The sequence below is a fragment of the Streptomyces angustmyceticus genome (assembly GCF_040701845.1).
In the GTDB taxonomy this organism is placed as follows: Bacteria; Actinomycetota; Actinomycetes; order Streptomycetales; family Streptomycetaceae; genus Streptomyces; species Streptomyces angustmyceticus_A.
In genome coordinates, this window is record NZ_JBFBHQ010000001.1 from 884,190 (window position 1) to 932,791 (window position 48,602).

A 48,602-nucleotide genomic window follows, 5' to 3' on the forward strand; every position below is an offset into this window, starting at 1 on the left:
AGCCACCACACCACGTCGCCGTTCTCCGTGCGGCTCGGACGGGCCTCGATGCTGCGGTCGCCGGCGGCTCCGCGGGCGGGCTCGGCGTCGTCGGGCCGCAGCGGGTCGGTGAAGCGCCGGTGGGCCTCGGTGAGCCAGCGGGGCAGGACCTCGTCGAGCGGGGCACCCGGCCCGGCGCCCGGGAACAGCAGGGCGGCGGCGTCGTTGACGGCGCGCACGACACCGGACGGGCCGGTGACCAGGACGGGATGGGGAGCGGAGCGCCAGGCGGCATCGATGCCGGGGAACGGCGCGGTCGCAGGGGGCATGTCGGAACTTTTCACCATGCGGGGTTCGCCACGTCCACCCCATCACCTCACAGAACCGGCAGGGGTCCTTCCCCTTTCGGCAACCATCCCCCACGGACACCGTGCGGGGCAATCGTCATCCGGCGGACGGCAGGAGATCGTGCGCCCGGTGGCATCACAGCGGAAGCGTCACGCGGATGGTCTTGCCGGTCGTGGTCGGGACGATGTCGACGGTGCGGGACAGCCGCTGTATCAGGGGCCAGCCGTATCCACCCGTGGTGTCGGGGCCCCGGGGCACGGGGGCGGTGGGGCACCGCTCGCTGCCGTCCTCGACCGCCAGCTCCAGGTACCCGTCGACGATCCGCGCGGTGAATCCGGTGAGCCCGCCCGCGTGCCGCTGGGCATTGGTGACCAGCTCGGTGGTCACCAGGAGGGCGTCGACAAGGGCCAGGTCGTCGACCGGGCTCGCTGTCCCGTGCAGCAGGTCGTGCACGAAGTTGCGTGCTTCGGCCGCCCTGGCAGGTACTCCCCGCATCACACTCTTCCATCTCCATACGCCCGCGCCGTCCCGGTGGCGCCGTGTCGCTTGTCCGCCCGCCCGGCGGGCGCGGCCGCCGGGGCACTGTCTCGCACGGGCACCGCTCTCGGACGGGGCGCTGCCCTCGCACGGGGCACCGTCTCGCGCGGCAGGACGGCAATACTCTCAGGCCGTGTCGCGGGCACCACGGCGGGGAGCGGGTAGGGGGGACCCGGCGCGCGGGCGTCGGGGCAGCGGACCGGAGCGCGGGGCGCGGCACACGGCGGTCCGGGAGCGGCGCTCGGCGGCCGGGCGGATCCGTGAGCGGCGTCCGGCGGCCAACAGCCCGGGGAGCACTGCCCGGCGGCGTCACACCGGCGGCATCAGCCGGACGTGCGGTCGAAGGAGAGCGGAATGGTCACCGTAATGGCTTTACCGCCCGGGGTGGGAATAATGACGACGCAGGCGGTGAGTTGCTGAATCATCGGCCAGCCATATCCACCGACCGCATATTTTTCGCGACCGGCGGCGGTGGCGGGTTGCCGGCGGTTGTGATCGGCGACGGTGACTTCCAGGCGATCGGCCACGATCCGGGCGGAGAAACCGGAAAGGCCGTCTCCATGACGCTGGGCATTGGTGACCAGTTCCGAGGTGACCAGCAGGGCGTCGATGACGGAGAGTTCACCGATCCGCGGACGGTGGGCGCTCAGCAGCTCATGAACACGGGCGCGCGCCTCTGCCGCTTTGTTCACCGGGGTCTGCTGCGCACCCGTCACGCTCTCACCTCACGCCTGATCCATCTCCACGTCCTGGAGCTCCGCCGCTCGCTCATCCACGGGCCGCACCGAAGGCTACTTCGCCGAGAGGGTCCTTTGACGGCTTCCCCGGATCCGGGGGGGGCACGCGCCCCCCGCACGGCGCCGCACGGGTGAGACACCCCGGGCCGGCCGGCCACCCCGGCGGCGGCCGGCCCCTCCCGCGCCGGACCCGCCCCGGACGACCGGGATCCGCTTCACACCAGGGGAAATCCCCCGAAATAGACCCCGACCTGATGAAGGTAATCGGCGCTGCCCGCGTGCTCGTCCCCCTCGAAGGAGGGCGCGTCCTTGATCTCCTGCCGGGTGCGGCCGACGTAGACCTTCTCCTCTTCCCGGTCGATACCGGTCACCGTGCCGGCCGGCAGCACGACGCGCCGCCCGAGGATCCACGGACCGGTGTCGACGACGAGGTGCGCGGAATCCACCTCGTCGGAATGCTTGTCGACCTTGCCGATACTTCCGTCGAGGGCTTCGACGCTGTACCCCTCGAGGGCCGTGCCCGCCCGGTACCCGGAATCGGGAAGGTAACCCCAGACAGTGGAACTCATGCAAAATCCCTTCAACGCGACGCGAGAGCGGGCTCTGTGCCGCCACCGCTCTCCCTGGCTCACACCCCTGAACAAAGGGGTACGGCGGCCGGCCCTTTTCACCATGCCGGTCATCCCGACAGTGCTCTGTTGCCCCGGGACCGTTTTCCGAAACAGCGGCGAAGAGGGCCCGCGACCACGGTCCGCCGTTCTCTTTCCGCGGATACGGGAACGTGCCGTTCCGCGGATACGGGAACGCGCCGGCCCGGCGGGCAGAGCACCACCCGCGGAGCCGGAAAGGCCGTCGCCGCGCCCGCTCGCTCCCGCTCGGGGATTCTCCGAAGAGGAGTCGGGCGGGGCGGCCCCCTCGCGGACGAGCTGCGACTGCGGACGCATCCCCCGCATGCGCCGCCGACCCACGGATGCCGCCTCAACGGGCCGCGGCAGCACGTCGGTTGGCGCTCACCCGGCTGAGGGGCGCCCTCGCACGGGCACAGAAACGGACACCGGCACCGCCCCCGGAGCGCGAGCCGGACACCTCACACCCGCCCACTCAACTCGCCCGCCACACAGCATCGTTGCCGTCTCCACCGACGAAACATCGATGCCACGGACACCGGAGTCCGACAGTGGAGATCCGGCCTGCGATGGCCACTTTCTTGCCGACATGGGGGTCCCGGGCACGTCGCCGAAGCCGCGGCACCGGGGACGGCCGGCCACCGCGATGTCCGGTACCCGACCCCCGGAGGCTTAGGGGCGCCCGGCATCCACCCCTGCCCTCCGGGGAGCAGTGGCCGGATCATGCGGGCACCCCCGTACGGGAAACACCGGGGAAACATGAAGGAAAAGAAAAGCGGTGGCCAAAACCGGTGGCCAAAAACCGGTGGCCGGAAATCATCGACCGAGTTTCACGGCCAGCGGTCGTACTATTCATCCGTCCGTGTCCTTCAATCAGACCGGTCTTGCAACCGGGCGGATCACGCACCGTAGGATCCTTTCTCGTTAGACCGTTTGGCGTATGGCGTCGACATGCCGTGTGCCGCACGAAAGGATGCCTTCTTGGATTGGTCGACACGGACCATTAAGGGCTCTTCATCGCTGGCCTTCGCGGACAGGTCGATTTTCCGCGGCGAGGGGGATTCCCGGTGACCCAGGACTACGAAATCGGGCTGGCCGGCGTCTCGGAAACCGCCTTGTGGACCGCGCAGATGCGGGCCGGTGAATCCCGCAAGCCACACGCATTGTTCAGCGACCCCTGGGCCGGGCAATTCGTGGCGGCCGCGGGTGGCTTCCATGGCCCGCCCGGGGCCGGTGCCTTTCAGGTTCTGCTGCCCGAATGGCTGGCGGTGCGCACCCGCTTCTTCGACGACCACCTCACGGCTCGTGCCGGCTCGGGGTGCCGGCAGGTGGTGCTGCTGGGAGCGGGCCTCGACACCCGGGCCCTGCGGCTCGACTGGCCCGCGGGAACCCGGCTGTACGAAGTGGACCTGCCGGCGGTGCACGCCTTCAAGGAGGCGGTGCTCGCGGGCAGCGCCCCCTCGGTGGCCGAGCGCATCGCCGTCCGGGCCGACCTGCAAGGCCCCTGGTCACAGGCTCTGATCGCGGCCGGTTTCGATCCGGCCGAGCCAACGGCGTGGCTGTGCGAAGGGCTGCTCTACTACCTCGAACCCGAGGTGGTGGCGGAGCTCGTGGCCACCGTGTCCGGGCTGTCCGCCCCGGGCAGCAGCCTGGGCGCCGAATGCCTCAACGCCGAAACCGCCCAGTCCTCGTTCATGCGCCCGTGGCTGGAGGACATGGCCGCGGCGGGGACGCCATGGCCGTGGCGGCTGCGGGATCCGGAGAACTGGTGGGCCCGCCACGGCTGGGCCGCCGACGTCACGGATCTGTGGAGCCTGCCTTATGTGGTGGAGCGGATGGGGGCTTTTCGCAATCTTCTCCAGGGGGGCGAGGAACTCAGCATGCTCTTGGTCTCCGGAATGCGGAAGTAACGCACTACTCGCCCTGCCGGAAGGCCGGAAAGGAGTTTCCTCGGAATGGATGATCTCCAGGTGGAAGGTTCGGTCAAGGAATCCTTTTGCGTCGATTTCCCGGAACACGGGAAGGATGAATTCATCTCTGCCGAACCAACGGTGCGGCAATCGGCGCCGCGCGAGTACCACTCGTTTGTCGGCGGAGTCGAGGTGCCTTCCGACGACGGCGTCTACTGCATGAGTGCGCGGGCCATGCTGAATGATGTCTTCGCGACACTGCGGGCGAAAAGAGCCCTGGAACGCGGCACCGGGGACCCGGGAAATCCGAATGTGCTCGCCCGCTGTTCCGTCGCCGATGGCGAGACCGCCGGGGCGGCGGTGAAAGCGGCGGCCGAGGCATTCCCGCAGTGGGCGGCCGCGCCCGCCGCGACGAGGATCTTCGCCCTCGGGCGGGCCGTGCGCCGCCGTCTGGAGGCGCACCGGTCGGAGATCATCGAGGTGCTGATCCAGGAGCAGCATCCGCGCGTCCTCGCGGAGTGGCAGTTCGCGGGGCTCCTCGGCGGATACTCCGAGGAGAACCTCCGGTTCTACGCCGGCCAACTGCACCAGGAGTACTCCCGCGGGCCCCGCAGGATGCTCGTCCGCCGCCAGCCCGACGGCGTGGTCTGCGCCAACCCCCCGCAGAACGCACCGCTGTCGAGCGTGCTGCTGGCGGCCACCGCGATGCTCGCCGGCAACACCCTGGTGGTCCGGGTCCCGCGCAGCGCGCCGCTGGGTGCGATGTACGTCCTGCGGGAAATCCTGGTGCCCGCGCTCGAAGAGGCCGGGGCGCCGCCCGGGACGCTGAACTTCTTCTGCGCAGCGCCCCAAGAGGTGCTGGAGTCCTGGCTGAACGACCCGGCGGTCGCCGACATCTTCTACATCGGCCCCTCCGACGTCGGGCTGCGCCTGGAGGCGAAGTGCATCGCCCGGGGCAAGAAACCGATCCTCGAACTCGCCGGCAACGACGGCGTCGCCATCTGGCGGGACGCGGACGTCGACCGCGCCGTACAGGCACTGACCGAGTGCTTCTTCGGCTCCGGCCAGATCTGCATGGTCCCCAACTACGCCGTGGTGCACCCCGATATCGCGGACGAGCTGCTGGGCCGGCTCGGCGAGGCCGTGGACGCGCTGCGGCCCGGCTACCCCGACGACCCCGAGACGCTGCTCTCCCCCGTGGTGCGCAGCGAGAAGTTCTTCGCCTTCCTCGCCCAGGCGACCGGCGCGGGCGCACGGCTCCTGCGGGGCGGGCACCGCATGGAGATCGACGGCACCGTCAGTGCCAACGGCCCCTTCCTGCAGCCGACCGTGCTGCGGGTGGACGGCCTGGCCGGCGCGCGCCTCGTCGATGCCGTGCGCGAGGAGACCTTCTTCCCGCTCCTGCCGGTGGTCGTGGCCGAACCCGGCGACGACGCCCTCGTACTGGACCGGATGGTGGCCTTCCTCAATGAGAACGCCTACGGGCTGCGGAACTCGGTGTGGGCGCGGGAGGACCGCGTCGTCGACCGGTTCGTCCGCGACGTCCGCAACGGCGGCCTGCTCAAGGTCAACGACTCCCACGTCGGCTTCCTCCCCACGCTGCCCACCCACGGCGGGACCGGCCTGACCGGCGGGGTGTACGGGGAGGCCAACTATCCGCCGCTGCGCACGTCCCGGCTGCAGGGCGTGAGCGTCGCCCACGACGTGCACCCGCGCGATGCCGTCTTCGGCTCCACCGCGGGCACCGACCACACCGACAGGAGCGCGTCATGAGGATGCTGGACGAAGCACGGTCCCACTGCGACCGCCTGCTGCCGGGGCTGTGCCCCGCGTTGTCGGACATCCCGCTGCAGGAACTGGAGCGTCCGGGCAGCCCCGGCATCGGACTGTTCCGGAAGTACGGCGGGGCCGGGCTGCTGATCCCGACCGCACACGGCGGGGCGGGCGCCGGCGCCCGGGACGCGGTGCGGACGATGACCGCCCTCTCGTCGTACTCCCCCTCGCTGGGCGCCGCGGTGGCGATGCACGGCTTCTCCGTCGCCACCCTGCGTGCGGTCCCCCAGAGCGTGAACCCCCTGGTGCCCGTGCTGCTCGGGGCAGTGGCCGGCGAACGGCTGCTGGTGGCCTCGGCGTTCGCGGAGGGCACGTCGGGGCAGGGCGTGCTGGCGCCGACGATGACGGCACGCCCGGCCGGGGACGGCCGCTACCGGCTGACCGGATCGAAGAAGCCGTGCAGCCTGTCCCGGTCCATGGACCTGATCACCGCGAGCGTGCGGTTGACGGCGGAGGACGGCGGGGCGCCCGAGACCGCCATCGTGCTGGTCCCCGCGGGGGCCGAGGGCATCAGCGTGCACCCCTTCTGGGACACCCTCGCCCTGGCCGGTGCGGAGAGCGACGAGGTGCGCTTCGACGAGGTCCCGTGCGGTCCGGAGGAGCTGCTGCGGCTGGGGGACGACCCCGCCGACTCCGAACGGCTCACCAGCACCGGACTGATCTGGTTCCAGCTGATCATCTCCAGCGTCTACGCGGGCCTGGCGGCCGCACTGGTCGAGGAGGTCTTCCGGCGGTCCCGCGGCAGCGCCTCGGACCGCGCCGCCCTCGGGTCCCGGCTGCGCTCGGCCCTGCTCCAGCTCGACGCCGTCGCGCTCCGGCTGGACGACGGTGAGGTCGGCACGGGCGCGCTCGCCGACGCGCTGACGGTGCGCTACGCCGTCCAGGACGCGGTCGCCGATCTGTCCGGCAGCTCCGCCGAACTCCTCGGCGGTATGGCCTTCATCCACTCCTCCGACATCGCCTACCGGCTGGCCGCGGGACGGGCCCTGGCCTTCCACCCGCCCTCGCGCACGAGCACGGCGGCCCCCATGGACGCCTACTTCGCCGGTGAACCGTTCGTCATGCCCTGAGCCCCGAGCCCTGGACCGCCGGCTCCGGCCGGCACCGTTCCGCCTCCTCCTGGAGCCCCTATGACCTCGCCCCCCGCCCGGAACCGCGGGCACACCACGCCCCCGGCCCCCGTCCCCGAACAACGCCCCGCACCGCCCGTCGACGCCGCGCACGACAGGTCCCCCGAGGAGACGAAGGCCGCGGTGACCGCCCGCTACCGCGCCCATCTCAGCCCCGCCCGCGCGACGCTCGGCGAACTCTTCGGAGGGCTGGTGGAGAGCAGCTCCTCGGGCGCCTGGGTGTACACCACGGACGGGCGCGCCCTGCTCAACTGCGGTGGCTACGGCGTGCTGTTGATGGGCGCCCGGCATCCGCGGGTGGTGCGGGCGGTCACGGAGCAGATCGCGACCCACCCCGTGGCCACCCGGATGCTGCTGGAGCCCCGCGCGGGCGCGGCCGCCGAGGCGCTCGCCGCCGTCACCCCGCCCGGCCTGGACCACGTCCACTTCGCCGGGTCCGGGGCGGAGGCCGTCGAGGCCGCGCTGAAGCTGGCGCGCTGTCACGGCAGGACCACGGTGGTGGCCGCACACGGCGGGTACCACGGGAAGACCATGGGCGCGCTGTCGGCCACCGGCAACCCGATGTACCGCGGGCCGTTCCTCCCGTTGCTGCCCGGGGTCCGGCATCTCCCCTACGGGGACGCCGCCGCGCTCGAACAGGAGCTGGCGCAGGGCCCGGCCGACACCGCGTGTGTGATCGTGGAGCCGGTGCAGGCGGAGGCCGGGGTGCTCCTCCCTCCGCCGGGCTACCTCTCGGAGGTCGCGGCCTCCTGCCGGGCGCACGGCGCGCTGCTGGTGCTCGACGAGGTGCAGACCGGGCTCGGCCGGCTCGGCAGCTGGTGGGGCGCGGACCGCGAGGGAGTCGTCCCCGACATCCTGCTGGTCGGCAAGGCGCTGTCCGGCGGCGTCATCCCCGTCTCCGCCATGGTGGCGGGCCGGGAGGTCTTCCAGCCGTTCGGCCGCGACCCCTTCGTGCACACCTCCACCTTCTCCGCGGCGCCGGTGGCGATGGCGGCGGCCGAGGCCGCCATCGCCTGCATCAGGGAAGAGGACCTGGTCTCCCGGGCGAAAGCGCTGGGCAGCCATCTGCTGCCCCGTATCCGGCAGATCGCGGCCGAGCGCCTGGGGGACCTGCTGGTGGAGGTGCGCGGCGCCGGCCTGCTGATCGGGGTCGAGCTGGCCGAACCCGGCCTGACCGCCGAACTCCTGCTGGAGCTGCTCTCCCGCGGAGTGCTCGCCAACCACTCGCTGAACTCGCACGCGGTGCTCAGGTTCACCCCGCCCGCCGTCCTCACCGACCGGGACGTGGACATCCTGCTCACCACCTTCGAACACGCCTGCACGGCACTCGCCGAGAGCCGTCGGAACGCCTGGAAAGAAGAGAACCGCCCATGCGCTGTGCCGAGTTGACCCTGCTCGTCGACGAGTCGCCCGCCGAGGTGCTCGATGCCCTGGCCGACCTGTCCGGCTTCGCCGCCCACGCCCCCGACGTACGGTCGGTGGCCGTCACCCCTGACCCGCGGCACCCGGGCGAGTCCGTGAGCCGCTGGGAGGTCCACTTCCGCAGCGGCACGCTCCGCTGGAGCGAGCGCGACCGCGTCGACCGGGAGAACCTGCGGATCGAGTTCGTCCAGGAGGACGGCGACTTCCAGCATTTCGAGGGCAGTTGGCGCCTACGGGAGATCCCCTCGGGGTGCGAGGTCCGCTTCACCGCCCGCTTCGATTTCGGGGTGGCCAGCCTCGCCCAGCTCCTCGACCCGGCCGCGGAGCGGGTGCTCAAGGACAACGTGGCGCGGGCGCTGGCGGGCTGGTTCACCGGGGCCCGGCCGGCCGACGCGGTGCCCGCGGCAGCGGGCCGGAGCTGAGGCATGGACACCCACAACCTGTGCCAGACGCCCACCACCTACCGGCTGCTGAGGCTGGAGTACCTCCTCGGGCTCGCCGTGGCGGGCGGGTTCTTCGTGGCCCATCTCGGCGCGGTCCGCTGGTGGGTGGCGGTGGTCCTCTTCGCGTACATCGACGTGATCGGCTACCTGCCGGGGGCCGTGGCCTTCCGGCGCAGCCGTGACGGGCGGATCCACCGGGCCTACTACGTGCTCTACAACCTGATGCACAGCCTCGCCTTCCAGGGGCTGGTCGTCGCGGGCTGGATCTGGGCCGCCGGCCCCGAGTGGGCGCTGCTCGTGATCCCCCTCCATCTGTGCGGGGACCGGGGTCTCTTCGGCAATTTCGTGAAGTCCTTCACCGTCTCGTTCGAGCCCGTCGCACATCCGGCGGTGGGCGCCGCGCTCCGGACCTTCGCGACCGTGCCCTGGTACGCCCTGGCACCGTCCGACGCGGCGCCGGGGAAGCCGCCGGGGCCGCGCCGGAGCACCGGGCGGCATCCGAGCGAGGCCGTGCGGTGACCGCCCCGGCCGCCCTCAGCGACGACGAGGCGGTGGACGTGCTGCGCCGCCACGGCCGGCACAGCAGCGCCTTCCTGACCATGAACACCGGCATCCGCCGGCTGTGCCCCGCGGGCCTGGACGGGTTCGCCGCCTACCGGGAGAGCGGCAGCCGGCATCTGTTCGAACTGTGCGGCCCGGTCTGCGCTTTCGGCGACCGCGAGCGCGTCCTCGCCGCGCTGCTGGAACGGGCGCGCGGCGAGCGCCGGCGGGTGGGCGCGGTCCAGCTCTCCCACGACGACGCCCTGCTCCACGCCGGCCACGGCTTCGTCGTCAACCAGCTCGGCGCGTCCTTCAGCATCGCGCTGGAGGGCTACAGCCTCCGGGGCCAGCGCATGGTCAAGGTGCGCAACATGGTGAACCGGGCGCGACGCGAGGACGTGACGGTCCGGGAGTGCCCGCCGGGCGAGGCCGACGATCCGGACCGGGCCGCCGCCCTCGACCGCGTGGACGCCGCCTGGCTCCGCGCCAAGGGCCGGCACGTCAAGGAGCTGGACTTCCTCATCGGGGAGCGGGGCGGCCCCGGCAGGCCCTACCGGCGGCTCTTCACCGCCGCCCACGAGGGGCGCACGGTGGGCTATGTCTCCTACTCGCCGGTCTTCGGGGAGCGCGCGGGCTGGCTGTACGACCTGACGCGCCGGTCGCCGCAGGCCCCTCCCGGAACCGTCGATCTCCTCTTCGCCACCGCTCTCCAGCAGTTCCAGGAGGAGGGCTGCGGCTGGCTGCACCTGGGCTTCACCCCGTTCGTCCAGTTCGGCGACCCCGTCGAGGGCCCCCGGCCGTCCAGCCCCTTCCTGCGGCGGGTGCTGGAGCTGCTCGCCCGCAGAGGGCAGGCGCTCTACCCCGCGGCGGCCCAGGAGTCCTTCAAGCTCAAGTGGCGACCGCAGCACATCGAGCCCGAGTACCTGGCGTTCCAGGACGGCGTGAGCGCCGCGGCCGTGTGGAACCTGCTGCGCCTGACGAGGACGGTCTGACGGGGGCGCCCCGCCCCTCGTCCCCGCTCTTCCGCCCGGCCGGCGACCGGACCCGCCCGTTGCTCCCGCCGCCCTCCCCCACGTGTTCCCCAGCCCGTCGGCCCATCGACTCCGCCGTCCCGTCGACCAGTCCGTCGACCACCGACACCACCGAAAGAGGAACCGAGATGTTGAGCGTGGCACCCGGCACCGTCCCTCGCGAAGCGGATCCCGACCGGGCTCCGGACCTGCTGGACGGAGCACTCACCACCGAGCTGACCCCCGAAGGCTGTGACATCGCCTACTGGCTGCGCGCGGTGCCCCAGGGCACCCTGCGCGGCGACCCCATGGGCCGCTCCCGCGACGTCGCCGTACCGGACCACATGCTCCTCGACGGCCCGCTGCGCGAGGCGGTCATGCAGGAGATGGCGTTCCGTTCGATGGCGGAGGAGAAGGCGGCCCGGGCCCTCAGCTACCTCGTCGCCCAGGCACCCGACCTCGCGGAGCTGGACTTCTTCACCACCCAGCTGATGGACGAGGCGCGGCACGCCTACGCCTTCCGCGGCCACCTGCACGAACTCGGCGTCCCGCAGGACGAGTTGGCCGACACGATGGAGAAGCTCGCCGGGGCCGACCGGGAAGCGGTCCTGGACCCGCTGGAGCGCTTCGGGCGGTCCGTCCTGGAGGACGACCACGACTACATCGGCGGGGTGGTCACCCTCACCGTGCTGGTCGAGGGGGTCCTCGCCCCCACCGCGGAACTGAGCGAACGCAAGTGGCGGCCGCTCGACGCCCCGGCCGCCGAGATCGAGCGGGCGGCGGGCATCGACGAGATCCGGCACCTCTCGGTGGGCTCCACCATCGTCCGGCGGCATCTGCGGCGCCGCCCCGGGGAACGGGCGCGCATCGGCGCACTGCTGGAGAGCGGGGAGCGGCTGTGGGCCGGGCTGCCGGTGCAGGAGATGACGCACCGGCGCGAGGAACTGTTCCAGCAGGGGCTGGAGCAACACCGCGCCCTCGTGGGCGACTACGAGGTGTGGCCCGGCCGCCGGCTCGTCGACACCACCGCGGAGGAGCGGATGCGTACCGCCCTGGAGTGGTCCCGCCGCACCCAGCAGACCCGGCTCGCCTACATGGGGCTGGGCGGATGAGCACGACGGCAGGGCGCGGTGTGCCGGCCCCGCCCCCGGCCGAGGGCGGCGCGGCACGCCGGATCAACGGGGTCGCCCAGGACGACGACGCGGCGCAGCACCAGGAGGCGGACCGGGACGAGGACTTCCGCGAGCTGTCCCGGCGGGTCCACGACGCGGGCCTGATGAAGCCCCGCCGGGCCCGCTATGCCGGCCGGATCGCGCTGATCTGGCTGTTGAACGGGCTCGGCTGGGCGGCCCTGGCCCGCTGTGACCGGGAGTGGTGGCAGGTCGTCCTGGTCGCGGGCTGGCTCGCCGTGTGGTCCGAGCAGCTGGCCTTCGTGGTGCACGACGCCGGGCACCGGCAGATCTCCCGCCACCGCCGGACCATCCAGGTGCTGGGCCTGGTGCACGCCAACCTCGCGCTGGGCGTCTGCTTCGGCTGGTGGGTGCAGCATCACAACCGGCACCACAACCACCCCAACCATCTGGAGCTGGACCCGGACATCCTGCGCCGGGTGGCGATCTTCGCTCCCGAACAGGCCGGGCAGCGCTCCGGCCTGGCGCACTTCCTCGCCCGCAATCAGCGCTACCTCTTCTTCCCCCTGCTGGGCCTGGAGGCGGTGGTCCTGCGGATCGCCGGCCTCATCGCGCTGCGCCGCCGGGCGATCCGCCGCCCGTGGCTGGAGGGCGGTCTGCTACTGGCACATGTGACGCTCTACCTGGGGGCCGTCCTCGTCCTGCTGCCGCTGCCGGCCGCGGCGCTCTTCCTCGCCGTGCACCAGGGGCTGCTGGGCTACCTCCTCGGCCTGGGCTTCGCCGTGAACCACAAGGGACTGCCCACCCGCACCGGCCGGGAGTGGAGCTGGCTGGAGCGGCAGGTGCTCACCGCCCGGACGCTGCCGACCGGCCTGCTCGGCGACTTCTTCCACGGCGGGCTGAACTACCAGATCGAGCACCACCTGTTCCCCGGCATGCCGCGCTCCGCACTGCGCCGGGCGTATCCCATCGTCAGGGACTTCTGCCGCGAGCGGGACATCGCCTACACCGAGACCGGCGTCTGGGAGTCCTACCGCCACCTGGCGGGTCATCTGGACTCGGCGAGCCGGATCCTGCGCGACAAGACCGCCACCGGTTGAGGGGCGCCCGCGCACCCCGCGCCGTCAAGGAGGAGGAAACCTGTGACAGCACCCCCTGACACCGCCCGGCAGCAGGCCCCGCCGGCCGACATCTACCGCGCGGCGATGGCCCATGTGCCGTCGTGCGTGTCCGTGGTGACGACGAACACCCCGGTGGGCCCCGTCGGGGTCACGGTCAGCGCCCTGCTCTCGCTGTCCCTCAGCCCGCCCGCGCTGGTGGTCTCCCTCACCTCGTCGGGCCAGACCCTGTCGTGGATCCGCCGCAGCGGTGCCTTCGGGGTCAGCGTGCTGGGCTGGGAACAGCGCCATCTCGTCGAGCGGTTCGCCACCGGCCCTCCGCAGCGGCGCTTCGACGGTGTCTCCCACGCCTTCCACCTGGGCCAACCACTGCTCGCCTCGGCTCCGGTGCGGATCGTCTGCACGCTGGAGGCGGCCCGGGAGGAGTGGGACCACACCCTGCTGACCGGCCGGGTCGTCTGGTGCGGCCACCGCCCCGAATCGGCCGGGCTGCTGCTGCACGGACGCGGCAGGCACCCCGTCCCGCACCACGCCGCCGGCTGAGCCCGGCGGCGCCACGAAAGCTGCCGCACCAGCGGCACCAGCGGGCCCCCGCTCGGGGTGCCCGTCCCCTCGAAGTCCAAGGAGACTGCGCTCATGGGCACCAGTGACACGTTCAAGGACTTCATCGGTGACATCGCCGATGACACGAAGAAGGCGTTCGACGAGCTCCTGGATCGTGATGACGACGACAAGGACACGGACCTCGGCCTGGCCAATCTGCCGCTGCAGGCACTCGCCGGTCTGCCGGCGGAGACGCTCCGCTCCCTGAGCACCCTCGCCGCGGTGCAGGGCCTCACCGGCAGGAGCGGCAAGAAGAACAGCGGCGGGGCCAACCCGCTCGCGGCACTGGCCCTCGCCGGCAACCCCCTCGCGGCCCTCGGCGCCGCCGGCAACCCGGCCGCCGCCCTGGGCCTGCTGGCCGGCGGCGGCCTGCCGAACCCCGTCGCGGGCCTCGGCCAGGCGGCGGGCGGCCTCAACCCGATGGCCGCGGCCGGCCAGGTCTCCCAGATGGTCGGCGGCGCGGCGGACATGGCCGGGGGCCTTGCCCAACTACCGCAGCAGATCGCCCAGTTGAGCGAGCTGATCAGCACGCTGACCGGGGTGCTGGAGGGCGTCCAGGGCCTGATCCCGAAAATGCCGAAGGCGCGGGCGTAGGACCCGGCTGACGGATGCGTCTCCCCCTGTCCGGCCGTCGCCGGCACGGCCGGACAGGGCCCCAGTGCGGACAGGACAAGGCCCGGACGCTACGGACAGGACCGGGCCGTACCGACAACACGGCGAGGAAGGCAGGTACCCGGCGAGTGTCGCGGAAGGTCGGTGATCGCGTACGCGTGGTGGCCAAGGTACTGGGGCAACTGGTGGCCGACGAGACCCGCCGGTCCGCGCGGCACGCCGGCGGGGCGGACCCCGAGCAGCGGCGGGCCCGGGCCGTCCGCGGCGCGCTGGAGAGCCTCGGCCCCTTCTACGTGAAGATCGGACAGATCCTCTCCACCCGGCCCGACATGGTCCCGCCCTCCATGATCGCCGAACTGCAGAACCTCCACGACGAGGTGGCGGTGCAGCCCTTCTGCGTCTTCGAGCCCGTATTGGAGCGCGACCTGGGGCCGGACTGGAAACTCCGCTTCGACGACATCGACACCGAACGCCCCCTGGGCGCCGCGTCCCTGGCACAGGTCCACCGGGTGACGCTGGCCGGCGGGCGGCCGGGCGTCATCAAACTGCAGCGGCCCGGCATCCGTGACGACGTCCTGACGGACATGGCGATGCTGCGCCGCGCCGCCCGGATGGTCACCCGCGGGGCGCCGCGCTTCAGCTCCGTCGTGGACGTGGAGTCCATGCTCGGCATCGTCTTCGACGCCATGGAACCCGAACTGGACTTCACCGGTGAGGCGGACAACATGGACCGCGCACGCGAGTCGATCCGCGGCTACCGCTCGCTGGCCGTCCCCAAGGTGATCGTCGCCAAGCCGCGCGTCCTGGTGCAGGCCATGGCGCCGGGCACGTCGGTACGCCGTATCGACCAGGCGGACTTCTCCGACCGCGAGCGCGCGGAGATGGGCCGCGAACTGCTCGCCTTCATGTACCGCGGGTACTTCATCGACCGGTTCTTCCACGCCGACCCGCACCCCGGCAACGTCTTCGCCGTCCCGGGCGGGCCCGCCACCCTCATCGACTGGGGCATGGTCGGCCGCATCGACCAGCGCACCAGCATGAGCCTCCTGCTGGTCCTGATGTGCGTCGCGCAGAACGACGGGCACGGCCTGGCCACCGCGTGGACCGAGATGGGACGCGCCACCCCCTGGTCGGACATCCCCGGTTTCCGCTCCGACATGGCCGCCCTGGTCCCCAAGATCGCCTCGGCCTCCCTGGACGACCTCGACTTCGGCGTGACACTGACCTCCGTCCTCCAGAAGGCGAGCCGGCGCGGCATCGCCTCCAGCCCGGCGGTGTCGATCCTCGGCAAGTCCTTCGCCAACCTGGAGGGTTCGGTCCGCTGCCTGGCACCGGAACTGGCACTGGCCAAGGTCTTCCAGAAGGAGGTGCCCGGCATCATGGTCCGGCTCCTCGGCGAAGCCGCCTCCTGGCAACAGGGCGCCCGGACCGCACTGGAGACCCTCCTGGGCTCCGCGTCCGCCGGCCAGCAACTCCGGGCCCTGGGCGACGACGTGTCCAACCGCCAGCTGTCCTTCCAGACGAGCCGTACCCACCGGGGCACCGCCCAGGGCGGCGAACGGCGCGGCCTGCCCCGCGGCCTGCTGGCCCTGGGAGCACTGGCCCTCTATCTGGATCACCGGCGGAGGGGGCGGTGAGGAGGGGGCGGCCGGCCGGCCGCCACGCACGGCGGAGGCGCGGAGGAGGAGGAGGAGGAGGAGCGAGCGCGCGCCGGCACCGGAGTGCGCCGGGCCGACGGGCTGGCCGGCCGGCTGGCGGGCTAGCGGGCGGGCGCCACACGGCGTCTCACCCCAGCGCGGCGACCCGCTCCCGGATATCGCCGACCAACTCCGCCTCGTGCGGGACGAGATAGAAGTGCCCCCCGGGAAACGCACGCGCTTCACAGCGGCCCGAGGTCAGCTCCGCCCACGCCCGGACGTCGTCGGGGGCCGGATCGGGGTCGTCCGTCCCGAAGTAGGCAACAACGGGAATGTCGACGGCAGGCGCCTTGGACTCCTCCGCATACGACTCGACCAGCCGGTAGTCCGCACGGATCGGCGGCAGGAACAGCTCGCGCATCTCGGGATCGTGCAGGAACTCCGTCCCCGGCCCGCCGAGCCCGCCGACCCTGGCGAGCAGCTCCTCATCGGTGAGGCCCTCGTCCCCGCTGCCGAGGCGCCGCAGACGATGCGGAGCGGCCCGCCCCGAGACGAGCAGCGCCGCCGGGCCCACGGCCCCCCGCCCGGTGAGCAGCGCCGCGACCTCATGCGCCACGGAGGCCCCCATGCTGTGGCCGAAGAAGACCGTGCGGGACGTCATGCGCGGTGCCAGTTCGTCGGCGATCCGGCCGGCGAGCTCCGCCATGCTCGTGAGGGCGGGTTCGGCCATCCGCGTCTCACGGCCCGGATAGCACACCGCACTCACCTCCCAGTCGGCCGGAAGGTGCTGCGGCCAGGAACGGAAGAAGCTCGCCGAGCCGCCGGCATGCGGAAAACAGATGAGCCGCAGCCGAGGCGCGGCCACCGGCCGGTAGGTACGCAGCCACTGCCCGGAGTGCGGGCCGGAAGAGAGAGCCATATCGGGAAGTTTAGGGCCCGGACCTGGGGAAGCGGGGGCAGTCGCGGACTGGAGGACTCGGGACGGGCCGAGTCGGGACGGGTCGGGCCGAGTCGGGTCGGGTCGGGTGGTCACGGATTTGGCTCACCCACGACTCGGCTCGTCAACGCCTCGGACCGCCACCTCGCTCCGTCCGCTCCGCCCGCGAGTCCCCCTCCACGTGCTGGAACGCCTTGCACAGCGCCACCAGCAGCAGGACGAACACGGGCAGCCACAGGAGCCGGGCGAAGACCCAACTCGGTCCGTCGGGCACGGTGTGGAGGCCGGCGTGCGGACCGGTGAGCGCGAGAGTGATCGCGGTGGCCGAGAGCATCGCGGTCTGGTGCCAGAGGAAGATCGTGATCACGGAGAGGTTCATCAGTGCCACGGCCGCCCAGGCGAACTGCCCTGGTGTGGCAACGCGTTGCCCGCCCGACAGATGACGCTGACCGGTCGCGGATCGCGGCTGTCCGACCAGGCGACGCAGCGGCCCGCACAGCAGGAGGGCCGCGCCGCACTGCGCCAGGCCGAAGGTGACGCCGGCGAGCGAGAGCGGGTTGAGGTTCGACATGGCCGCGCCCGGGACACCGACCATGCTGGCGGGATAACCGCCCCACACGATCAGCACGGCGGTCGCCAGGGCTCCGGTGACCAGCAGGGCGACCGCGTACCGGCGACGGGCGAAGCCGCCGGCGGCCCACACCGCGCCCAGGCAGTACGGCACCAGCCACCCCGCGAGGACGTTCACCTTGCGGACCGTCTCGACCCACGCCACACCGCCACCGGCGAAGTGCGCCACATCCAGCACGGCCACCACGGCACACGCCACGACCGCTATCCGCCCCGGCGCCCGCCGGACGAGGGGTGTGGCGGCCGTCAGCACGAGGAACACCAGCAGGAACCACAGCGGCGACACCACCAGGCTCAGCAGCGTGCTGATCGTCTCGTGCGCGACACCGGTGACGGCCAGGCCGAACACCACCAGCATCCACAGGAACAGCACCGTGCCCACCGGCCGCAGCAGCCGGCGCGTCCGCCGCACCAGCCAGGGACCGTATGCCGTGCGCGTGGGCCCCACGGGGGCACAGCCGCGTGCCGCGACCCGCCCCCCGACGAAGAAGAAGACCGCCAGCGGCTGCAGCACCCACGACACCGGCGCCAGAGCGGGCATATGGCGCAGCGGACTGTCCCCCATGAGGTGACCGTCGGCGCGCAGCGTCACGGCGGTCACCAACCAGTGGCCGAGCACGACGCCGAGGGCGGACAGGGCCCGCAGCACATCGATCGCCCGATCGCGGTCGGCCGGGGTCGCCGCGTCGATCCGGAGCACCAGCGCGTGCAGCCGGCCGAAACGCGGGGGCGGGCCGGCGGGCACGCTGCCGCCGGGCATCGGCGCCCTGCGGGGCGGGGCCGCGGGGCGGGGACGTCCGGTCGGACGGGTTCGTACCGCAGGACGGGGTCGTGCGGCGGGACCGGTGTGCACAGCGGGGCGGGGACGTACCTCAGCCACGGGAGACCTCCGACGTCCGCCCCGCGGCGATCAGCGCGAGGTTGTGCAACGGGAGGCTGCCGGGCGCGAGATAGTCACTGTGCCCGCCGCTACCGGCGTCGAAGCGCCTCGCCCCGAAGGACCGGGACACCGGGTCCGCGCCGAAACCGACCATCCCGCCGAAGGCGGGCACGCTGACGTGCGGGGCCCCGGCGATCCAGTCGTCCGCTCCCCGCCCCGCCCACACCGGTATGCCGTGACATGCGGCCGCGGATCCCACCCCCATCCCGGGGCTGCCGAAGACCGCCATGCCGGCGAGGGACGACGGCACCGCGCGGTCCGCGCCGCCAACGGCGCTGCCGCAGACCACGGAACCGTACGAATGGCACAGGAGCGTCACCCGCGCCGCCGGGTTCACGGACCGCAACTCGTCCAGCAGCCGCCGCAGCCGGCCACCGCCCTCGGTGGCGCGCGCCGTGCTCAGCACATCCCGGCTCATGGTGCGGGGCGCGCGGTAGCCGTACCAGGCCACCACGGCCGCGGGAACGCGAGAGACCCGGCGCATCTCGCCGTACAGCGCACGGGCACCACCGCCGAGCGAGGCCCGGCGCGACCCGAGGTAGTCGAAGGTGTCGACCGTCGTGTCCGACCCCGGCACCAGAACAGCGATCCGCCCCGCGGCAGCAAGGTCACCGAGCACCTCCACCGCCTGCCCGTCGCCCGCCGCCCCGAAGTCCAGGAAGTGCCGCCCCCGAGCGCCCAGTTGGCGCAGATGACGCTCGCGCTCCCCATCGCCCATCCGATGCGCAGCACGCTCGGCCGCGACGACGGCAGCCCGGTTCGCGGCGTACCGCGCCTCCAGCGTCCCCGCCGTGACCGCGGGAAGCCGCGGCGGCGAGGGCGTACCAGGGACAGCGGACCGCGCGGCGGCACTCACCGACACCACCATCGCTGCCGCAACGGCCGCCAGCAGCCCACGTCTCCCCCACCCATGAGCACGCATCGGCAACCGTTCCTCCCAGTGATTCCATCAACTGACTGGAAGGCTAGAAATTCACACCCGGGAAAGCGTCCCGCTCAAGCGCCAACTGCATCCGTAGCTCCGAGGTATGACCACGCCTCGCCTCTCAGTACCGAGAGCTACTGGTTCCCCTGGTTCTTTGAGTCCCTGGTTCCCTGGTTCCCTGGTTCCCTGCAGCGCCGGGACGACGAGCATTCCCCGCAGGACCGGGCCGACCGGCGCCAACCGACCGACCCCACACCCGCGCAACGGACGAGTGGACGGCCCCCGGCCCCTCGCCGCTCCACCTCACCAGGACAAACAGAAGACGCTCAACACCCCGCACCCAGCGGAGCGACCCGCACCAGCCAGAGTGCGCCGGCCGGCATCACACCACGCCACGCCACAACTGCCGACCCTGGAGTTCGAGTTATCCTACGGCGGACTGGCCTCCGCATACGCGTTTCCCACAGCCCGGCAACCGGTGCGCGACGGCCAGACGGGGAGGGACACGGCGTGCTGAGCATCAGGGAACGGGCTTCCACTGGGGGCAACCCCCTGAAGACCGGACCACGAAAACAAGACAACAGCCGTGCCCCCTGGCGCGGCGCCATGGCTTCTCCGCCCATGCCCACGCCCGAGACGGCGGATGCGGGGAAGGGCGAGGGCTCATGACGACCCACATCCGCGTACTGGTCGCCGACGACCAGACCCTGATCCGGGAGAGCTTCGGCATCCTCCTCAACGCACAGCCGGACATCGACGTGGTGGGCGAGGCCGTGAACGGCGAGGACGCGGTCCGCCAGGTCGGTGAACTCGCCCCGGACGTCGTCCTGATGGACATCCGGATGCCGGTCCTCGACGGCCTGGAGGCCACGCTGAGGATCACCGAACACAACCCGGACGTCAAGATCATCATCCTCACCACGTTCGACTCGGACGAATACGTCTACGAGGCCCTGCGCGTCGGCGCGAGCGGCTTCCTCCTCAAGGACACCTCGGCCCACCAACTCGCCGACGCGGTCCGCACCATCGCCCACGGCGGAGCCCTCCTCGCCCCCACGGTCACCAAGCGCCTCATCGAGGAGTTCTCCCGCCTGCACACCCCCCGCCGCCGCAACGAACGCATCGCCGACCTCAGCGAACGCGAAACCGAAGTCCTCCGCCTGATAGCCCAGGGCCTCTCCAACTCCGAACTCGCCACCCGCCTGGTCATCGCCGAACAGACAGTGAAAACCCACGTCAGCCGCATCCTGGTCAAACTGGGCCTGCGCGACCGCACCCAGGCAGCCGTCTTCGCCTACGAGGCGGGGTTGGTGGTGGCGGGGCAGTAACCCCGAACCCCGCATGTCCCAGCCTGGGCCGGGCCGTCGCAGTCCGACCTGGATGCCCCAAGGCCCCAGTCGGACGACCCAAAGCAGCAGACGTCGATGAATATTCCGTGTCATAAGAACGCCGCCCTGGTCAGCACTGTTCGCACCCGTCACGGCGGACAGCGCCGGGCCCATCTGCATCGCGTCGACACAGAATTCCATGCCTTCACCGCCGCCCGCGTCTCGACGAAGCAGCGGCAGGACGCGGTGCTGGAGGTGGAGGCGATCACAGCCGTCGCCTCCTCGCGTCCTTGATCAGGTGTGCGGCCGGCAACTCCGCGGGCCACGGCGTCGGGTCATGGCATCACCTGTCCGCTCACATCACGGGCACGGTGTGTCCCGTTCAGCTGTCGTCACGGCGCCACGAGGACAGCGGAGCTCCCTGCTCATCCCACGTGTCCTCGTCACGAAGAGAAGCGGTGGCGCCGTCGAAGAACTTTCGGGACTTCAAGACCCCGTTGGGGTGCCACTCCCTGAATTCACCCACAGCACGGCCGCCCCGCGCCCTCCCCTCGGAACGCAACGTCCCGGTCTGGTACCACTCGAGTGACGGTCCGTTCAGGACTCCGTCGGTGTACTCGTCCAGGCTGATCAGGCGTCCGCTTTGGTACTCGGCTGCTTCTCCGGTAAAGGGCTCGCCCCGATGGAGCAGACGCTGAGCATGGTCCATGTCGACGTCCGGATCATCAACGTCGATTCGCAGTACAGAAGTCATCAGGGGATCCAGTTCTCGTCACTCGGCGGGAAGCCGGTGGGCCTCCCGTGGCTGCTGGGCACCTTCGGGCCGGCCCGGCGCGCGGCGGGACGCCGGCGCCAAGCCCGCGGGTCGAGATCGTCGGCCACCTGGTCGGTGAGCCACCGACTCCAGTAGCTGACTGTCGTCATCCCGCGCCATTTGCCGTCCGTTGTCTCCGTCCCGGTCGGAACCCCCGGCCGAGCGGCTCGACCCGCCCGAGGGGGGAAGCGCAACGTCCACCTCGGAGCGGTGCGGCGACCACCCAGCGCCCACCGCGACACGGAGAAGCCGAACTCCGGCGATACACCGTCAGACATCCGTGAGTGTGGCGGTCAGGGAGTCGTAGACCTTTGCCATGCCATGGTGGCTGAGGGTGGGCTCCGGGTGCCATGTGCCGAGCCGGCCGGCGCGGACGGCGGGCAGGCTGCGCCACAGGCTGTTGCTTCGCAGGTCCGCCGGCTGGAGGCTGCTGGCGCGGACGTCGAGGAGGATCAGATCGGCCTGATAGCGGTCGGCTACTTCCCAGGAGAGCTTTTCCACGTAGATGGTGCTGCCGCCGGTGGGTTTGACGACATCGAGGCCGAGGCCTTCGAAGTCGGCGATCGAGGGGAAGCCCGGTTTGCTGATCCTGATGCCGTCGTGGTCGGCGGAGGCGAACAGGACCCGTAGTCCGGGTTTGGCGGTGATGGCCCGGCGGACCCTGTCGCGGGCGGCGGTGTACGCCGCTTTCCCCCGGCGCAGCTCGTGTGTGGTGAAGTCTGCTCCGAGAGCAGTGGCGAGGTCGGCGTAGCGTCGTACGGCGGTGTCGACCGTGGCCCCGTAGACCTCTATGGACACCACGGGGGCCAGCTTTCCGGTGAGCTCCAGGCTGCTCTGGTCAAGCTGGTGCGCGCCGTACTGGAGGGGGTCGACGACGAGGTCGGGGCGCAGCCTCCCCAGCCGCTCCACACTGATCTGGCCCCAGCTTCCGCCGACCGTGGCCACACGGCTCAGGTCCACCTCGCCGAGCAGGGTGACGTCCTTGCCGCCGCCCTGCTTCCGTAAGGAGCCGTAGACACCGACCGGGCGCATGCCGTAGTCCCACAGGGCCGCGGCTGCGGTGGCGTAGGCCACGATGCGCCGCGGGAGACTGCCCAGCCGGACCGTGCGCTCGGCGTCATCGGTGAAGCTCCAGGCGTTTCCGTCGCCGGAGGCGGCCGGTCTGCGGCCGGCCTCCGGGGGCGAGCAGCCCGCCGCGCCGAGCGCGAGGAGCCCCAGGGCACCGGTGGTCAGAAACCGTCGACGGCCGTTCAGGGGCAGCATGCGTTCTCCTCAGGTCCACGGGGGGGTGTTCGAGGCTTCGCGTGTCGACGCGACAGGTAGCTGAGGTTAGCCTCACCGTAGTTGCAAGAGCCACGTATGTCGCGGGCCGTGAACAGCGAGCAGGAACGGGGAAACCAGGGTGAGAGGCAACCGCGCCAAGCTGCTGTCCGGCTTGGGTGCCGTGCTGTTCGCCCTTCTCGTGGCGACGGCCGTCAGCACGGCTGTGGGCACGCGGGCCGTGCCGCTGGGCACGGTCGTGGACTCGCTGTTTCCTTTCGAACCGCACGACGTGGACCACTTGGCCATATGGGAGTTGCGGCTCCCACGCACGGCCCTCGGGGTGCTCGCGGGGGCGGCGCTCGGGTTGGCCGGTGCCGTCATGCAGGGGGTGGCCCGCAACCCGCTGGCCGACCCCGGCATTCTGGGTGTGAACGCCGGCGCCGCGCTCTTCATCGTCGTCGGCATCGACATCTTCGGGATCACCGCCCTGACCGGTTACGTGTGGTTCGGTCTTGTCGGCGCCGCACTGGCGGCCTGTCTTGTCCACGCGGTGAGTGCGCGGGGACAAGGTGGTGCCACGCCGGTCAGGCTCGCGCTCTCGGGGGCGGCGGTGAGTGCTGCCCTGACCTCTTTGCTCACCGTGATGCTGCTGGTCGACACGGACACCTTCGACCAGTTCAGGTTCTGGCGGGTGGGCTCGCTGGCCGGCCGGGACGGTGCGGTCGTCGGACAGGCGTTGCCCTTCGTGGCTGTCGGCGCGGTGCTGGCGCTGGCCTCGGGGCGGATGCTCAACGCCCTCGCGCTGGGTGAGGACACCGCGCGTTCCCTCGGCCAACACCTCGAACGGGGCCGCATGCTGGCGGCGCTGTCCGTGGTCCTGCTGTGCGGAGCCGCCACCGCGATGTGCGGTCCCATCGCCTTCGTCGGCCTGACCGTGCCGCATGTGGCACGCCTGCTCACCGGTCCGGACTACCGCTGGATACTGCCCTATTCGATGCTGCTGGCACCCTTGCTGCTGCTGACGGCGGACATCGTGGGCCGGTTGGCGGTACGCCCTGCCGAGCTCCAGGTCGGGCTGATGACTCCGGTCATCGGCGCCCCGGTGTTCGTTCTGTTGGTACGCAGGCACAAGCTCGCGGAGTGGTGATGAGCGGCGACACCGTGACCGGAGGGGCCGCAGCGGCAGCGGAGACGGAGGGCCGGGAAGCCGCACGTCGCACCGTGACCGCGGTGCGCCACCGCGTCGGACGGCGTACCTACACGGTGATCGCCGCCTTGGTGCTCGCCGTGCTCGGGACGTTGGCGGCCGCGCTGATGCTGGGCGAGTTCGGCGTGCCGCTGTCCGAGGTGCTGCGTTCACTCGTCGGGCCGTTGCTCGGTAGGGCCGCATGGGAGAGCGAGTTCTTCGTCCTTGACGTACGGCTGCCGCGGGTGCTGACGGCCGTGCTGAGCGGAGCGGCATTCGGCCTGTCCGGCGCGCTCTTCCAGAGCCTGATGCGCAACCCGCTGGCCAGTCCGGACGTCATCGGCATCACCTCGGGTGCGAGCGTCACGGCCGTTGTCTGCGTGCTGTTCCTCGGGCTGGGCGGGATGGCGGTCTCGTTCGGGGCGTTGGCGGGGGCACTGATCACAGCCGCCCTCATCTACCTGCTCGCGTGGCGGAGAGGGGTGAGCGGCCATCGCCTCGTCCTCGTCGGTATCGCGGTCGCCGCGGTACTGTCCAGCCTGATCTCGTACCTGATGACCGCCACACAGGTCAGTGATGCCCAGCGGAGCCTTGCGTGGCTGACGGGGAGCCTGGACGGTCACGGCTGGCCGCATGCCGGCTCGCTCGCGGTGTGCCTGGTCCTGCTGTTGCCTGCGACGGCATTGTCTGCCCGCGCACTACGGGTGCTGGAGTTCGGCGACGACACCGCGGCCGGGCTCGGGGTCCGGGTGGAGCACCGCCGGCTGGTGCTGCTGGCGCTGGCGGTGGCACTGGCCGCGGTGGCCACCGCGGCAGCCGGCCCGGTGCCGTTCGTGGCCCTGGTCAGTGCGCCCCTCGCGCGTGTGCCGCTGCGCGGGCGCGGGCCCGCCCTGACGGCGGCGGCACTGGTGGGCGCGGTCCTGATGCCCGCGTCCGACTTCATCGGCCAACATCTGTTCGACGCCACGGAACTTCCGGTGGGAGTGGTGACAGGTGTCGCCGGGGCCCCGTATCTGCTTCTCATGATGGCCACCGACCGGGCGGGACGCGACACATGACCACCCTGTGGAAGAGGCGGAGGGCAGGAACGGATGAGTGAACGGCACGCGCTGCACGCCGAGGAGATCCGGCTGGGCTACGACGGGCGGGAGGTCGTCAGCGGGCTGTCGTTAGAGGTCCCCACGGGCGAGGTCACCATGATCGTGGGCCCGAACGGCTGCGGTAAGTCCACCGTGCTGCGCGCCTTGGCTCGGCTGCTGCGTCCCGCCTCGGGTGCGGTGTGCCTGGACGGCCGGGACATCCACTCGGTGCCGCCCCGGCAGGTCGCCGGCATCCTCGGCATCCTTCCGCAGGCCCCGGTCGCCCCAGCCGGGATCCGGGTCGGCGAACTGGTGGCCCAGGGCCGTTACCCGCATCACGGGTGGCTGCGGCGATGGGGGACCGAGGATGACGACGCGGTGGCCCAGGCGCTGCTCGCCACCGACACCCTGGAGCTCGCCGAACGCCCGGTGGGCGAGCTCTCCGGCGGGCAGCGACAGCGCGTATGGATCGCGATGGCGCTCGCCCAGCGCACCGGCCTGCTGCTGCTGGACGAGCCGACGACCTTTCTCGACGTACCGCACCAGATCGAGGTGCTGGATCTGCTGACCGACCTCAATCGCGAGAGGGGCACCACCGTCGTCGCAGTACTGCACGATCTCCATCTCGCCTGCCGCTACGCCGACCACCTCGTGGTCATGAAAAGCGGCACGATCGTCGCCGAGGGTGCACCGTCGCAGATCATCACCGAAGAACTGATGCACACGGTTTTCGGCATGGGCTGCCGGGTCGTCCCCGACCCGGTTTCGGGAACCCCGCTGATCGTCCCCATCGGCCGCCACTACTGCGCGGCTGCCGGCTCCGAGCCGGAAGCCGGGGCGACCCGTCCCCTGTGACGTCGGTTCTCCGGCGTGGAAGGGGTGTGTGCGCGGCCCGTACCCGTCGCAGCGTGCGGCCGGCGGCCTTGCGGAAGCTGACGGCGCTTGCGCCCTCGGCAGCGACGAGGGCGCAAGCGCACGGAGGCGATCCGCACGCCCGGCGCGAGAGAGAGCTGCAGAGCGAAGCTCCTCTGCCGGATGCCCCGGCGCGCACCCACACGCTTGGATCCGTCGGGAAAGGGTCACCGGTACACCAGCGCGGCGCAGTTGGCGTGCCCGGCCCGTCGATGCCCATGGTTCTCGACGGACCGGCGCCCCCGGAACGGCGGCCACGGATCAGCTTTGCACGCTGTCCAATACGTGATCGGTGCGCTGGACGATCCGACGGGCCTCCGCGGCGTCGTGCTGCTGGAACTGCCGACGCAGACCGGCCAAGCGGGCCCGGCCGCGCGCCGAGGCCACCTGTCCGGCGAGATCCAGGGCCGCCCCGGCGGCCTGGGCCGCGCCGTCGACCTCACCCAGCGACAACCGGGCCTCGGCCAGCGAGGTGTGGTGCAGCATGCGGTTGCGTGGCTGGCTGTCGTCGAACAGCTCCAGGCCACGGGCCAGATCGAGGGCGGCGCGCCCCGTCCTGCCGATCTCCAGCCGGGCGCGACCGGCATCACCCACCAGCACGGCGGGGGTGACCCAGTACGCCCATGGCTCCCGCCCTTTGGGCTCCGTCATCCACTGCGTCTCGTCGATGGCCTCGCTGATGCCGGCGGTCTCCTCCAGCGCCCGCCGGCACCCCTCCGGATCCCCGAGAGCGGCGTGGGCCCTGGCCTGGCGGCTTGCCAGCAAGGCCTGTCCAGGACTCGGGGGTTGGTCGGCCGTGCCCTTGCGGGCGATCTGGATCAGCCGCAGCGCCTCGTCGCCCCGGCCGTGCCACGTGGCCAAGTAGCTCAGGCAGGAAATGATGTGCGCACCCAGCGCGCGGTCGCCCGCGGAGCGAGCGGAGTGCAGGGCCTGGAGCAGGTAGAGCCTGCCGTGGGCTTCGTCACCGAGGTCGGCGGCCACCCAGCCGGCGAGCTGGCAGAGTTCGGCCACGAGTCCGTGCAGTCGTACACCGGTCTCCTGGTCGTAGGAACCGGTGTCGATGAGCGTCCTGGCCCACCGCAGGTCCTGGACTGCCCAGTCCAGCAGCAGTCTGCCGCCGCGGTCGTCGTCGAGCCGGCGGAACTGGGCGATACGTTCGCTGATCATGCCCAGCGCCCTCGCGTCGACCTCCTCGCCGCGTAGCCGTGCGGCGGGCGGAGAGTCGGTGTTGAGCAGCCAGTCCACGGCCGTGGTGATCAGGGTCTGGTCGCCCGTTGCGGTGATCGGCGGAGCCGGGTGCCGCCGGACTGCCGGGACGGTGTATGCGGGGTGGCAGGGTGCCGGTGGTGTGCCCGGCAGTCGGTCCTGGCCGGGCTCCGGTGCCGTGGGCGGGAATTTGCCGGGCCACAGCGAGTGGACCGGCACCGGCTCCCCCAGACGTTCGGCGAGTATCTCGGAGACGACGCGGGGCAGACCATGACGCGGACACGACCCCTTGAGCCAGTTGTACGGCGCCTTGGCACTGATGGTGCCCTCCCCGCAGACCCTGTTGATCTCCCGGGCCAGGCGGTCCGGGGACCAGGAAAGCCGGTCCAGGCACATGGCTAATACCGAGGTGTGATTCATCCGCTTACGTCCCCCGTCTCGATCTGAAATGGTTCGGCCTTAAAGCAATGCCGCCTTGTCGAGTCAGCAGATACCCCAAGTGCATATGACTGGACCCCAATGCCTCAGTGGCATGAGCCACACAACCTGCCGGCACATCAGGAACTCAAACGATTTTCGCTCGCGAGTCGTCCGGGAATCGACATGCAGTAATACGCCGACTGCTTCTTCTGGCTTCGGCGGTACGGAAGCAGTTGGCGCGTCGGTCCCGCACACGGCCGGTGGAGCAGACAACCGACGAGCAGCCGAACGGCCGCCCGCAAAGAGTGCGCCGAATTGGCCGGTGATTTCAGCCAACCAGCCAGTCACCCGGCCTGCGCTGGTGTGTGGAAATACCGAGACCGCCGAGGTGAGAGAGCCACAAGCCGGGGCGGAGAGGCGGTCGGGCCCGGAGGCAGCGGCGGTCGGCGCACCGCCCGGCCCGAGGCGAAAGGCTTATACGGTTCAGCCATGGTGAAGTGATCCGGCCGGCCAAATGGCCGCAGGGCGGCGGGGCCAGGAAAGAGGACCGCCTGAACGCCACATGCGAGAGGCCGCGATCGTCGCGGCTCAACGTAAATACCTCGGAACGTGGCGTCCACAGCCGGCGTGGCGCATTGGCCACCGAAAAAACCGTACGGCCGGAAGCTTATGACGATACCGGTCGGCGAGAGGTGAGCCGATGGTCCAGGGATGCGGCCAGAGGCTGTGGCGGAATTCGGTCAACTCTTCATCAGAGCCATGGATGTCACCGTTCGCTCCGGCGACTCCGATAAAGAAGCACGCTCATCCCACCCCGGCCGCTCCCTGTCCCAGATGGGCTCCCCACCGGCCAACCGGCCCCAGGGACGGGACGTTGCTCAGGCGCTGTCCGCCCGGGAGATGTCCGTCGTCTTTCCGGGGCGTGCAACGGTGGGCTCGCCCATGATGCGGCGGCCCGGCGCAACGTTGTCGAGCACCAAAGCATGGGCACCGATCAGGGCGTCGTCGCCGATGGCCAGCGGACCGAGGACCGTGGCATTCACGCCGAGCGTGACGCGGTCGCCGACCCGCGGGTGGCGCCGGTCCCCACTGGACCGCAACTTGTCCCGCCACCACCCCACGGCGCCCAGCGTGACCTGCTGATAGATGGTGACGTCATCCCCCAGCACGGCGGTCTCGCCGATCACCACGCCGGTGCCGTGGTCGATGAAGAGCCGACGGCCGATCCGGGCCCCCGGGTGAATCTCGATACCGGTCAACACCCGTGCACAACTCGTCAGTACGCGGGCTGTGATCCGGTGCCGCCGCCTGTACAGGTGGTGTGCGACGCGGTGGATCCACAGCGCCGGCAGCGTGGAGTGGAATACCGCTTCCGCCCGGGAGGCGATCGAGGGGTCGCGGGCCAACGTCGTCTCGATGTCTTCGAGCATCCGGGACAGCGGACCGTCTCCGGCGCGCCGGTTGCCGAACGGCACGGCGGCCGATCCCGGCTTCCGGCCGGCTTTTGACTGGAGCATGGCTCAGTTCCCCATGCTTTCTAATTTCTCCCAGTCCTCCTTCGAGCCGGAGTCCGCGAAGACCGTGACCACGATGTCGTCGGGGCCGAGATTCTTCGCCTTCTCGCGTGCGATCAGCCAGCTCGCGCCGGCCGAGGAGCCGATCCTGGTGCCTGTCTCCTTCCAGAAGTCGCGCATCGCCCTGAGCGCTTCGGGATGTGCGACCTGGGCGCTCTCGAACTCCGGGAGCAGCTTCTCCACGAACGGCTGGCGCATCCCGTGGCTCAGCCCGCCGGCACCGGCGAACTTCGGCAAGGCATTGGGCGGTTCGGACGTCCCGTAGGGAAGTTCCGCGGGGGTCACGCCGATGACGGACAGGTCGGGGGCGATGCTCCGCAGCGCCCGCGCCACCCCGGCGAGCATGCCTCCGCTGCCCACCGCCGCCACCACGGCACTGGGTCGGGCACCATCGAGCTGGCCCACGATTTCCCGGCCGGTGAAGAACTGGTGCGCAGCGACATTCGCCATGTTCCGGTGCTGCGCCAGCAACGTCCAGCTCGGGTCCTCCTCGGCGATCTGAGAGGCGCGCCGCATGATCGAGAGCGGGAACTCGGCGGCCGGAACCAGGTCCATGACGGTGCCCCCCTCGGAGAGGTGGGTCACGAGGCTCTGCGGCACGGTGTCCGGCATCACGGCCCGCACGGGAATTCCCGTGAGTTTGTTGAGACCCGTCAGCGCCCGGGCCATGTTGCCGCCCGAACAGTCCACAACCTTCAAAGGTCCTTCCTTGCCCACGTGCTCGTTGATGGCGCGGCAGAGCATGGAGTACGCGGGGCGGTCCTTGGCGGAGCCGGACGGGTTCCGGAGCTCGTACTTGGCCATGATCTTCGCCCCGCCGGGCGGACCGGGCACCTCGACGAGCGGTGTACCGCCCAGGGTGGCCCGGAATCCGCGCAGCCCCGGGTACTGGGCGAGCGCGGTGCTTTCGTCGACTGCCGCTTCCAGCGGCTCGGTCACGGAAAGTTCGATCTGAGGTGGATGTATCGCCATCGGGCTCACAGTCCCTTCGCCGTTCGCGGCCTGCGCGGTCGGTTCCGCGCTGTCTTCACGCCGTGCACGCAAAAGCACGGCCGCATTGATCGTCAGCGAGCCCGTGGGAGGTGTCAACGAAACCCAGGTGTTCAGAGCTGCGTTCCAACGACCCTACGGTTGAGGCAAGTTGAGCCCTTCAGCTCTAACCCGGCCGTCCTGTGAACCCGGTGCGCCGGGCGAGCCGGAGGCGTCCGCGAAGTCCTGTCGTCCGTCACGAGCCGGACGCGACACGGCGGACGCACGCATCTACGTCCGCCCGATGGGGCGGCATGCGCCCTCCCTAGGCCGGCTGGGCGGCGGAACGCCGTTCCTTGAGCAGCCAGAGCGCCAGCAGTCCGCTGCCCAGCCCCACGACAGCGGCGACCACGAACACCGCGGACAGCCCACTGGCGTACTGCACGTGCAGGTCGCCGCCGCCCCGACCCGACGAGAACTGGTGGAAGACGGAGCCGAGCACGGCGATGCCCAGCGCCAGGCCGAGCTGCCGCGCGCAGTTGGCCGCGGCGGAGGCGACCCCGCTCTGGGACTCCGGCGCGGCGGACATGGCGATGGCGGGCAGCACGGGGGAGACGATTCCGGCGCCGATTCCGGTGAGGATCAGCCCTGGGACCAGTGCCGCCCAGGAGGAGTCCGCGTCGACGGTCAGCATGAGGACGTTGCCCAGGCCCACGGCCACCGTGCCGCCGCCGAGCGTCCAGCGCGAGGGGAGGCGGTGCAGTGCGCTGCCGACCATGGCGGAGGTGGTGAAGAACGCCACCGGCTGCACCGTGATGACCAGGGCCGTGGGCAGGGAGGTGAGCCCCACGCTGTCCTGCAGCCAGATCGACATGACCGGCAGCGCCCCGAAGCCGGCCAGGTAGTAGCCCATGGCCGCCACCAGCGTTCCGTTGAACTCCTGCTTGCGGAACAGGTCCAACGAGATCATCGGGTTGCTGCTGGTCCGCTCGACAAGGACGAACGCGATGAGCATCACCAGGCCCACGACGAAGCCGAGCACCGCGGAGGTGGCACCCCATCCCTGCTCGCCGCCGCGGATGATGCCGAAGGTGAGGCCGATCGCCGCCGAGGTGAAGGTGACGATGCCCAGGTAGTCGATGCGGGTCGACGTGCTGGTGTCGTCGATCAGTACTGCGGCGGACAGCACCACCGTGATCGCGCAGACCGGCACCCCGCCGAAGAAGATCCACTGCCAGGACAGGAACTGCGTCAGGACTCCGCCCGCGACATTGCCGATACCGGCGGCGGCGCCGGCCACCGCGCCCCAGACCGCGAAGGCCACGCCCTTGTCGCGTCCGGTGTAGGTGAGTCCGATGAGGGGCAGCAGGGTCGAGAACATCGCGGCACCGGCCAGGCCCTGCACCGCCCGCGCGGCGATCAGCACGCCGACATCGCCGGCGAGGCCGCAGACGAGCGTGGCGACGGCGAAGATCCCCAGGCCGGCCAGGTACAGGCGTTTGCGCCCCAGGTTGTCGCCGAGTGATCCCATGCCGAGCAACAGCCCCGCCAGGGCGAGGGTGTAGACGTCGACGATCCACTGCAGAGAGCCGAAGCTCGCATGCAGATCGTGGGCCATGCTGGGGAGCGCCACCGTCACGATCGTCGAGTAGACGAGCAACATGAACGTTCCTAAGCAGGTGGCGACCAACGGCAGCCATTTGCGCATGGGTGTGCTTCCTTCCGGGCTGGAGCCTTCCGGAGCAAGCCTGCTGTAATACCCTTGTGCAGCAGAACCCTTACGGAGAAGATCCCGTACGACTCATCGTCGACCTTGCGGCCACGCCGCCACGCTCCCCCGAGGAATTCACCGAACGCTGTGTCGCGGCGGGCATGGCGATCGATCGGCCGGTGGGTGACGAGGACCTGGCGGAGATCCTCGCATTCATCCCGCGCTGGCTCGCGGTGGTCGACGCCGATACCTCCGAGCGGCGGGCCGCCCTGCTCAACGAGCTGCTGACGACCTCGTCCGCACATCCCCGGCTGACCGACCACGCCGACGGCGGCTGGCACATCCACTACCGCGCCGACGGTCTGGGCCTGGCCGGTGTGGTGCGGGCGGTGGTCAGTGTGGGCACCGCCCTGCATCTGACCTGCCGGGGCATGGACCGCCTCGGCCGCTGTGCCCTGGCGGAATGCGGTCGTGCCTACGGTGACTTCACACGCGGCGGTCGGCAGCGCTACTGCTCCCACTCCTGCGCGAACCGCGACGCCGTGCGCCGCTTCCGCAGCCGGCAGGCAGCACAGCACCCGTGAGACCGGCGGCGAGGAGGACCGCCGGGCCCACGGGTCTTCGCGGTGGCGTCTACGGCGACTCGGCCGCTCCGTCTGCCGATGCGGCCGTGACGACCGGACCGAGCTTCGCCGGCGTCGGGTGGGACAACAACTCCCGCAGTGACACCGTCACACCCAGCGTGTCCCGCATCCGGTTCACCAACTGGGTGCCGAGCAGGGAGTGTCCGCCCAGCTCGAAGAAGTCGTCGTTGACCCCTATGCCCTCGAACCCGAGGAACTCCTCCCACAGCGCCACGATCCGCTTCTCGGTCTCGTCGCGCGGGGCGGTGTAGCCGGACCGCAGCCCGGTGGGCCTCGTCGGACGCTCCTGGGCCGGGCTTCCGTTCGGTGCCGAGGGCGGGGGCCGTACGTCGACGGTCTGCGCGGGCGGGCCGGCCGTCCCGGCGCCCCGTCCGCCCCCGGGCCCGATCCAGTGGCGCTCCCGCTGGAACGGGTAGCCGGGCAGTGCGGCCCTGGGCCGCGGCCCGTCGTGCAGCGCGCGCCACTGCACCTCGCCGCCCGCCAGCCACAGGTCGCCGAGCCCGAGCAGCAGCGTCTCCAGGTCGTTGCCCGCCTCACCGGGCCGACGCATCGTCCGGACGGTGGAGATCCCCCGCCGTCCGGCCAGGGCGGCTCGGGACAGGGTGGACAACGTGCTGCCGGGCCCGACCTCGACCAGCACCGTACGGCCCTTGGACGCCGCCGTCCGGACCGCGTCCGCGAAGCGCACCGGCCGGCGGGCGTGGTCACCCCAGTACTCCGGGTCGGTGGCCTGCTCGGGGGTGATCGGCTCCCCGGTCACCCCGGAGACGAACGGCCGCTCGCCCGGAACGAGGGCGGCGCCGCGTACCGCCTCGGTCAGCGGGCCGACCACCGGGTCCATCATCGCCGAGTGGAAGGCATGAGAAGTGTGCAGCCGCCGCGCCGCCACCCCCGCGCCGGCCAGTGCGCGCTCCAGGGCGGACACGCCCGCCTCGGTGCCCGCGGCCACGCACAGGGCGGGGGCATTGACCGCGGCGATGGACACCCCCGGCGGCAGCAGCGATCCGACCGTCTCCTCCGTGGCCTCGACCGACAGCATCGCCCCCGGCGGCTGCTCACGCATCAGTCTTCCGCGCAGCGCGACCAGGTGCAGTGCGTCCTCCAGGGGCAGCACCCCGGCCACGCACGCGGCAGTGAACTCGCCGACGCTGTGGCCCACCATGTCGTCGGGTACCACGCCCCGGCGCAGCAGCAGCCGCGCCAGCGCGTACTCGGTGGCGAACAGCGCGGGCTGCGCCACCTCCGTCGACGTGAGCCGCCCGGCATCGGCGGCCGTACCGTACAGCACCTCGCGAAGGTCGAGGCCGAGTTCGGCGCGCAGCAGCCGGGCCGAACGGTCGATGTCAGTGGCGAAGCCCGGATCCGCCGTGTACAGGCCGTGGCCCATCATGGGGAACTGCGTCCCCTGGCCGGGGAACAGGAACACCGTCCGCGGCCGGCCGGTGCCCGCGTCCCCCTGCCGTGAGCGGTCGGGTTCCGCACCACCGAGCAGCAGCGACGCCGCCCCCGCCGGGCCGGGCGGGACGAGGACCGCGCGGCGGTGGCGCATCGGCCGCCTGCCGGTCTGCAGGGTGTACGCGGCATCGGCGACCTCGGGGGCGTCCGGCCCGGCGAACCGCCCGGCCAGCCGGTCCGTCGCGGCCTCCAGCGCCTGGGGGGTCCTGGCGGAGAGCAGCAGGAGCTGCGGCCCGTCCGCGCCGGAGCCGTTGCCCACCGGCTCGGGAGGGGGGCCAACCGCAGGGGGCTCTTCGAGCACCACATGGGCGTTGGTGCCACCGATGCCGAAGGAGCTGACACCGATGCGGCGCGGGGTGCCGCCCGGCTCCCAGGGGGTCCGCCGGGCGTTCACCCGGAACGGTGTCGCGTCGAAGTCGATCCGCGGGTTGGGCGTACGGAAGTGCAGGCTGGGCGCCAACTCCCGGTGCTGCAGCTGCAATACGGCCTTGATCAGGCTCGCGATGCCGGCCGCGGTCTCCAGGTGCCCGATATTGGACTTCACCGAGCCGATGGCGCAGTAGCCGGTGTCTTCGGTGAAGTGCCGGTGCGCCCGGGTCAGCGCGTTGACCTCGATGGGGTCGCCGATGGGAGTGGCGGTCCCGTGCGCCTCGACGGCGGTGACGGTCCGGGCGTCCACCCCGCCCGCGCGCAGCGCCTGAAGGACCACCTGTTCCTGTCCGGTGACACCGGGCGAGGTGTAGCCGACCTTGTCGGAGCCGTCATTGTTGACCGCGGAGCCCTTGAGCACGGCCAGTACCCGGTCGCCGTCGGCCAGCGCGTCCGCGAGCCGCCTCAGTACGACCACCCCGACCCCGCTGCCGAAGACGGTGCCCCGGGCCTCGGCGTCGAAGGGGCGGCAGTGCCCGTCCGGCGAGTAGATCAGACCGCGCTCGTAGCGGTATCCCACCCGGTGCGGCACCCGCACGCACACGCCGCCGGCGAGAGCGACATCGCAGGCCCCGGCACGCAGTGACTGCGCGGCCTCGTGCACCGCGACCAGCGACGTGGAACAGGCCGTCTGTACCGACAGCGCCGGTCCGGTGAAGCCGAGCTGATGGGCGGTGCGGGTCGCCAGGTAGTCCTTGTCGTTGTGGATCTGCAGCTCGAAGACGGCCGAGTCGAGGACGATCCGCCGGCCGCCCAGCAGGTTCGACATCAGGTACGCGGGCATGTTGGCGCCCGCGAACACCCCGCCGGAGCGCACCGCCGCCGGATCGATGCCGGCGTGTTCCATGGCGTGCCAGGCGCACTCCAGGAACAGGCGCTGTTGCGGGTCCAGGAGGGCTGCCTCCCGCGCGGTGAAGCCGAAAAACCGCGCGTCGAAGAGGTCCACACCGTCCAGGAGCGGGGCGGCCCGTACGTACTCCGGCCGCTCGAACTCCGCTCGTTCGATGCCCTCGGCGAGCAGATCCTCCTCCACCAGTCGCGTGATGGACTCGACGCCGTCCCGCAGGTTGCGCCAGTAGGCGTCGATGTCCTCGGCGCCGGGGAAGCGGCCCGCCATCCCGACGACGGCGATGCCGGTGGCGGTCGGGTCCGTGGTGAGGTCTCCGTCGCGCAGTGTCATTCGACGATCCCGGACGGCCCGGCGGGGAGGAGCGCATGCCGGCTGATGTCGTACGCAGTGCTTCCGTCGAGGGCGAGATCAGCGCAGATCTTCCCCCACAGCGGGGTGAACTTGAAGCCCCAACCGGCCACGGACACCACGACGTTCTCGCCGCCGTCCACCAACGCACCGGCGTCACCGAGGAAGAACTGCCGTGCGGGGTTCTTGGGCAGCATCGCCAGACAGGTGGACAGCTCCGTCGGCCGCGGGTCGGCCCAGGGCATGTGTGCGGTGGCCCAGTCCGTCACCCGCTCCACCGGCCGCGGGGCGGGCATGCCCTTCGCGTCGTCGGCGTGCCGCAGCGCGTCGGTCTCGAATACCGGGCCGAGCCGGATGTCGTCGCTCGTCGACCAGGGGTTGGGCGGGAAGCCGTAGAAGAGGTTGGTGTCCTCCTGCGTGGGTTGCTGGAAGGCGAACCAGAACGGTCTGCCGGGCTCGGCGCGGCGCTGGCGGAGGGTGACCAGCGGCAGCTCGTACAGGCCCACGCTCAGCTGTGCACCCCATGCTCCCAATACGTCGTCGGCATGGGCGCCGTTGGTGAGCACGACCTTGTCCGAGCGGTAGGTGCGCTCCTCCGTCTGCACGGTGACGCCGTCGGGGTCCGGGTTCACCGCCAGCACCCGCTCGTTTCCGCGCAGCACCGCCCCGTGCTGCTGGGAGAGCTGGAAGACCGCACCGATCGTGCCGCGAACGTCGATGGCGCCGCCGTCCCTCTGGAGGAAGCCCTCGTAGTGGCCCGGCAGGCCGGTGAAGCCGTAGCGGCGTTCGATCTCCGCAGCGGTCAGCCATTCGTAGGGCACGTCCATTTCCTCCATGGCACGTGCGGTCCCGGAGATCTGGCCCTCGTTGGTCTCCACCTCGGTGTCGCCGAACCACAGGCTGCCCACCTCGTGGAGGAGCTTGCGTCCGGTCAGCGACTCCAGCTCCCGCCACATCGGCAGGGCCTCCAGGGTCAGTGCGAAGATGTCCCGCTCGGTGTACTGCAGGCGCCAATGCCGCTCGGCGCCGCTCGATCCGCCCCGCTCGTTCATGAAGCCGTGCTGCTCCAGGACGAGTACCTTGCGGCAGCCGCGCCGGGCGGCCTGCCAGGCTGTGGCCAGGCCGATCGGCCCGCCGCCTATCACGATGAGGTCGTAGTGGTGGTTGCGGTCGCTCATGTACATCACTCATTTCTCGGGGAGGAGTAGGCGAACTGCGGGCACGGCGTGCGGCAGGGACGTCAGTGGGCGGGCAGCGCCAGCAACTCGGTCACCGCGGCCACGGTCTCGACGAGCCGTTCGCGGGGGTAGAAGTGCCCCCCGTCGAAAACCCGGTGTGCGAAACCGGCCCGGGTGAAACCCGCCCACTCGCGTGTGTCCTGCGGTGTCACCACCGGGTCGTCCGCACCGCAGAACGCGGCGACGGGGAGATCCAGCGCCGGGGCGTCGGCGCCGAACCGACAGGACTCCAGCACCTGGTAGTCGTTGCGCACGACCGGCACGATCAGCCGCATCAGCTCCGGGCTCTCGTACACGCTCCGGGGGACGCCGCCGAGCCGGACGAGCTCGTCGAGGACCCCGCTGTCGTCGTGCCGCAGCAGGTCGCCGACGGGTATCCGGGGCGGGACGAACTGGCTGGAGACGATCAGCCGGTCCGGCGTCGGGAAGCCCGACTCCCCCCACCTGCGGGCGATCTCGTACCCGACCGCGGCCCCCATGCTGTGACCGAAGAACGTGAACGGCAGGTCCAGCAAAGGGGCGAGGTCGGTGGTGAGAAGGGCGGCCAGCTCGTCCATGTCGTCGATCAACGGATCGTCGATGCGGTCCTCACGGCCGGGGTACTGAACGGCCAACAGGTCGACGTCCGGCGGGAGTGCGTCCCGCCAGGGCCGGTAGAAGGAGGCGCCGCCGCCGGCATACGGGAAACAGACGAGCTGGTGACGGGGCGGTGAGGCGCCGGCGACATGCTTGATCAGCGGAGTCGTTCGCCCCAGATACATGGCTTCACCTCATGACGGTGTACGGGTGTGCGGAGAGGCGTGCGGCGGCATGTGCGGGCCGAGCGGGGCGGGTTCACTGCGCGTCGGCCGCGAGCCGGCCGGCGATGTCCTCCCGCAGGGCCTTCTTGTCGATCTTCCCGATGCCGGTCAGCGGCAGGGCGTCCACGATCTCCAGCCGCTCGGGGAACTTGAAGGCGGCCAGCCCCTGCTGTTCCAGGAACCGGCGCAGCTCCCTCAGCCCGACCGCCCCCTGGCCGTCGAGGACGGCGTAGAGGCACACCGCCTCGCCGTAGAGTTCGTGCGCCATGGCCACCCCGGCCGCCTGGACGATCCGCGGGTGGCGCTGGGCGATGGTCTCCAGCTCCTCCGCGGAGATCTTCTCGCCGCCACGGTTGATGGAGTCCCGTACCCGCCCCTCCAGTACCACGTTGCCGTCGCGATCCAGGCGGACCAGGTCACCGGTGCGGTAGAACCCGTCGGGCGTGAACGCCGCTGCGGTGGCCTCGGGATTGCGGTAGTAGCCGGCCACCGTATAAGGGCCGCGGGTCAGCAGCTCACCCATGTCGCCCTCGGCGACCGGCATGCCGTCGGCGTCGACGACCCGGAGCTCGTCCGCCGCGCTGGCCGGGCTGCCCTGGGTGGTGCGGATGACTTCGTCAGGGTCGTCGAGACGGGTGAAGCACAGCAGTCCCTCGCTCATGCCGTAGCACTGCTGCAGCGTGACGCCCAGCTCCGTGCGGACACGGGCGGTCGCTTCGGCGCTGGGCCGGGCACCGCCGACCTGGATCACCTCCAGGCTGCTCAGATCGGCTCCGGACCCGGGCGCGGCCGCCAGCCACTGATGCATCAGGGTCGGTACGAGGGTGCAGTGGGTCACCCGCTCTCGCTCGATCAGCTCAAAGGCGGTTCGAGGGCTGTTGGGGTTCGCCAGAACCACCCGGCCGCCCGCGATCAGCGTGCCGAGCACCCCTGGGCAGTTCATGACGAAGCCATGGGCTGCCGGCATGACCGCCAGATTGACCGACTCCGAGGTGATTCCCGCGATGCCGATGGCGGTACGGATCATGTATCCGTACCCCTCGTGGGCCCGCGGGATCGCCTTCGGCAGACCGGTGGTGCCGCCGGAGAGGAGGAAGACGGCGGCGTCCCGCGGAGTGGCACCAGGCGCGGCCGTGTCGGTCCGGGGGCCGTGTGGCACCGTACGTCCCGGCTCGGGCCGGCACAGCTGCGCCAGATCCTTCTCGTCCTCGGCGAGCTGTTCCGCTCCCCGCACGAGCAGATGACGCAGGCAGGCGTGGCGGTCCCGTAACCTGCGGGCCAGCCCGAGCTGGTCGAAGCGGCGGGTTCCCGCGTCCACAGCGAGGGCGACAGGTTGGGTGACCGACACGATGTGGTTCAGCTCGTGCTCCCGGAACGCCGGCAGGATCAACACGGGCGGCGCCCCGACGTGCAGCAGTGCCAGCACCAGGACGACATGTTCCAGGCAGTTGGGCAGCTGTACGCAGACCCGGTCACCAGGGGCGATGCCCTGGGCACGCAACCGGCGGGCCGTTTCGTGCACCGCCTGTGCCAACTCCGCGTACGTCAACCGGCGTTCGCCGTCGACCACGGCACATCGATCGGGCTGGGCACTGCACCGGTCGAGTACGAGGTCGCTCACCAGCTCGTGCCGCCACAACCCCGCGTCGCGGTACGCCGCGGCACGGTCGGCCGCGAGGGCAACCACCTCCGTGTCCAGCGCAGCGCGCTCGCGCACGCGCGCCGTCATGACCCGCTCCGCTGCTCGGCGATGAGCTCGGCCAGCCGGCCCAGTGTGTAGTCGTCCTGGTCCCACAGGTCGACCGTCACGCCGAACTGCTGCTTGAGCGCGAGCTGCAGCTCGATGGTCTCCACCGAGCTGAGCCCGAGCTCGGCACGGAGCTTCCAGTCCGCAGTGGCCTGCGACAACTCTGTTTCGTCAAAACCGATTTCGACCAGGATCTCGGTCACCGTGCTCAGCAGACCGGCTGTCTCTTGCGTCGACAAAATACCTCCAACATCCGTTGTCACCTGGGAGTACGAAGGGCCCGGAACGTCCGGCCTCCGGGATCAGACGTCCGGGGCACGTTCGGCCATCTCCCGCGCGAACTCCTGCCATATGCGTGCGCACTCGCCGGCGATGTCGGCCACCGCCCTGGCGCAGTGCGGCGGGACGCCGCCGACGAGGGCCTGCCAATGGGCGACCGGGATCTCGTGGGAGCTGAGCAACCGGAGCAGCACACGCCCCATGTCGGTGGAGCGCAGTGCGGGGTCGTGCTTCAGGGCCCGCAGCCGCTCCGGCAACGGCGGACGCCGCGCGTCCGGTCGGGTGCGCCGGGGCGACGGCGCGGAGTGACGCCCTTCGGCCCCGTCAACGTCGCCGCCGGCACCGCCGGAGCCGTCCCTGCCGCCTGTTCCGCCCTCGATGTGCCACGAGACGGCCGGGGAACAGGGAGCGGCAGCGACCGCCCGGTGCACCTCGCCACGCGGCGCGGGCACCGGATCCTGGCCGTTCTCCAGCCGCTTGCGTACGTCCTGGGCAGTGCCCAGGGATATCCCCGCAGAGCTGGCTATCTCCCGCAGCGAAGCGTGCGGCCGCTCGCTTATCAGCTTGCTGGCGTAAAGCCGCCCTTCGGCCGCACTGGACGGGTGCGTACGGCCGTCCCGGCCCAGCCTGACCACCCCGTTCAACCGAGGATCCTCCTCGGCTGAACGGCGCCGTATGGCACCCACGGTCTTGGGAGACAGCCCTGACACCTCGCCGATCGACCGGTCCGACCACTGCGGGTAGGTGCGCAGTATGCGGGCGGCCGCCGCCTTGCGGTCGACCAGCGGCAGCGGCAGTCCGTGTCCGACGTTCGCCCGAACCGCCAGGACGAAGCTCTCCTCCTCCGTGCCCTCGAAGAACTCCGCACGGATCTGCGTACCGCCGCGCAGGAGTTCGGCCTGCACCCGGTGCGTCCCGTCGAGCACACGCATCGTCGGGTGGTGCACCAGGATGGGCGGCAGCAGCGAGGAGTCCACCAGGGCCAGCGCCCTGATGTGTTCCGGATCCTGTCCGCTGCGCAGCGGGCAGGACACATCCAGCGCGCTGATCGGCACGGTGACGGCCCGGCCCCGCCGCGCGGCACCGGGGCCGGGGCCGGGGCCGGCCTCCGGTGCCCGTAAGGCTGTCTCGACGGTCATCCCACCACTCACGTTCATCCGTGGATGTCAGCCGACCGCCAGCGCGGCGCTCGGCACGGTCGCGGTCGTGCCCTCCGCCATGGCGTGGATCTCCGCCAGCGACTCGTCCAACGCCTCGACGAGGTAGTCCACCTGCGAGGGCCGCAGCCCGGGGTGGCAGGGGAGGTTGAGATGCTGGTCGAACCACATGCGCTCGGCAACCGGGCACTCACCCCGGCCGTGGCCGCGGTGCCGCCACTCCGGGGTCAGATGCAGCGGGAAATAGCGCAGCTGGATCTCCACCCCTCGCCGGTCCAGGGCCAGTAGGAGCTGGTCCCGCAAGCCGCGGCTGTCCGCGAAGCAGGTGTAGAGGTGATGGGCGTGAGTACTGTGCTCAGGTGCCTGCTGCGGCCGTACCAACGGATAGCGGCGCAGCACCGCGTCGAGCCGGGCCGCGATTGAGCGCCGGGTCCCCTGGAGGGTGTCCAGCCTGCCGAGCTGGGCCAGGCCGACGGCCGCCGCGGCCTCGGACATCGTGGCATTGGTGCCGGCATGCCGGATCCGGGTGACCCGGTCGCTGTACACCGCGGCGGAGTACTTCATCCACGGGAGCACGAGCGGCTCGTCGGTATCGATCCGGTCCTCCGGCTCGATCTGCGCGTCGACGTCGTTGCCGCGCAGCCGTTCCAGACGCACGGCCCAGTCGTCACGGTCGAAGGTGACCATGCCGCCCTCGCCGAGCGTGGTGATGTTCTTGGCGTTCTGAAAGCTGAAGCAGCCGATGTCGGCCAGCGAACCCGGCCTGCGCCCGCGGTAGTCGGCGCCCAACGCGTGCGCGCAGTCCTCGACGACGAGAACGCCGTGACGGCGGGCGATCGCCATGATCTCGTCCATCTCGGCCGGGCAGCCGCCGTAGTGCACCAGCAGCAGGGCCTTGATACGCGGGGTGATCAGCGCCTCGGCCGCAGCCGGGTCGATATTGAGCGTCGTCGGGTCGATGTCACAGAAACGGACCGTCACCTCACGGTCCAGCAACGGCATGACGGTGGCCTGATAGGTCTGGGGGGTGGCGATGACCTCGTCGCCTGGCTGCAGGTCGAGGAGCTGGATCGCCAGCTCCAACGCGACGGTTCCGCTCGTGGCCGTCATCGCGTACCGGGAACCGACCAGCTGGGCGAAGGCCCGCTCGAAACGGTCGCGCCAGACGCCCATCGACAGCGGGGCCTCGCTCTGCACCAGTTCGGCGAGCGCCGAGACCTCTGCCTCGCCTATTACACTGCCCCGTTTCGCACAGGGCACTACGTAGCTCCTGTCCAACATGCGTTCCATCAAATCCGAATTACCCGTACGCCGTAAGGTCCGGCAGTGGTCAGCTGTGTCAGAACACGGTAAGAATGGTCAATCCTGATGCTGACCGCCGCTGCGCCGGTCAGCGGACCGGACGCCCCTAGTCCGGCACCTTCCACCGTGCCCACCCGACAGAACTCCTCCGTAAACTGGGCGCGCCGCAGAACACCAGGCGCGTCCTGCGGCGCGGAATTCGCCGCACCGCCGATCGTGCTGCAGCGGCGGGGCGGGACCTCTTATGAAGCGGCCGGTCGCCGTCAGAGTTTCAGTTCGTGGGTTTCCAGCCAGCTGTTGAGCTGCACCATGAATTCCAACCCCGTGCGGGACGGCCAGCCGTCCGCCGTCTGCTGACGGACACCACCATGGTCGACCAGGGGATGCACCGGCGCGCCAGTGTCGGCGGCCAGCCTGCCGAATTCGGCGCGCAGCGCGGCGTCGTAGCGCGGATCGTGGGTTATCGGATACGCGCTCTTCTTGCGATCCGCGATGCCGTCCGGGAGCAGATCGCGGGTCGCCGCCCGCAACAGACTCTTTTCCTTCCCATCGAAGTACTTCATCGACCAGGGCACATTGAAGGTGTACTCAACAAGCCGGTGATCACAAAACGGCACGCGTACTTCAAGGCCGACCGCCATGCTCATCCGGTCCTTCCGGTCGAGCATGAACGGCACGAAGCGGGTGACAGCGAGATAGCTCACCTCGCGAATGCGCCGCGCCGCGGCCTCTTCACCGGGCAGTTTCGGCACCTCGGCCAGCGCTTCAGAATAACGCTGCGCACGGTAGCCTTCGATATCCAGCTCGGCGATCAAGCCCGGATCCAGTAGCCCGGACAGTGCGGGCATCAGATCGTATCCGGCTGCGACCCAGGGAAAGGTGTCAGCGTCGCGCAGCTCGGGAGCATGGAACCACGCATAGCCCCCGAACAGTTCGTCGGCCGCCTCACCGGACAGCGCGACGGTTGACCGTTCGCGAATCGCCCGGAACAACAAGTACAGCGAGGCGAATCCGTCACCGAGCAGCGCGGCGGGCGCATCGTGTGCCGTCGGCACCATGGCACGGGTTCGCGGGTCGGCGAGTTCTTCCAGGCTGAGCACCAGATTGGTGTGGTCAGCGGCCACGTGGCCGGCCATCTCGGCAGCGAATGGGGCATCCGGGGAATCGTGCACCGTGTTCGCGGTGAAGTCCCGCTCGTTGCCGGCGAAGTCGACGGCGAACGAACGAACCGGCCCGGCTCCCCGTTCGGCGAGCGAACGGGAGGCAAGGGCGGTCACCACGCTGGAATCCAGCCCACCGGACAGCAGGGTGCACAGCGGGACATCGGCGATGAGCTGGCGCTCGATGATGTCTTCGAGCAGCTCGCGCACCGTCCGTACAGTGGTGTCCACATCGTCGGCATGTTCACGCGCCTCAAGTGCCCAATAGCGTTGGATACGCAACCCCGCGCGCCCGAAGCGGAGCAGGTGACCTGGGCGGAGTTCATACATGCCATGGAATATCGCGTGTTCCGGGGTCTTGACGCCCGCCAGCAGTTCGCGCAACCCGTCCTGGTCCACGACCGGGCGCACCTCAGGGTGTGCGAGTATCGCCTTGGCCTCCGAGCCGAACAGCAGCCCGCGCCCTGCCGGGTAGTAGTACAGCGGTTTGACGCCGAGCCGGTCGCGCACGAGTACCAGCTCCTCGCTGCGGGCGTCCCAGATCCCGAACGCGAACATCCCGTTCAGCTTGTCCACCATGGCCGCACCCCATTGCAGATAGGCGTGCAGGACAACCTCGGTGTCGCTTTCGGTGTGGAAACGGTGCCCGAGCGCGCGCAGCTCCGCACGCAACTCGCGGTAGTTGTACACCTCACCGCTATAGGTGACGGCCGCCAGTGTGCGGCCGTCTTGTTCGACGGTCATCGGCTGGACCCCACCTTCCAGATCAATCACCGCCAGGCGCCGGTGGCCCAAGCCGATATGAGTGTCCGTCCAGCACCCCTGCGCGTCCGGCCCCCGACAGGCCATCGTGTCGGCCATGTACCGCAGCACATCCCGCGCGCTGCCCATATCGCGCTCGAAGTCCACCCAGCCTGCTATGCCACACATGAAATCCTCACTCTCCCATCGGTTCCAGTAGAGCCGGCCACCATGCGCTGCAAGTCATGCAAGTACCGCATCGACTCGCCCCGGACCAGCAGCAAGGCCATTGCTCGGCCGGAATCAATACATCAGGATTCGCTGCCTCATCTGCGGATGGCCGCCGGAATGGCGATGTCCGCCCTATTACCAGGTGACCGGAAACTCGTGGATACCGTAGATGTCCGCATCGTGTTTGAACATCAAATCGGACGTCGGTACCGCGGAGCGCAAAGTCGGGATACGCCGCAGCAGAGTCGAGTAGACAATTTCCAGCTCCATGCGGGCAAGGTTTTGCCCGAGACACTGGTGAGCCCCGAAGCCGAACGCCAGCTGGTGACGTGCTCCGCGTTGCATGTCCAGTTCGTCGCCTTCCGGAAATACCACGGGATCGCGGTTGGCTACGTTACAGAGCGCCACAAGAACATCTCCCGCTTTGATCAGGCTGCCGCCGAGTTCAACGTCCTCGGTGGCCACGCGCGTGGGAATGAACTCGGCGATGGTGAAGTAGCGCAGAAGCTCTTCGACAGCCATCGGGATCTTGCCCGGATCGGCGCGCAGGACTTCCGCATCAGCAGGGCGCTCGATCAGTACCATCATGCCGAGCGAGATCATGTTGGCGGTGGTCTCGTGCCCGGCGACCAACAACAAGAACGCCATGCGCACCAGGTCTTCGTGCCGGTATGTACCCTCACCGCGTAATTTCACGATCCGGCGCCCGAGCAGATCATCGGTCGGCTCGGCCTCTTTCTCGGTGATGAGTCCGCTGAGGAATTCAAGGAGTTCATCGAGCGCACGCAGACGCGCCTCGGCCGAAGCATCGCGCAGCAGCAGCCTGTGGGAGCGGTCCTGGAAGAACTCGTGAGCTTCGTAGGACACACCGAGTTGCTCACAAATCACCAGCGAGGGAACGGGCAGCGAAAATGCGCTGACCAGATCCACCGGTTTCGGGCGGGCCAACATCGCGTCGATACAGTCATCCACAATTTCCTGAATGCGCGGCTGCAACGCTCTCATACGCTTGAGAGTGAACTCGCCGGCGATCGAGCGGCGGACGTCCTTGTGTTCCGGCCCGTCCATGGAAATCATGGTACGGCGGAAGTTTCCCGGCTGCCCGTCGACCTGGAACGGAAACCCCTGCTTCTGCCGGTCGGCACTGAACCGGTGATCGGTGAGCATGGTGTGGATATCTGCGTGCCTACTCACCGCCCAGACCGGTGCGCCGGGCGTCAAGGACGCCAAGGCCACCTCGACCGGGCGGCCCTGCCGCTGAAATTCGACATGCTGAGCATTCGGGGAATACGGGCAGCCGCGGGCGATTTCCAATTGCTGAACGGGAGCTGTCGAGGAACGTTCCGTGGTGGTCACAGGCTTCCCCTTCTCAGGTATGTCGGGACACGATGCGGCAGACTCAGGACCGGCTTGTGGGCTCGCCATGGCCCTGCCACGGCCGGGCGAGCGTGATCAGCGATACCGCGGAGAGGAGAACAGAGCCCAGCACCACGACGGCCGTCGACATGGCGGTGGTGTTCCCCAGAACGCCGGGCAGAGGTGCGGCCGCGGCACCGAGCACGAACTGAGCACCACCGAGCAGGCCGGAAGCTGCTCCGGGGGCATCGCTGCCGACCGCGAGGATGATGGTGGTCGAAGCGGGCAGCAACAAGCCGAAGCCGAACGTCAGGCCGAACAGACAGGCCCATGTGGTCGGATACGTGCTGATGCCGACGGCGAGCAGGGTCACCAGCAGGACCAGGGAGACCACGGTGATGGCCACGCCGAGGGCGAGCAGAGAGTTGAGACGCACCCGCCCGGCCAGCCGTCCGAATATCGTCCCGGCCACCACGGTGCCGACGGCATTCGTGGCGAAGACGAGGCTGTACGCCGTGGGCGACAAGCCGTAGATCCCTTCGAAGACGAAGGGCGAGCCGGTGATGTAGGCGAACAGGGCGGCCAGTCCGCACCCCATGACGAGGAGGTAGCCGACCAGTTCGCGACGCCGCAGCAATCCGCCCATCGCTGCGAACACGGCCCGCAGTCCGCCGGTCCGGCGCCGTTCGACAGGCAGCGATTCGGGAACCCACGCCCAGATCGCGGCCAGCAGCAACAGCCCGGTCACGGCCAGCGCCACGAACACCAGACGCCACGAGCCGACGCCGAGAATGAGGCCTCCGACCACCGGTGCCAGGACCGGCGCGGTCGACCCGATCACGCTCAGCGTGGTGAGTTGGCGGGCTGCGTGGGTGCCGGTGAACCGGTCGCTGATGACAGCCCGTCCGATGACGATCCCCGCGCTCCCGGCGACCCCTTGCAACAGCCGAGCCACGTCGAACACGGCGATGGACGGGGCGAGCGCGCAGACCAGGGACAACACGGTGAACATGCCGGAACCCGCCAGGAGCAGACGTCGTCGCCCCGTCGCGTCGCTGACCGGGCCGAGCACGACCTGGCCAACGGCGAGCCCGACGAGGCAGGCGGTCAGGGAGAGTTGGACGGCCGTCTTCGAGGTTCCGAACGAGGTGACGATCTCAGGGAAGCCGGGCGCGTACATGTCGATCGCGAACGGCGAAACCGCCGAGAGTCCGCCAAGGACGAGGACCAGTCGCCCCGTTCCGGTTCGAGGGGGCGCGGTATCGATGCTGACGGTCATCGGTCTCCATCCGAGGGTGCCTGCAGTGAGGGACACCTGGAACGCAAGGTCAGGCTCCCCCGTTGTCGTGTCGCAGCCGTCGACGTGGCCATGCCGCGGCCTTCGCTGTCCCCGACCTGATCCGGCCGGGACGTCGCTGCCTCTCCGCGAGGGAGGAATCGGTCCGGCCGGGGACACCGAAGGTGATGCCGGCAGGGCGGACGTCGGCGGAGAAAAGAGCCGAGATCCCGGCCGATGGCGCAGTTGTCGCCAAGCACGGGGCTGAGGGCCTTCCACGTCGCGACGCAGCCGAAGTCGTCGTCGGGCATCGCGAACGCCCTCGCGATGACGGGCCGGCACACGAGCCGCGCCCCGCGGACACGGCGGGCAGCAGAGGCATGCGGAAGGACCGGCCTTCGACGGTGCCGGCCCACGAGGGCGGACGGGGGCATCGAGCGCCTTCCTGACGACGACGTGACGGCGGTGCGACCGCTACTTGTCACATCGTCGGAGCCGGGGCCTCGGCGCAGTATGGAGCGACGGGCCCGGGAATGTGGAGCGCGGTGCTTCCCCCGACAGGGTTCAGGAGTGCGCCCTCCTGAACCGGGCCGGGGTAGTGCCCCGGTCGCGCCGGAAGGCATAGCCGAAATTGCTGGGCGAGCCGTAGCCGACCTCGTGCCCGATCCTGGCCACCGGCCAGTCGGTCTCCACAAGCAGGGCCGCGGCCCGGTCGAGGCAGCGACGTCGGTGGTACTCCATCACCGACGTCCCGTACAACGCGCGGAACCCGGTGGCGAGACGGCGGACGGACATCGACGACGCACGGGCCAGATCGGCCAGCGTCGGCGGTGCATGGCGTTCCCGCCAGAGCAGCTCGGGGACGCGGCGCAACGCGGCCACCTCGTGGTCGTCCAGGGCACGATGCCGGACGTCTGCGGGCGGCGTGGTGGCCGTGAGGCCGTCGATCAGCGCGGCCAGTGCCGCCACGAGCCGCGACTCCATGAACAGCAGGCGTCCCGGGGACGAGCGACGGTGCAGGAAGATCTCCTCCAGCGGACCGGCCACCGGGCGCAACGCGGCGGACCGGCCCAGATACCGCTCGCGCGCGACCTTCTCCGGTCCGATGACCGGCAGGGCGCCCGCGCCGAGGCCGCCGAGGTAGGAGTCCAGCCCGTTCCAGGACCCGGTGATCGACACTGCTCGGTACCGCTCACCGTCGCTGTGTGCGACGACGCCTTCGGTGGCGTGCCGGGGACTCAGCGACACCGAGCGGGCCCGCAGGTCGCCGGCGCCGGCGTTGGCGTCCCTGATGTGCATGCGCCCGTCGACGCAGTGCTCCAGCTCGAAGTGGTCGCCCGGGAAGGTGTACCCGACCTGGTGCCCTCCGGCGAAAGCGACGTCGTAACGGACGATGTGGAACCCGCTCCGCAACGACGTCACCTCGATGGTGCCGTCGCCGACTTCGGGTCGGAGCCGGTGGCGGACGGTGCCGTCGCGGCTCTCGTCGGCCTGCGCGATCGACGCGTAGTACGCCGCGTACGTCGCGTCCAACGTGGTGGAACCGGCCGCGCCGGAGAGCTGGTGAACCCGGGTCACGAGTGGGCAGCTTACCCGTCCCCCGGCGCCCTGAGCATGCTCTTTAAAGGCAGACGCACGGCACGAATGGGCCGGGCACCGCTCACCGGCCGCGGCGCTGAGGGCTTGACCGCTTCCGCACATGCGGAAGCCGTACACCTCGGGGAGTGGAACGAGACGCCGGCTTGGAAAGGGGCGAACGGACCCGGAACGCGGAAAAGCCCCGCACCATACGGTGCGGGGCTTCCCACAAAGATTGTTCGGCGGCGTCCTACTCTCCCACAGGGTCCCCCCTGCAGTACCATCGGCGCTGAAAGGCTTAGCTTCCGGGTTCGGAATGTAACCGGGCGTTTCCCTAACGCAATGACCACCGAAACACTATGAAGTTGACCAACCCGGCAATATCACAGGTCGTTACTTCAGAACCTACACAGTGGACGCGAGCAACTGAGGACAAGCCCTCGGCCTATTAGTACCAGTCAACTCCACCCGTTACCGGGCTTCCATATCTGGCCTATCAACC

The 48,602-nt window shown here is 70.5% G+C and carries 42 protein-coding genes and 1 rRNA gene (1 of these 43 only partly in view); 18 read left to right on the plus strand and 25 right to left on the minus strand.

Going from position 1 to position 48,602, the window contains the following annotated elements:
- The 4 genes from AB0411_RS03755 to AB0411_RS03770 all read right to left on the minus strand — a co-directional run.
- Positions 1-308, minus strand: the beginning of a protein-coding gene (locus AB0411_RS03755) for a PP2C family protein-serine/threonine phosphatase (RefSeq protein WP_366415545.1). Its footprint begins 1,330 nt before the window's first position; the window shows 308 of its 1,638 coding nt (coding positions 1-308); it begins with the start codon at positions 306-308; the stop codon falls past the left edge of the window.
- 154 nt (positions 309-462) lie between these two features.
- On the minus strand, positions 463-822 hold the full coding sequence (locus AB0411_RS03760; protein ID WP_366415546.1) for an ATP-binding protein: 360 nt from the start codon (positions 820-822) through the stop codon (positions 463-465).
- 365 nt (positions 823-1,187) lie between these two features.
- On the minus strand, positions 1,188-1,580 hold the full coding sequence (locus AB0411_RS03765) for an ATP-binding protein (RefSeq protein ID WP_366415547.1): 393 nt from the start codon (positions 1,578-1,580) through the stop codon (positions 1,188-1,190).
- Positions 1,581-1,816: 236 nt separating this feature from the next.
- Entirely contained in the window at positions 1,817-2,170 is a 354-nt protein-coding gene (locus tag AB0411_RS03770) for a PRC-barrel domain containing protein (protein WP_366415548.1), read from the minus strand.
- 1,124 nt (positions 2,171-3,294) lie between these two features.
- Here AB0411_RS03770 and AB0411_RS03775 point away from each other — a divergent pair.
- The 12 genes from AB0411_RS03775 (at position 3,295) to AB0411_RS03830 (ending at position 15,615) form a co-directional block, all read left to right on the plus strand.
- On the plus strand, positions 3,295-4,137 hold the full coding sequence (locus AB0411_RS03775; RefSeq protein WP_366415549.1) for an SAM-dependent methyltransferase: 843 nt from the start codon (positions 3,295-3,297) through the stop codon (positions 4,135-4,137).
- Between the two features lie 192 nt (positions 4,138-4,329).
- A complete protein-coding gene (locus AB0411_RS03780; RefSeq protein ID WP_366415550.1) occupies positions 4,330-5,910 on the plus strand; it encodes an aldehyde dehydrogenase family protein in 1,581 nt (526 codons plus the stop codon).
- A complete protein-coding gene (locus tag AB0411_RS03785) occupies positions 5,907-7,040 on the plus strand; it encodes an acyl-CoA dehydrogenase family protein (protein WP_366415551.1) in 1,134 nt (377 codons plus the stop codon). The genes AB0411_RS03780 and AB0411_RS03785 overlap by 4 nt, the downstream gene beginning before the upstream one ends.
- Before the next feature lie 60 nt (positions 7,041-7,100).
- Positions 7,101-8,489, plus strand: a complete 1,389-nt coding sequence (locus AB0411_RS03790; protein WP_366415552.1) for an aspartate aminotransferase family protein — start codon at positions 7,101-7,103, stop codon at positions 8,487-8,489.
- Positions 8,471-8,944 (plus strand): type II toxin-antitoxin system RatA family toxin, encoded by a 474-nt coding sequence (locus AB0411_RS03795; protein ID WP_366415553.1) that lies wholly within the window; start codon positions 8,471-8,473, stop codon positions 8,942-8,944. Before AB0411_RS03790 ends, AB0411_RS03795 begins: the two co-directional genes overlap by 19 nt.
- A gap of 3 nt (positions 8,945-8,947) precedes the next feature.
- Entirely contained in the window at positions 8,948-9,484 is a 537-nt protein-coding gene (locus AB0411_RS03800; RefSeq protein WP_366415554.1) for a hypothetical protein, read from the plus strand.
- Positions 9,481-10,497, plus strand: a complete 1,017-nt coding sequence (locus AB0411_RS03805; RefSeq protein WP_366415555.1) for a DUF2156 domain-containing protein — start codon at positions 9,481-9,483, stop codon at positions 10,495-10,497. The genes AB0411_RS03800 and AB0411_RS03805 overlap by 4 nt, the downstream gene beginning before the upstream one ends.
- Before the next feature lie 167 nt (positions 10,498-10,664).
- The gene (locus AB0411_RS03810) at positions 10,665-11,627 is read left to right on the plus strand and encodes a VlmB-like protein (RefSeq protein WP_366415556.1); all 963 of its coding nucleotides are present in this window, start codon (positions 10,665-10,667) and stop codon (positions 11,625-11,627) included.
- Complete coding sequence (locus AB0411_RS03815; protein ID WP_366415557.1) at positions 11,624-12,745, plus strand: fatty acid desaturase family protein; 1,122 nt, start codon at positions 11,624-11,626, stop codon at positions 12,743-12,745. The genes AB0411_RS03810 and AB0411_RS03815 overlap by 4 nt, the downstream gene beginning before the upstream one ends.
- A gap of 42 nt (positions 12,746-12,787) precedes the next feature.
- On the plus strand, positions 12,788-13,306 hold the full coding sequence (locus AB0411_RS03820) for a flavin reductase family protein (protein ID WP_366415558.1): 519 nt from the start codon (positions 12,788-12,790) through the stop codon (positions 13,304-13,306).
- A gap of 93 nt (positions 13,307-13,399) precedes the next feature.
- Positions 13,400-13,960 carry a hypothetical protein gene (locus AB0411_RS03825; protein ID WP_366415559.1) on the plus strand — a complete coding sequence of 187 codons (561 nt, stop codon included), beginning with the start codon at positions 13,400-13,402 and terminating at the stop codon, positions 13,958-13,960.
- 146 nt (positions 13,961-14,106) lie between these two features.
- Positions 14,107-15,615 carry an ABC1 kinase family protein gene (locus tag AB0411_RS03830; RefSeq protein WP_366415560.1) on the plus strand — a complete coding sequence of 503 codons (1,509 nt, stop codon included), beginning with the start codon at positions 14,107-14,109 and terminating at the stop codon, positions 15,613-15,615.
- 148 nt (positions 15,616-15,763) lie between these two features.
- Here the strand turns inward: AB0411_RS03830 and AB0411_RS03835 are convergent, their stop codons facing one another.
- The 3 genes from AB0411_RS03835 to AB0411_RS03845 form a co-directional block, all read right to left on the minus strand.
- The gene (locus AB0411_RS03835) at positions 15,764-16,534 is read right to left on the minus strand and encodes a thioesterase II family protein (RefSeq protein WP_366415562.1); all 771 of its coding nucleotides are present in this window, start codon (positions 16,532-16,534) and stop codon (positions 15,764-15,766) included.
- Positions 16,535-16,676: 142 nt separating this feature from the next.
- Positions 16,677-17,942, minus strand: a complete 1,266-nt coding sequence (locus AB0411_RS03840) for an acyltransferase family protein (protein WP_366415563.1) — start codon at positions 17,940-17,942, stop codon at positions 16,677-16,679.
- A gap of 112 nt (positions 17,943-18,054) precedes the next feature.
- On the minus strand, positions 18,055-19,044 hold the full coding sequence (locus AB0411_RS03845; protein ID WP_366415564.1) for an alpha/beta hydrolase: 990 nt from the start codon (positions 19,042-19,044) through the stop codon (positions 18,055-18,057).
- A 668-nt stretch (positions 19,045-19,712) separates the two neighbouring features.
- On the opposite strand from AB0411_RS03845, the gene AB0411_RS03850 reads away from it, so the two are divergent.
- The gene (locus AB0411_RS03850) at positions 19,713-20,375 is read left to right on the plus strand and encodes a response regulator transcription factor (protein ID WP_366415565.1); all 663 of its coding nucleotides are present in this window, start codon (positions 19,713-19,715) and stop codon (positions 20,373-20,375) included.
- 96 nt (positions 20,376-20,471) lie between these two features.
- A complete protein-coding gene (locus AB0411_RS03855) occupies positions 20,472-20,669 on the plus strand; it encodes a hypothetical protein (protein ID WP_366415566.1) in 198 nt (65 codons plus the stop codon).
- An 88-nt stretch (positions 20,670-20,757) separates the two neighbouring features.
- Here the strand turns inward: AB0411_RS03855 and AB0411_RS03860 are convergent, their stop codons facing one another.
- Both AB0411_RS03860 and AB0411_RS03865 read right to left on the minus strand, forming a co-directional pair.
- Positions 20,758-21,129: a toxin-antitoxin system YwqK family antitoxin gene (locus tag AB0411_RS03860; protein ID WP_366415567.1), complete on the minus strand. Its 372-nt coding sequence runs from the start codon at positions 21,127-21,129 to the stop codon at positions 20,758-20,760.
- A gap of 330 nt (positions 21,130-21,459) precedes the next feature.
- Entirely contained in the window at positions 21,460-22,452 is a 993-nt protein-coding gene (locus AB0411_RS03865) for an ABC transporter substrate-binding protein (RefSeq protein ID WP_366415568.1), read from the minus strand.
- 139 nt (positions 22,453-22,591) lie between these two features.
- Between AB0411_RS03865 and AB0411_RS03870 the strand changes: the two genes are divergently transcribed.
- The 3 genes from AB0411_RS03870 to AB0411_RS03880 are packed head-to-tail and all read left to right on the plus strand — an operon-like array spanning position 22,592 to position 25,572.
- A complete protein-coding gene (locus AB0411_RS03870) occupies positions 22,592-23,599 on the plus strand; it encodes a FecCD family ABC transporter permease (RefSeq protein ID WP_366415569.1) in 1,008 nt (335 codons plus the stop codon).
- A complete protein-coding gene (locus AB0411_RS03875) occupies positions 23,599-24,696 on the plus strand; it encodes a FecCD family ABC transporter permease (RefSeq protein WP_366415570.1) in 1,098 nt (365 codons plus the stop codon). Before AB0411_RS03870 ends, AB0411_RS03875 begins: the two co-directional genes overlap by 1 nt.
- Positions 24,697-24,729: 33 nt before the next feature.
- Entirely contained in the window at positions 24,730-25,572 is an 843-nt protein-coding gene (locus AB0411_RS03880; protein WP_366415571.1) for an ABC transporter ATP-binding protein, read from the plus strand.
- Between the two features lie 318 nt (positions 25,573-25,890).
- Here AB0411_RS03880 and AB0411_RS03885 read toward each other — a convergent pair whose 3' ends face one another.
- From AB0411_RS03885 to AB0411_RS03900, 4 genes are all read right to left on the minus strand, one after another.
- Positions 25,891-27,255, minus strand: coding sequence for a hypothetical protein (locus AB0411_RS03885; RefSeq protein WP_366415572.1), 1,365 nt, complete (start codon positions 27,253-27,255; stop codon positions 25,891-25,893).
- Between the two features lie 878 nt (positions 27,256-28,133).
- A complete protein-coding gene (gene epsC / locus AB0411_RS03890) occupies positions 28,134-28,685 on the minus strand; it encodes a serine O-acetyltransferase EpsC (RefSeq protein WP_366415573.1) in 552 nt (183 codons plus the stop codon).
- A gap of 90 nt (positions 28,686-28,775) precedes the next feature.
- Positions 28,776-29,768, minus strand: coding sequence for a PLP-dependent cysteine synthase family protein (locus AB0411_RS03895; protein ID WP_366415574.1), 993 nt, complete (start codon positions 29,766-29,768; stop codon positions 28,776-28,778).
- 355 nt (positions 29,769-30,123) lie between these two features.
- Positions 30,124-31,506, minus strand: a complete 1,383-nt coding sequence (locus AB0411_RS03900) for an MFS transporter (RefSeq protein ID WP_366415575.1) — start codon at positions 31,504-31,506, stop codon at positions 30,124-30,126.
- A 56-nt stretch (positions 31,507-31,562) separates the two neighbouring features.
- Between AB0411_RS03900 and AB0411_RS03905 the strand changes: the two genes are divergently transcribed.
- Entirely contained in the window at positions 31,563-32,093 is a 531-nt protein-coding gene (locus AB0411_RS03905) for a CGNR zinc finger domain-containing protein (RefSeq protein WP_366415576.1), read from the plus strand.
- A gap of 49 nt (positions 32,094-32,142) precedes the next feature.
- On the opposite strand, the gene AB0411_RS03910 is transcribed toward AB0411_RS03905, so the two are convergent.
- The 12 genes from AB0411_RS03910 to rrf form a co-directional block, all read right to left on the minus strand.
- On the minus strand, positions 32,143-35,217 hold the full coding sequence (locus AB0411_RS03910; protein ID WP_366415577.1) for a type I polyketide synthase: 3,075 nt from the start codon (positions 35,215-35,217) through the stop codon (positions 32,143-32,145).
- Positions 35,214-36,413: an FAD-dependent oxidoreductase gene (locus AB0411_RS03915; protein WP_366415578.1), complete on the minus strand. Its 1,200-nt coding sequence runs from the start codon at positions 36,411-36,413 to the stop codon at positions 35,214-35,216. Before AB0411_RS03915 ends, AB0411_RS03910 begins: the two co-directional genes overlap by 4 nt.
- Before the next feature lie 62 nt (positions 36,414-36,475).
- Positions 36,476-37,234, minus strand: coding sequence for a thioesterase II family protein (locus AB0411_RS03920; RefSeq protein ID WP_366415579.1), 759 nt, complete (start codon positions 37,232-37,234; stop codon positions 36,476-36,478).
- Positions 37,235-37,307: 73 nt separating this feature from the next.
- Positions 37,308-39,002 (minus strand): (2,3-dihydroxybenzoyl)adenylate synthase, encoded by a 1,695-nt coding sequence (locus tag AB0411_RS03925; protein ID WP_366415581.1) that lies wholly within the window; start codon positions 39,000-39,002, stop codon positions 37,308-37,310.
- Positions 38,999-39,259: an acyl carrier protein gene (locus AB0411_RS03930; protein WP_366415583.1), complete on the minus strand. Its 261-nt coding sequence runs from the start codon at positions 39,257-39,259 to the stop codon at positions 38,999-39,001. The genes AB0411_RS03925 and AB0411_RS03930 overlap by 4 nt, the downstream gene beginning before the upstream one ends.
- 63 nt (positions 39,260-39,322) lie before the next feature.
- Complete coding sequence (locus tag AB0411_RS03935; protein WP_366415585.1) at positions 39,323-40,438, minus strand: hypothetical protein; 1,116 nt, start codon at positions 40,436-40,438, stop codon at positions 39,323-39,325.
- Positions 40,439-40,465: 27 nt separating this feature from the next.
- The gene (locus AB0411_RS03940) at positions 40,466-41,737 is read right to left on the minus strand and encodes a DegT/DnrJ/EryC1/StrS family aminotransferase (RefSeq protein WP_437041246.1); all 1,272 of its coding nucleotides are present in this window, start codon (positions 41,735-41,737) and stop codon (positions 40,466-40,468) included.
- 284 nt (positions 41,738-42,021) lie between these two features.
- On the minus strand, positions 42,022-43,848 hold the full coding sequence (gene asnB, locus AB0411_RS03945) for an asparagine synthase (glutamine-hydrolyzing) (RefSeq protein ID WP_366415587.1): 1,827 nt from the start codon (positions 43,846-43,848) through the stop codon (positions 42,022-42,024).
- Positions 43,849-44,025: 177 nt separating this feature from the next.
- Positions 44,026-45,246, minus strand: a complete 1,221-nt coding sequence (locus AB0411_RS03950; RefSeq protein WP_366415588.1) for a cytochrome P450 — start codon at positions 45,244-45,246, stop codon at positions 44,026-44,028.
- Between the two features lie 43 nt (positions 45,247-45,289).
- Positions 45,290-46,525, minus strand: a complete 1,236-nt coding sequence (locus tag AB0411_RS03955; protein ID WP_366415590.1) for a multidrug effflux MFS transporter — start codon at positions 46,523-46,525, stop codon at positions 45,290-45,292.
- A 561-nt stretch (positions 46,526-47,086) separates the two neighbouring features.
- Entirely contained in the window at positions 47,087-48,100 is a 1,014-nt protein-coding gene (locus AB0411_RS03960; protein ID WP_366415591.1) for a helix-turn-helix transcriptional regulator, read from the minus strand.
- Positions 48,101-48,337: 237 nt separating this feature from the next.
- Positions 48,338-48,454, minus strand: a 5S ribosomal RNA gene (rrf, locus tag AB0411_RS03965).
- Between the last annotated feature and the right edge of the window lie 148 nt (positions 48,455-48,602).

Excerpts from the sequence above, each read along its gene's own strand:
- AB0411_RS03920 (WP_366415579.1), bottom strand. The coding sequence starts at position 37,234 with ATGTATCTGGGGCGAACGACTCCGCTGATCAAGCATGTCGCCGGCGCC.
- AB0411_RS03785 (WP_366415551.1), top strand. The coding sequence starts at position 5,907 with ATGAGGATGCTGGACGAAGCACGGTCCCACTGCGACCGCCTGCTGCCG.
- AB0411_RS03810 (WP_366415556.1), top strand. The coding sequence starts at position 10,665 with ATGTTGAGCGTGGCACCCGGCACCGTCCCTCGCGAAGCGGATCCCGAC.
- AB0411_RS03925 (WP_366415581.1), bottom strand. The coding sequence starts at position 39,002 with ATGACGGCGCGCGTGCGCGAGCGCGCTGCGCTGGACACGGAGGTGGTT.
- AB0411_RS03865 (WP_366415568.1), bottom strand. The coding sequence starts at position 22,452 with ATGCTGCCCCTGAACGGCCGTCGACGGTTTCTGACCACCGGTGCCCTG.
- AB0411_RS03955 (WP_366415590.1), bottom strand. The coding sequence starts at position 46,525 with ATGACCGTCAGCATCGATACCGCGCCCCCTCGAACCGGAACGGGGCGA.
- AB0411_RS03840 (WP_366415563.1), bottom strand. The coding sequence starts at position 17,942 with ATGCCCGGCGGCAGCGTGCCCGCCGGCCCGCCCCCGCGTTTCGGCCGG.
- AB0411_RS03850 (WP_366415565.1), top strand. The coding sequence starts at position 19,713 with ATGACGACCCACATCCGCGTACTGGTCGCCGACGACCAGACCCTGATC.
- AB0411_RS03790 (WP_366415552.1), top strand. The coding sequence starts at position 7,101 with ATGACCTCGCCCCCCGCCCGGAACCGCGGGCACACCACGCCCCCGGCC.
- AB0411_RS03835 (WP_366415562.1), bottom strand. The coding sequence starts at position 16,534 with ATGGCTCTCTCTTCCGGCCCGCACTCCGGGCAGTGGCTGCGTACCTAC.
- AB0411_RS03910 (WP_366415577.1), bottom strand. The coding sequence starts at position 35,217 with ATGACACTGCGCGACGGAGACCTCACCACGGACCCGACCGCCACCGGC.
- AB0411_RS03845 (WP_366415564.1), bottom strand. The coding sequence starts at position 19,044 with ATGCGTGCTCATGGGTGGGGGAGACGTGGGCTGCTGGCGGCCGTTGCG.
- asnB (WP_366415587.1), bottom strand. The coding sequence starts at position 43,848 with ATGTGTGGCATAGCAGGCTGGGTGGACTTCGAGCGCGATATGGGCAGC.
- AB0411_RS03795 (WP_366415553.1), top strand. The coding sequence starts at position 8,471 with ATGCGCTGTGCCGAGTTGACCCTGCTCGTCGACGAGTCGCCCGCCGAG.
- AB0411_RS03875 (WP_366415570.1), top strand. The coding sequence starts at position 23,599 with ATGAGCGGCGACACCGTGACCGGAGGGGCCGCAGCGGCAGCGGAGACG.
- AB0411_RS03860 (WP_366415567.1), bottom strand. The coding sequence starts at position 21,129 with ATGACTTCTGTACTGCGAATCGACGTTGATGATCCGGACGTCGACATG.
- AB0411_RS03940 (WP_437041246.1), bottom strand. The coding sequence starts at position 41,737 with ATGTTGGACAGGAGCTACGTAGTGCCCTGTGCGAAACGGGGCAGTGTA.
- AB0411_RS03760 (WP_366415546.1), bottom strand. The coding sequence starts at position 822 with ATGCGGGGAGTACCTGCCAGGGCGGCCGAAGCACGCAACTTCGTGCAC.
- AB0411_RS03855 (WP_366415566.1), top strand. The coding sequence starts at position 20,472 with ATGAATATTCCGTGTCATAAGAACGCCGCCCTGGTCAGCACTGTTCGC.
- AB0411_RS03770 (WP_366415548.1), bottom strand. The coding sequence starts at position 2,170 with ATGAGTTCCACTGTCTGGGGTTACCTTCCCGATTCCGGGTACCGGGCG.
- AB0411_RS03915 (WP_366415578.1), bottom strand. The coding sequence starts at position 36,413 with ATGAGCGACCGCAACCACCACTACGACCTCATCGTGATAGGCGGCGGG.
- AB0411_RS03900 (WP_366415575.1), bottom strand. The coding sequence starts at position 31,506 with ATGCGCAAATGGCTGCCGTTGGTCGCCACCTGCTTAGGAACGTTCATG.
- AB0411_RS03815 (WP_366415557.1), top strand. The coding sequence starts at position 11,624 with ATGAGCACGACGGCAGGGCGCGGTGTGCCGGCCCCGCCCCCGGCCGAG.
- AB0411_RS03880 (WP_366415571.1), top strand. The coding sequence starts at position 24,730 with ATGAGTGAACGGCACGCGCTGCACGCCGAGGAGATCCGGCTGGGCTAC.
- epsC (WP_366415573.1), bottom strand. The coding sequence starts at position 28,685 with ATGCTCGAAGACATCGAGACGACGTTGGCCCGCGACCCCTCGATCGCC.
- AB0411_RS03885 (WP_366415572.1), bottom strand. The coding sequence starts at position 27,255 with ATGAATCACACCTCGGTATTAGCCATGTGCCTGGACCGGCTTTCCTGG.
- AB0411_RS03935 (WP_366415585.1), bottom strand. The coding sequence starts at position 40,438 with ATGACCGTCGAGACAGCCTTACGGGCACCGGAGGCCGGCCCCGGCCCC.
- AB0411_RS03800 (WP_366415554.1), top strand. The coding sequence starts at position 8,948 with ATGGACACCCACAACCTGTGCCAGACGCCCACCACCTACCGGCTGCTG.
- AB0411_RS03825 (WP_366415559.1), top strand. The coding sequence starts at position 13,400 with ATGGGCACCAGTGACACGTTCAAGGACTTCATCGGTGACATCGCCGAT.